This window comes from Acinetobacter sp. WU_MDCI_Abxb74 (assembly GCF_025513915.1).
In the GTDB taxonomy this organism is placed as follows: domain Bacteria; phylum Pseudomonadota; class Gammaproteobacteria; order Pseudomonadales; family Moraxellaceae; genus Acinetobacter; species Acinetobacter calcoaceticus_C.
The window spans coordinates 1-57,671 of sequence record NZ_JAHPRP010000015.1 but is presented as its reverse complement, the minus strand read 5'-3'; the positions used below and the strand labels follow the sequence as shown (position 1 = coordinate 57,671).

Genomic DNA, 57,671 nt, shown 5'->3' with positions numbered 1-57,671 from the left:
GTGAAGGTGGTCGTACTGTAGGTGCTGGTGTTGTTGCGAAAGTAACTGCATAAGCATAGTATAGTGACGGATTACGTCTCAGATTGAGGGCTTTGGCTCTCAATCTGCATTATAGGTCAGTAGTTCAATTGGTAGAGCGTCGGTCTCCAAAACCGAATGTTGGGGGTTCGAGTCCCTCCTGACCTGCCATATTTTGAAATAAAAAGCTTGATGCTGGCTTAGTTGTTCATATAATAAGTCGCGAGTTCTACGACGAGTACAAAAATGTCGAATGATAAATCGCGTGACGCATTGAGCGACGCGCCAATTCCTCAAAGAAATAATTCTGCTGAAGTTGTTCGTTCTGGTTCGCCTCTAGATATTGTTCTATGGGTGATTGCGATTGCATTATTGGTTTTAGCTGTTATGGCGAATCAGTATTTACCAGCGCATTGGGCACCTGCAAACAATATTTGGGTGCGCGTTGGGGCAATTTTTGCTTGTATCGTTGTGGCTTTGGGTTTATTATACGCCACCCATCAAGGTAAAGGCTTCGTTCGTTTGCTAAAAGATGCACGAGTCGAATTGCGTCGAGTAACTTGGCCAACAAAACAAGAAACAGTCACTACATCGTGGCAGGTTCTATTGGTTGTAGTTGTTGCATCATTAGTTTTATGGTGTTTTGACTATGGTTTGGGTTGGTTAATTAAGTTGATTATCGGGTAAAAGAGCTATGAAACGTTGGTACATTATTCATGCCTACTCTGGCTATGAAAAACAAGTGTTACGTTCACTTACAGAACGAATCCAGCGTAGCGCTGTTGCTGATAGCTTTGGTGATGTCCTTGTTCCTACCGAAGAAGTGGTAGAAATGAAGGATGGTAAGAAACGTAAATCTGAGCGCAAATTCTTTCCTGGCTATGTGTTAGTCGAAATGGAAATGAATGATGATACTTGGCATATCGTTAAAGAATGTCCAAAGGTTCTAGGTTTTATCGGTGGTACACCTGAAAAGCCAGCACCAATCACTCAGCGTGAAGCAGATGCGATTCTTGCGCGTGTACGTAATACAGGTGAAGCACCACGTCCTAAGACGATGTTTGAGCCAGGCGAAGAATTACTTGTTATTGACGGCCCATTCACAGACTTTAAAGGTGTTGTGGAAGAAGTTCAATACGAGAAGTCACGTTTAACGTTGACGATTAACGTATTTAATCGACCAACTCAGGTTGAACTCGAATTTCGCCAAGTCGAAAAAACGATTTAATCTTAATTGGTTGAAAAACGCCCGATTTTATCGGGCATTGTTGTTGTAATAAAAGTGTAGCGTAAACATTGGGGAGCCTAGCGGCGTTTGTACCCAGAGGTATTTTAAAATGGCTAAGAAGATTGACGGCTATATCAAGCTGCAAGTTCCAGCTGGTAAAGCAAATCCATCTCCACCAATTGGTCCTGCATTAGGTCAACGTGGTGTAAACATCATGGCATTCTGTAAAGAATTCAATGCTGCTACACAAAAAGTTGAACAAGGTCTTCCAATTCCTGTAGTGATTACTGTGTACAACGACAAGTCGTTCACATTCATCATGAAAACTCCTCCAGCTTCTATTCTTCTTAAGAAAGCTGCTGGTATTCAAAAAGGTTCAGCTGTACCAAACAAAACTAAAGTTGGTAAGTTGACTCGTGCTCAGTTAGAAGAAATTGCGACTACTAAAGAACCAGACTTAACTGGTGCTGATTTAGACGCACGTGTACGTACCATCGCTGGTTCTGCACGTTCTATGGGCTTGGAAGTGGAGCTATAAGACATGGCAAAGTTAACTAAACGTCAAAAAGCCATTGCTGCTGCTGTTGAAGCAAACAAAGTTTACACTTTGGAAGAAGCGGTGCAAGTTCTTAACAGCCTACCTGCTGCGAAGTTCAAAGAATCTTTAGATGTGGCTGTAAATCTTGGTGTAGACCCGCGTAAATCTGATCAGGTTGTTCGTGGTGCGACTACATTACCTGCTGGTACTGGTAAAACTGTACGTGTAGCGGTATTTGCTCAAGGTGCGCAAGCAGAAGCTGCTAAAGAAGCTGGTGCAGACATCGTAGGTTTTGAAGACCTTGCTGAAAGCATCCAAGGTGGAAACCTTAACTTTGATGTTGTAATCGCTGCTCCTGACGCTATGCGTGTTGTTGGCAAGCTCGGTACAATTCTTGGTCCACGTGGTTTAATGCCAAACCCTAAAGTTGGTACTGTAACTCCTGATGTAGCGAATGCTGTTAAAAACGCTAAATCTGGTCAGGCTCGTTACCGTGTAGACAAAGCAGGTATTATCCATGCTGCGATCGGTCAGTTAGGTTTTGAAGCTGCTGCTATCCGTCAAAACGTTGAAACCTTAGTTGCTGACTTGAAAAAGTTAAAACCTGCAACTTCTAAAGGTGTATACATCAAAAAGATCACTTTGAGCTCAACTATGGGTCCTGGTCTTACTGTTGATGTAAGCAACGTTTCTAACTAAGTTTAAAACTTGGTCAAGAATTTTAAAGTCCTGATTGAGGGCAGGGTGTAAAGAATCATAGATTTTTTACACTCATTCAAAGTAATGCTTTGTTTCCTCACTCATCAGGCGGACTTTGAATTGATAAATGTAAATTTATCAGCGTCAAAGACCACAGGCGAAGAGACTTCTTTTGAATATCTTCTTAATAACCCAGCCTGCGTAGACGCGGTGGTGTGATTTATTCCTCCTCCGCGTGTAAGTCAAATCCTTGTTGACTTACGAATTGGGAGTGTACTTTTTTGAGTACATAAATCACCGTTAGGAGGTTTTACAATGGCTCTTCTTATTGAAAGCAAAAAACAGATCGTTGCTGAAGTGGCTCAAACTGCTTCTACAGCGTTCGCTGCCGTTGTTGCTGACTATCAAGGTTTAACTGTTGAGCAATTAACTGCTCTTCGTGTTGAAGCTCGTAAACTAGGTGTTGCTACACGCGTTGTGCGTAACACTTTGGCTAAACGTGCTCTTCAAGATACGCAATTTGCAATCTTGAATGACAACCTTGTTGGCCCAACAATCTTAGCATTCTCAACTTCTGAAGACGATATGGGTGCAGCTGCACGCTTGTTTGAAGAATTTGCTAAAACTAACAAAGCATTTGAATTAAAAGCTGCTGCATTTGACGGCAAACTTTATCAAGGTGCTGAAGTTAGTGTTATCGCAAACCTTCCAAACCAAGAAAAAGCGCTTACTATGCTCGCCTCTGTTCTTCAAGCTCCTATTTCGAAATTGGGTCGCTTACTTACAGCGCTTCAAGAGAAAAACGAGTCAGAAGCTGCTTAAGCTTAAATCTACTTCCACACCATTCAATACCCATTTGGAGTTAATCTCATGGCTTTAACAAACGAAGAAATCCTAAACGCAGTTGCTGAAAAAACTGTTCTTGAACTTGTTGAACTTATTTCTGCTTTTGAAGAAAAATTCAACGTATCTGCTGCTGCTGTAGCTGTAGCTGCTGCTCCTGCTGCTGCTGCTGCTGAAGAACAAACTGAATTCAACGTTGAGTTGACTTCTTTTGGTGCTAACAAAGTAGCGGTAATTAAAGCAGTTCGTGAAGCAACTGGCCTTGGTCTTAAAGAAGCTAAAGACCTAGTTGAAGGTGCTCCACAAGTTCTTAAAGAAGGCATTTCTAAAGAAGAAGGCGAAGAACTTAAGAAGAAACTTGAAGAAGCTGGTGCTACAGTTACACTTAAGTAATTGTAAAAGGAGTCGGTTTTTAAATCGGCTCCATAAAATGGCTGATGGCTCTTGGGTCATCAGCCTTTTTGCGTTACAATAATCGGCTCGATTTTTGTTTGTTCTGTACAATAATTGTCGTTTTTTGGAATAATTAGAGTAATTTCAAATGTTTACCAATATTTTTCTTTTTAAAAAATATTGTTAAGCGTTTTAATACCACTAAAAATTGCAGCATTTGTAAACAGTGGTGGCCATATCGGCCTGTGTAATTCCTTCTGAGCCCGTTCTGCAGGCGGGCTTGGTTTACTTTCCGAGGACTCCAGATGGCATACTCATATACCGAAAAGAAACGGATCCGTAAGAATTTTGGTAAATTGCCCCAAGTAATGGAAGCACCGTACTTACTTTCGATCCAGGTCGATTCGTATAGAACGTTCTTGCAAGGTGGCAAAACTCCAAAAAACCGCGAAGATATCGGTCTCCAAGCCGCATTTCGTTCAGTTTTCCCTATAGAAAGTTATTCTGGCAATGCTGCTTTAGAATTTGTTGAGTATAGCCTTGGTAAGCCTGAGTTTGATGTGCGTGAATGTATTTTACGTGGTTCGACTTATGCGGCACCAATGCGCGTAAAAATTCGTTTGATCATTAAAGATCGCGAAACTAAATCTATTAAAGACGTACGTGAACAAGAAGTCTACATGGGTGAAATGCCACTCATGACAGACAATGGTACCTTTGTGATCAATGGTACTGAGCGTGTAATCGTATCTCAATTACACCGTTCACCTGGTGTGTTCTTTGATCACGATAAAGGCAAAACACATTCAAGTGGTAAAGTACTTTATTCTGCACGTATTATTCCTTACCGTGGTTCATGGTTAGATTTCGAATTTGATGCAAAAGATTTAGTTTATGTACGTATTGACCGTCGTCGTAAATTATTAGCAACTGTTGTGTTGCGTGCATTGGGTTATAACAATGAACAAATCTTGAATTTGTTCTATGAAAAAGTACCTGTATATCTTGATATGGGTAGTTATCAAATTGACCTCGTTCCAGATCGTCTGCGTGGCGAAATGGCACAATTTGATATTGCAGACAATGACGGCAAAATCATTGTTGAACAAGGTAAACGTATTAATGCGCGTCACGTACGTCAAATGGAAGCTTCTGGTTTAGCTAAGCTATCAGTTCCTGATGAGTACCTGTATGAGCGTATCACTGCCGAAGATATTACTTTACGTAATGGTGATGTGATTGCTGCAAATACATTGTTAAGCCATGAAGTTATGGTGAAACTTGCAGAAGGCGGTGTTAAACAGTTCAATATCTTGTTTACGAACGATATTGACCGTGGTTCATTCGTTGCTGACTCATTACGTGCTGACACAACATCTGGTCGTGAAGAAGCATTAGTTGAAATCTATAAAGTAATGCGTCCAGGCGAGCCACCAACAAAAGAAGCTGCTGAAAACTTATTTAATAACTTATTCTTCTCTTCTGAACGTTATGACTTATCTCCAGTAGGTCGTATGAAGTTTAACCGTCGTTTGGGTCGCCCATACGAAGTTGGTACTGACCAGAAGTCACGTGAAGTAGAAGGTATTTTATCGCACGAAGATATCATCGATGTATTACGTACATTAGTTGAAATCCGTAACGGTAAAGGTGAAGTCGATGATATCGATCACTTGGGTAACCGTCGTGTACGTTCTGTTGGTGAAATGACTGAAAACCAATTCCGTGTTGGTTTAGTTCGTGTTGAACGTGCTGTTAAAGAACGTTTAAGCCAAGCAGAAACAGATAATTTATCTCCGCAAGATCTCATTAACGCAAAACCAGTTGCAGCTGCAATCAAAGAATTCTTTGGTTCAAGCCAATTGTCTCAGTTTATGGATCAAAACAACCCATTATCTGAGATTACACATAAACGTCGTGTTTCAGCGCTTGGGCCTGGTGGTTTAACGCGTGAACGTGCGGGCTTTGAAGTACGTGACGTACATCAAACTCACTATGGTCGTGTATGTCCAATTGAAACGCCGGAAGGTCCAAACATTGGTTTGATCAACTCGCTTTCTGTATATGCAAAAGCAAATGACTTTGGTTTCTTGGAAACACCTTACCGTAAAGTGGTAGATGGCCGAGTAACTGATGCTGTTGAATACCTTTCTGCTATTGAAGAAGTAGGTACTGTTATTGCACAGGCCGATTCTGCGATAGATAAAGATGGTAACTTAACAGAAGATTTTGTTTCTGTTCGTCACCAAGGTGACTTTGTACGTATGCCACCTGAAAAAGTGACGCATATGGATGTATCTGCACAGCAGGTTGTATCTGTAGCTGCATCGCTTATTCCATTCCTTGAACACGATGATGCGAACCGTGCATTAATGGGTTCAAACATGCAACGTCAGGCGGTTCCTACTCTACGTGCGGATAAACCGCTTGTAGGTACAGGTATGGAAGCGAACGTTGCACGTGACTCGGGTGTATGTGTGATCGCTAACCGTGGTGGTGCGATTGAATATGTAGATGCTTCTCGTATCGTTATTCGTGTAAACGAAGATGAAATGATTGCAGGTGAGGCTGGTGTAGATATTTACAATCTCATTAAATATACACGTTCTAACCAAAATACTTGTATCAACCAAAATATTATCGTGAATTTGGGCGACAAAGTTGCTCGCGGTGACATCTTGGCAGACGGTCCGTCAACAGATATGGGTGAGCTTGCGCTTGGTCAAAACATGCGTGTAGCGTTCATGACGTGGAATGGTTATAACTATGAAGACTCGATCTTGTTATCTGAGCGCGTGCTTCAAGAAGACCGTTTAACTTCTATTCATATTCAAGAATTATCATGTGTAGCGCGTGATACTAAGTTAGGTGCGGAAGAAATTACTGCCGATATTCCTAACGTAGGTGAAGCTGCACTTTCTAAACTTGATGAATCGGGTATCGTTTATATCGGTGCGGAAGTTACTGCTGGTGACATCCTTGTTGGTAAAGTAACGCCTAAAGGTGAAACTCAGTTAACTCCTGAAGAAAAATTGCTTCGTGCAATCTTTGGTGAGAAAGCAGCTGACGTTAAAGACTCATCTTTACGTGTTCCATCTGGTACTAAAGGTACAGTTATCGATGTTCAAGTCTTCACTCGTGATGGCTTAGAGAAAGATGACCGTGCGATGGCAATTGAAAAAGCACAGCTTGATGCTTACCGTAAAGACTTGAAAGAAGAATACAAGATCTTTGAAGAAGCAGCTCGTGAGCGTGTAATTCGTTTGCTTAATGGCCAAGAGTCTAACGGCGGTGGTTCGACTAAACGTGGCGATAAGCTCGTTGAAAGTATGCTATCTGGTTTAGAGCTTGTTGACTTACTTGAAATTCAACCTACAGATGAAGCAATTGCTGAACGTTTATCTCAAATTCAAGTGTTCTTGAAAGAGAAGAGCGCAGAAATTGATGAGAAGTTTGCAGAGAAGAAACGTAAGCTTTCGACTGGTGATGAGTTAACAACAGGTGTTCTAAAAGTTGTTAAAGTTTACCTAGCAGTTAAACGTCGCATTCAGCCTGGTGATAAAATGGCTGGTCGTCACGGTAACAAAGGTGTTGTATCTAACATTTTACCTGTTGAAGACATGCCACACGATGCTAACGGTGTACCGGTAGATATCGTATTGAACCCATTGGGTGTACCATCTCGTATGAACGTGGGTCAGATTCTTGAGACTCACTTGGGTATGGCGGCTAAAGGGCTTGGTGATAAAATCGAAAAAATGTTGAAAGAACAGCGCACAGTTTTAGAACTTCGCGAATTCTTAGACAAGATTTATAACAAAGTCGGCGGCGAGCAAGAAGATCTTGACAGCTTAACTGATGCTGAAGTCTTAGCTCTTTCTGGCAACTTACGTGCTGGTGTGCCTTTAGCTACTCCTGTATTTGATGGTGCTGAAGAAAGCCAAATTAAAGACTTACTTGAATTAGCTGACATTTCACGTACTGGTCAAACAGTATTGTTTGATGGTCGTACAGGTGAACAGTTTGATCGTCCTGTAACTGTAGGTTACATGTACATGCTCAAATTGAACCACTTGGTTGATGACAAAATGCATGCGCGTTCAACTGGTTCTTACTCACTTGTTACACAGCAACCGCTTGGTGGTAAAGCACAGTTCGGTGGTCAGCGTTTTGGTGAGATGGAGGTCTGGGCACTCGAAGCTTACGGCGCAGCATATACACTTCAAGAGATGTTAACTGTTAAGTCGGATGACGTTGAAGGTCGTACACGCATCTATAAGAATATTGTAGATGGTAACCATTATATGGATCCGGGTATGCCTGAATCGTTCAACGTATTGACCAAAGAGATCCGTTCTTTAGGTATCAACATTGAACTGAAAAATGGTGACTAAGTCGTAAGACTCACGATTTTTTAGGAAAAAACAATATTTGTGACCCAGTCGGGTAAGCGTTGCTTCCCGACACACGGAGAAAAAAATTGAAAGACTTGCTCGATATCATGCGTAAGAAAACGGACTCAGATGGTCATGCACCAATTGAGTTTGACCGTATCCGTATTGGTCTTGCGTCACCAGAAATGATTAAGTCATGGTCTCATGGTGAAGTTAAAAAACCTGAGACAATTAACTACCGTACTTTTAAACCAGAACGTGACGGTTTGTTCTGTGCCAAAATTTTTGGTCCAGTAAAAGATTACGAATGCTTGTGTGGTAAATACAAGCGTATGAAATATAAAGGCGTCATTTGTGAAAAATGTGGCGTTGAAGTAACTACAGCGAAAGTTCGTCGTGAACGTATGGGTCACATTGAACTCGCTTCTCCAGTTGCACATATCTGGTTCTTAAAATCGTTACCATCTCGTATCGGTTTATTACTTGATATGACGCTTCGTGATATCGAACGTGTATTGTATTTCGAATCATACGTTGTAACTGACCCAGGTATGACTCCGTTTGAAAAGTATCAACTTTTAACAGACGAAGAATACTTTAATGCACTTGAAGAGCACGGTGATGAATTCACTGCGAAAATGGGTGCAGAAGCGATTCAGGATTTATTAAAAGATATCGATCTTGAAGCTGAAATCGCACGTTTACGTGAAGAAATTCCTCAAACAACTTCTGAAACGAAGTTGAAAAAAGCGTCTAAACGCTTGAAATTGATGGAAGCATTCAACGATTCAAACAACAAGCCAGAATGGATGGTGATGAATGTACTTCCTGTACTTCCACCAGATTTACGTCCATTAGTTCCACTGGAAGGTGGTCGTTTCGCGACTTCTGACTTGAACGATTTATATCGTCGTGTCATTAACCGTAACAACCGTTTGAAGCGTCTTCTTGATCTTGCTGCACCAGACATCATCGTACGTAACGAAAAACGTATGTTACAAGAGTCTGTAGATGCATTGCTTGATAACGGTCGTCGTGGTCGTGCAATTACTGGTTCTAACAAACGCCCATTAAAATCTTTGGCAGATATGATCAAAGGTAAACAAGGTCGTTTCCGTCAGAACTTACTTGGTAAGCGTGTTGACTATTCTGGTCGTTCGGTAATTACTGTAGGTCCTACTTTACGCCTTCACCAATGTGGTCTTCCGAAGAAAATGGCACTTGAATTATTCAAGCCATTCATTTTCGCTAAACTACAAGCTTCAGGTCAGGCAACAACCATTAAAGCTGCGAAGAAAATGGTTGAGCGTGAGACTCCAGAGGTTTGGGACGTTCTTGCTTCTGTAATTCGTCAACATCCAGTAATGTTGAACCGTGCGCCAACACTTCACCGTTTAGGTCTTCAAGCATTTGAACCTATTCTTATTGAAGGTAAGGCAATCCGTCTTCACCCACTCGTTTGTGCTGCGTTTAACGCCGACTTCGACGGTGACCAAATGGCGGTACACGTTCCATTGACACTTGAAGCACAGTTAGAAGCTCGTGCATTGATGATGTCAACAAACAACATCTTGTCACCTGCAAATGGTGAGCCGATTATCGTTCCTTCTCAGGACGTTGTCTTGGGTCTTTACTACATCACACGTGATGCAGTAAATGCTAAAGGCGAAGGCATGGTGTTTGCTGATACTCACGAAGTAAACCGTGCACTTGCAACTGGTCAAGTTGCGATTCATGCTCGTGTTAAAGTACGTGTACATCAAACTGTTATCAATGAAGATGGTGAACGTGAACACGGAACTATTATTGTTGAAACAACACCAGGTCGCTGTCTGCTTTGGGAAGTTGTTCCACAAGGCTTAAGCTTTGACATGATCAACCTTGAGATGACTAAAAAGAATATCTCGAAGTTAATCAACTCTTGCTACCGTAAACTTGGTTTGAAAGATACAGTTATCTTTGCTGACCAGTTAATGTACTTGGGCTTCCGTCAAGCGACTCGCTCAGGTGTATCTGTAGGTATGGAAGATATGTTAATTCCACCTACTAAATACTCAATTATTGACAAAGCAGAAACAGAAGTTCGTGAAATCGAACAACAGTTCGAACAAGGTTTCGTAACTGCTGGTGAGCGTTATAATAAAGTTGTCGATATCTGGGCGCGTACAAACGACCAAGTTGCTAAAGCAATGATGGATAACTTGTCTTATACCGTTGTGAAAAACAAACAAGGTGAAGACGAGAAGCAAAAATCATTCAACAGCATCTATATGATGTCTGACTCTGGTGCCCGTGGTAGTGCGGCACAGATTCGTCAGCTTGCTGGTATGCGTGGCTTGATGGCAAAACCAGACGGTTCGATTATCGAAACGCCAATTAAAGCGAACTTCCGTGAAGGTTTGACAGTACTTCAGTACTTCATTTCAACACACGGTGCGCGTAAAGGTTTGGCCGATACAGCATTAAAAACTGCGAACTCTGGTTACTTGACACGTCGTCTTGTAGACGTAGCGCAAGATTTGGTAATTACCGAACCTGACTGTGGTACAGCGGGTGGTTTGGTAATGACTCCATTCATTCAAGGTGGCGATGTAATCGAACCATTACGTGACCGTGTATTAGGTCGTGTAACGGCTGAAGATGTTCGTCGTGCGTCTGATGATGAAGTTGTATTACCTCGTGGTACTTTAATTGACGAAAAAATCGCAGCTCATCTTGAAGAAGCTGGTGTGGATGAAGTCAAAGTACGTTCAGTAATTGCTTGTGAATCTGCTTTTGGTGTATGTGCTAGATGTTATGGCCGTGACCTTGCACGTGGTCACTTGGTTAACCCAGGTGAATCAGTAGGTGTAATGGCAGCACAGTCTATTGGTGAACCAGGTACACAGTTAACGATGCGTACGTTCCACGTTGGTGGTGCTGCGAGCCGAACTTCTGCTGCAAACAGTGTTCAAGTACGTAACAAAGGTACTGTACGTTTCCATAACGTGAAAACTGTACAACATGCAAAAGGTCACTTGGTTTCAGTTTCTCGTTCAGGTGAAATTGGTATTGCCGATGATTTAGGTCGTGAACGCGAACGCTATAAACTTCCTTACGGTGCAAGCATCTTGTTGAAAGATGGTGAATCTGTAGAAGCTGGCGGTATTGTGGCGACTTGGGATCCGCATACACATCCACTCGTTACAGAAGTTGCTGGTAAAGCACGTTTCAGTCAAATCGCTGATGGTGTAACTGCAACATCAAAAACTGATGATGCAACTGGTATGACTACCGTTGAAATCTTACCTGTAACGGCTCGTCCTGCTTCTGGTAAAGATTTACGTCCTGCAATCGTGTTGGATACAACAGATGGCGGCGAACAGTTCTACTTCTTGCCACAAAACACAATCGTAACTGTTCGCGATGGCGAAACGATTGGTGTGGGTGACGTTATTGGTCGTGTACCACAAGAAACATCACGTACTCGTGATATTACCGGTGGTCTTCCGCGTGTAGCTGACTTATTCGAAGCACGTAAACCGAAAGAACATGCAATTCTTGCTGAAGTTTCAGGTGTTGTAAGCTTCGGTAAAGAGACTAAGGGTAAAAACCGTCTGGTAATTAGCCCTGATGATGGTTCTGAGATCTACGAAGAATTGATTCCAAAATGGCGTCAAATCAACGTGTTCGAAGGCGAGCATGTGAACCGTGGTGAAACTGTTTCTGATGGTCCACAAAACCCGCATGACATCTTACGTTTGAAAGGTGAAGTTGCATTAACGAACTACATCGTGAACGAAGTTCAAGACGTATACCGTCTCCAAGGTGTAAAAATCAACGACAAACATATTGAAGTTATCGTACGTCAAATGTTGCGTAAAGTTGATATCACTGATGGCGGCGATACTAGCTTCATCAAAGGTGAGCAAGTGGATTACATCCGTGTTGTTCAAGAGAACCAAGCTGTCTTGGCTCAGAACAAGTTCCCTGCGAAGTTCGAACGTCTATTGATGGGTATTACTAAAGCATCGCTTTCTACTGACTCGTTCATCTCTGCTGCATCGTTCCAGGAAACAACTCGTGTGTTAACTGAAGCGGCTGTAACAGGTAAAGAAGATGATTTACGTGGCTTGAAAGAAAACGTTGTAGTGGGTCGCTTGATTCCAGCTGGTACTGGTCTTGCATACCACCTAGAACGTCGTCGTCAAGAAGCAGAAGCTGCTGAACATGAGCTTCACAATGACTTCAGCGAAGTAGACCAAGCATTCAGCCAAGCATTAAACTCAGAACAGTTCTAAGTTTAGATTGGCACTAAAAAAGGCACCTCAGGGTGCCTTTTTTATTTATAACAATTAAAAGTGGTAATTACATAAATATATTAAAGAGCCATTATTTCATTACTTAAGCGGGATAAACCCTTCACAAAAACATATTAGGCTACATGTTTATGAAGACTGGAGTAAATCTAATGAAAAAAATGATGATGATTGTTAGTGTTGGCCTCATGTCAACAACTTTGTTTGTTGGTTGCCAGAATGCAAGCCCAGAAAGTAAACGTATTGGTTCAGCTGCGATCGGTGGCGGTGCAGGTGGTGCAGTAGGGAAACATGTAGGCGGTAATATTGGTGCAGGTTTAGGAGCGGCACTTGGTGCAGGTGTTGCGGCTAATGCAAAAGGATCTAGTAGTAAAACCGTCCGTAATAGTGCAATTGGCGCTGGTGTCGGTGCGGTATTAGGTGGAGCAATCATTGGTGGCGACACTGGTGCTGCTACAGGTGGAGCACTTGGTGGTAGTGCAGGCGCAGCTTATGAAGAGAAGAAAGGGAAGTACTAAAAGTACCCTTAATAATGTTTAAAACTTAGAAGTCTTTATCTTATTAGAGGCTTCTTTTTTTATTTTTTATAATTAAAAATTTTCTTGATCATCATAAATAGAAGAGCTTTACAAAATATCAATCGATTAGGACAGATGAATAACACAATCTGACCAAATTCCTCATAAAAGAGGATTATTCTTTTTATTAGAACAGATAATAGTGAGTATGGTCATGAAAAAAACAATTGGATTAGTTTCTGCTTTAATGTTGTCTACACTTATGTTTACGGGTTGTCAAAATATGAGTCCATCTGACCAGCGTATTGGTGCAGCAGCAGCGGGTGGGGCATTAGGTGGCGGCTTGGGTAACCATGTAGGTGGTGGTGTTGGAGCAGGCTTAGGTGCAGCAGTAGGTGCTGGTGTTGGTTCAAATACCCAAGGCGGTAGTAAGCAAACCACGACTAAGAGCGCGATTGGAGCTGGGATCGGCTCTGTGGTAGGTAAAGCAATATTGGGTGGTGACTCTGGTGCTGCAATTGGCGGTGCGATTGGCGGTGGTGCTGGTGCAGCAATTGAAGAAAAAAGATAACACCGTATCGATTGAATAAAAATAAGCGCTTTTTAGCGCTTATTTTTATTGGGGGAAAGGTTTTGCTTTTTTACGTCTGATATAAAGCGTTTTTTTAACTTCAGCAATTCTTACCCCAGATTCATCAAAAATGTTTAAATGATAAGTTCTTAAAACAGGTTCGTAGTTGTCGGCAAGTTCACGAATTTGCTCAATTTCAGCCAAGTCGACTCGAATATCTGCATGCACAGTGCTTCGACCAGGGGAAAGAAAATTAATTTCAGCAGCTTTATCCCAAACAATATATTTTGATCCGAGATGATGCAGCAGAATCATCATATAAAATGGATCAACCATTGAATAAATACTGCCCCCGAAATGCGTTCCAACCAAATTTTGGTTTTTCCAAGTCAGAGGCATTTTTACTCGTACATGACAAAGTTCTAAATTCATGATTTCAATATAAATCCCTGCTCCTCGATAAGGAGGGTAGTGATTAAATAGAAATTTTGAAATCGTAGGATTGTTCTGAAGTCTTCTTAAAATAGCCATAATAGTCAATTTTTTTTATTGCAACAGTATTCATACTAGATAAGTATCATCTTTTTTATATTGATGGCAATGCTCTATCCGACTAACGACATGATCGATTGAAAAACAAGATAGGAAATGATTATGCAGCCAAAAGTTCATACAGTAACAACAAGTGACCAACAAACGCTTTGTGCCAAAACATGGGGCGACGAAAAAAATACACCGTTGGTTTTAGTACATGGTTATCCTGACAATCAAGAAGTATGGGAATCAATCATTGAGCATTTAATCAATGACTTTTACCTTGTCACCTATGATGTACGTGGGGCGGGCTTGTCATCTATACCAAAACGTATACGTGATTACCGTTTAGAGCGCTTATCTTTAGATTTACAAGAAATCGTTGATGAGTTATTGCCAAATCGTCAATTTCATATGGCTGCGCACGATTGGGGTTCTATCCAGTCTTGGGAGTCGGCAACAGAGCCTAAATTTAAAGGGCGTTTATTGTCATATACAACAATTTCTGGACCATGTCTTGATCATGCAGCCTTGTTCTTGCGTGATAAATTTAAATCTTCACCAGGTCAAATCTTAAAAATATTAACCAAATCTTGGTATATCGGTGCATTCCATCTTCCATTACTAGCACCAACAGTGTGGTCTCTTTTTAGTCCTGAAAAATGGGGGAAAGTTCTGACTAAGCTGGAGAGAAAAAGTAATTTACCTTTAAATAATAATATTAATGCAGATGGTAAATATGGCATTAATTTATATCGTGCCAATTTTATTCCTCGTTTAACTGGCCCACGTCAACGTTATGCGCAGTGTCCAGTTAAAGCGATCATTTTAAAATATGACACTTTTGTGAGCCCTGAATATATCACTGAGGCTATGCCAAAGTGGGTAGAAAAATTTGAATATGTAGAGCTTGAAGCAAATCACTGGGCAATTCTGAGTGAACCAGAAAAAATAGCGACTCATATTCGTCAGTTTATTAAGGCTCAAGCTTAATGATTGAGTGACTGCATAAAACAGTTAATTCGGCGATATTTTCGGCTTCATAGATCTGAATCTGATAGAATATCGCCTTTTGTTTTGCTCTGAATTTATTCATGAATGCTGTCGTTATTGCGATTGCAGTGATGTTCCTATTATCACTGGCACGCGTTTCTGTCGTACTGACTTTAGTGGTTTCTGCCATGGTAGGCGGCCTCGTAGCAGGTTTAAGCCTTTCTCAAACCGTTGATGCCTTTAACGCTGGTCTTGGAGATGGTGCTGAAGTCGCACTTGCCTATGCAGTGCTTGGGGCATTCGCTCTAGCACTTTCAAAATCCGGTTTACCTGATTTACTTGCCCATAAACTTATTGGTTTATTGGGAATGGAAGCGGGGAAAAGCCGTCAAACTAAAGTGAAATATTTACTATTAGGTATTTTACTTATTTCAGCTATTTTCTCTCAGAACCTTATTCCGGTTCATATTGCCTTTATTCCTGTACTCGTTCCGCCATTATTACGAGTAATGAACCATTTAAAGTTAGACCGTCGCGCAGCAGCCTGTGTACTTACTCTAGGTTTAGTCGGAACTTATATTTTTCTTCCGGTTGGTTTTGGTGCAATTTTCCTTGAACAAATTTTGATGGGGAATATTAACAAGGTTGGTGCTGCGTACGGCTTGCATGTAGAGCGGGGGATGATGTCAATTGGCATGGCTATTCCAGTTTTGGGGATGGTTTTAGGTACTTTGGTTGCTGTATTTATTAGCTACCGTAAGCCAAGAATTTATGCCGATCGTGCTATTACGCCAACTACAACAATTGATTTAGATAAACCTCTTCGTGCAACTACTCAAGTTGAAACAGCTGACTTAAAAGCTGATGCTGAAGAGCTAAAACATGAAGCAGAACAAGCACCGGTTATTGCAAAGAAAACGATCTTTATGGCATTGCTTGCAATCGGTCTGACACTCGCTGCACAGCTCTATTCTGGTTCAATGATTTTGGGTGGTTTAGTTGGTTTTGCTGTTCTATCTACCGCCGGAATTTTTAAGTGGCAAGATGCCGACGATGTCTTCGTGCAAGGTATGCGGATGATGGCATTGGTGGGTTTTATCATGATTTCTGCTGCGGGCTTCGCGTCAGTGATGACCCATACAGGAGATATTAATCAGCTAGTGAAAGGTGTAGTCGATATTATCGGAGATAACCGAGCACTCGCAGCTTTCTTAATGCTTTGTATTGGTTTATTTGTCACGATTGGTATTGGTTCATCCTTCTCTAGTGTTCCTGTATTAGCCGTTATTTATGTACCTTTATGCGTACAGTTTGGATTTTCACCTCTAGCGACTATTGCCCTTATTGGGACAGCCGCAGCATTAGGTGATGCAGGTTCACCAGCTTCTGATTCAACATTAGGGCCAACAGCTGGTTTAGGTGTAGATGGGCAACATGATCATATTTGGGATACGGTTGTGCCTACATTTATTCATTTTAATATTCCGCTATTAATTTTTGGCTGGATTGCTGCAATGGTTTTATAAATTTCTTATAAAATATTGAATGATTAACCTTCTTAATAATGATCTTTAGATTTAAATTAAGAAGGTTTTTTATTGACTAAATTAAAGATGTATTTTAAATAAATTATATTAAAACACTCAGAATTAAAAGTATATTAAAACGGTTGGTAATATAAAATAATCTTGATTAATAAGGTTGGAATAAAAACCAATTAAAATGGTTGGTTAATATATAATTTTATTTAAAACAGTTATTTAAAAATAAAATATAAAATAGTTTTATAATGAGTATTGCATGATATTAAAATACATGTTTATTATAAATATAAATAAGGTTGGAGATATTAAAGTGTTCAAAAAAGTTTTGGTTGTTGCGTTAATGGGGATGTCTTCTTTTACATTTGCTGGTAACTGGCAAGTAAAATTTGGTGGTAGTGTTATCGCGCCATCAGAAGATACGACACTTGCTGAAAACACTGTAGTTAAAGCAGACCATGAATATGCATTTACGCCATCAGTAGAATACTTTTTTGGTCAATCTCCATTTTCGGCAGAGTTATTATTAGCCGCACCAATTAACCATGATGTGTTGTTAAATGGAAATAAAGTAGCGAGTCTTAAACAGTTACCACCAACGATTACTGCTAAATATAATTTTAAAAATTCGACTCGTTTTACGCCATATATTGGTGTTGGCGCTACAGCATTTATTGCTTGGGATGAAGATGGCATTGTAAAAGATGTGAAAGAAGATTTTGGTGTTGCAGGACAAGTTGGTTTTAATTTCCAACCTGCTGATGCTAAAAATTGGGGCGTGTTTGTCGATGTTCGTTATGCTGATTTAAGTCCAGAAGTTACTTTAAATGACGGGACTAAGTTTGATTTAGATATTAATCCGTTTGTTTACACTTTAGGTTATAGCTATAAATTTTAAGCATAATAATAAATAGAACAATATAATAATAAACCTAGACTCAGGCACCTCACATATATTTTTATGTGAGGTTTTTTTATGAGTTTATTTGCACTAAAAAAAGCATAAAACAGACAGTTTTCTACACATCTTATGCATATTTTTTTCTAAACTAATTTTTATTCATTACAAACAGGGGAATAAAATCATGAATAACAAATTAGCGCTTTGTTTAGCACTTTTTAGTGGTATAGCGTTCACACAAAATTTACAAGCTGCAAGTTTCTCGTGTGATGCTGCAAAAACGAAAACGGAAAAAAGTATATGTAAAAACCGTTCCTTAAATGATGCAGATGTAAAAATGGCAACAACCTACCAAATTGTTCTGCATGCATTGCCGATGGGTGGGCGCGATAGTCAAAAAGATGCTCAGCAGCAATGGCTGAAAAAAAGAAATGCTTGTGCTGCTGGTGTAAGTTGTATTAGCAAAGCTTATCAGCAACGCCAAAAACAGTTAGATACGATATTGCAAGATAGAGTATTAAGTCATGGGCCGTTCTAATTAGAAAAAATTTTTAATATTCAGGATTGAAAAATTCTAGAAGTACTCCATTCATAAAGCATTCGAGAACAAACAGACTTCAAAATTTAAGGAGTGATTTATGAGTGAACAAGCATCACAAAATTATAGTTTCCAAGCGGAAGTTGCACAGCTTTTACATTTAGTGACGCATTCTCTCTATTCTAACCCTGAGATTTTCTTACGCGAGCTTATCTCTAATGCATCAGATGCATGTGATAAATTGCGCTTTGAAGGAATTAATCATCCTGAATATTATGAAAATGATCCAGATTTACATGTACGTGTCATTTTAAATAAAGAAGATAAAACTTTAACAATTTCTGATAATGGTATTGGCCTAAACCAGCAGGAAGCGATTGATAACTTAGGTACGATTGCAAAATCGGGTACTAAAGATTTCATGTCAAAATTGACGGGTGATCAAAAAGCAGATGCTCAGTTGATTGGTCAATTTGGTGTTGGTTTTTACTCAGGTTTTATTGTTGCCGATAAAATTACAGTGGAATCACGCCGTGCAGGTCTAGATGCATCTGAAGGGGTGCGTTGGATTAGCGGTGGTACGGGTGAGTTTGAAGTTCAGCAAATTGATAAAGCTTCCCGTGGTACCGATATCATTCTTCACTTGCGTGATGATGCGCTTGATTATTTAGAATCTTATAAAGTTAAGCAGATTATTAATAAATACTCTGACCACATTAGCTTGCCAATTGAAATGCAAAAAGAAGTTTGGCAAGAGGAAGAGGCGGCTGAAGGCGAAGAGTCTAAAGGCGGTCAAATGGTCAAGACTGGCGAGTGGGAAGCGATTAACTCAGCCAGTGCTTTATGGACACGTAACAAGAGCGAAGTGACTGAAGAGCAGTACGTTGAGTTCTATAAAAACTTAACGCATGACTTTGAAGCTCCACTGGCTTGGGCCCATAACCGTGTTGAAGGTAGCACCGAATATACACAATTACTTTATATTCCAAGTAAAGCACCACATGACATTTTTACTCGTGAAGCAAAAGCGGGCATTAAGCTTTATGTAAAACGTGTGTTCATTATGGACGATGCAGATAATTTAATTCCAAATTATCTACGTTTTGTTCAAGGTGTGGTGGATAGTGCAGACTTACCGCTCAATGTAAGCCGTGAGTTGCTGCAAGAAAGCCGTGATGTAAAAACGATTCGTGAAGGTAATGCACGCCGTGTGTTAACTGTGCTTGATGGTTTGGCTAAATCGGAAGATGAACAAGACCAAGAAAAATTTAAGACATTCTACAGTGAGTTTGGCTCAGTCATTAAAGAAGGCTTGGGCGAAGACTTTGGTAACCGCGAACGCATTTTAAAATTATTGCGTTATGCGACTTCAACAAATGATGAAGTGACGACTTCTTTCGCTGACTATAAGGCACGTATGAAAGAGGGCCAAAAAGCCATCTATTATGTGACTGCTGACAGTTTAGCAGCAGCGAAAAACTCGCCACAGCTTGAGTTGTTCAAGAAAAAAGGCATTGAAGTACTGTTAATGGCAGAGCGTGTGGACGAATGGGCAATGAACTTTGTTCAAGAGTTTGAAGGTACGCCATTAAAGAATGTTTCTAAAGGTGCGGTTGACTTAGGTGACTTGCAAGATGCTGAAGAGAAAAAGGCACTTGAGCAAGCAGCTGAACAGTTCAAACCTGTTGTTGATAAGCTAAGTGATTCATTGAAAGCGAAAACCAAAGAAGTACGCGTAACTACGCGTCTGGTCGATTCTCCTGCGTGTTTAGTGACAAGTGAAGGTGAGTTATCACCTCAACTCATCCGTATGTTAAAACAAGCGGGGCAAGAAGTTCCTGAAATTAAGCCAATTTTAGAAATTAACCCTGAACATCCATTAGTGAAAAAACTTGAAGGTTCAGAACATTTTGATGATTTGGCAAATGTGATTTTCGATCAGGCTGTTATTGCTGAAGGTGGTTTACCAGAAGACCCAGCAGCTTATGTAAAACGTATTAATAGCTTATTGCTGAAATAATTCGGCGTAAAAAAAGCCTCTGAACCGTCAGGGGCTTTTTTGTGGATAAAGAAAGAGTTATCCACAATCTGGTGATTTTTGGCTAAAAATTAGCTTCTAGGTTCATTTGAACGCTGAGTTGATGTCTCGGATCATCATCAATATGGTTAAAAAAATTAAGATCATTTTGCATAAAAAGCCAATTTCGCCACACAGGCTGGCGCCATGAAATATAAGGTCCCCAGCTATTTAGTCGCATATCATTTTTGGTATATACGCCACCACTATAAACACCGTAAGTCAGACTATTATCTTTTACAAACTCAAACTGTTGAAAAGTCCAGTTTCCCCAATTGTAATCTTCATTCTCGCTCTTGTTTACATTAAATTTATTGGAAAACAGTGTGTTGTCTTGAACCTTTTGCGTTAAGTTTAGGGTGGTTTCGGTGTAGTTCCGGCTGGCTGAACCATAACGGAAAATCTGCTCTGTATCCAAGCTAATGTTATGCCTTAAATTCCATTTTTTCTTTGCCAAAAATTGTACATAGACATCGCTTTCTGAGTTTGAACCTAAATCAAGATTATTTTCAAAAGGCATCCAGGTTGAAATGGTGGTCCAGCTTGCACTGAGTGGATTTGTTAAAGTAGCTTGATTTGACGAAGCCTTCTTCTTTTTTTTGCCTAAGGCTTTATAAGGATGTTCAGACTGCGCACGCTTCCATAACGTATCATTTCCAAATACCGCCATAAGCTCTTGAATTAAGGCTACATCGGGTAAAGCATTATTTGTCTCTATTTCACAAGGAGAGAGTGCAAATGGCAGAGATTGTCTGTTTGCTTTGTTGAGTTGGTTGGACGAGTAGGAATGTCGTCTTGAACGTTGGTGCTTTAAAGAAGTATAAAAAAATTGAGTATGCGGAAGTAAAGCCAATACGCCCAAACTATAAATACAAACTAACGCAGCCGATCTGTATTGAAATGAAAAAGGAGAGAATTGATTCATCGTTCAAAAAATAAAGAATCAAAAATTAGAATAAAATTTTAAGAGACTAAGCTTAAATTTTTATTTAAAAGTATTTTATTATTCATCACCTTGGATGAAGGTTCCAAGGTGATGTTTGGCAGCTTAAAAAAGAGCCTCTAAACGCAAGAATGTGCTGACAAAATGGTTGCGATCTTCGCGTTGGTCATTAAAGTAATTTACATCTCCTTGAACAAAGAACCATTCACGTAAAACGGGTTGGCGCCATGAAACAAACGGCCCCCAACTGTTTAAACGTAAGTCACTGTCGTTGTAATAACCACTTGTATAAATACCATAGTTAAAACGGTTGTTTGCAAAGAAACTATGCTCGCGGAAAGTCCGGTTTTCCCAAGCTAGATCATCGTCTTGGTCATCGGCATAGGTTAAGCTGAACTGATTCGATAAAAACGGTTGGTTTGGTCTGGCATGTGTAAGCTCAAGATTAGTACGTAAGTAGTTTTCGCTGTCTATGCCGTAACGATAGATTTGCTCTGCATAGAATTTAAAATCATTACGTAATTGCCAATCTCTTGATGCTTTTAAACGAACGTAAATATCGTCTCCAGAGCGAATACCTAAGTCTGCATCTGTTTCAAAAGGCAGTCTTTTAGAAAAATTTGACCAGCGTAAAGCAATGGAACTGTTGTCATCTCGAGTTTGCTTACCATCTAACTTCTTATTTGAATCTTGATTCGGGTTCTGGTTAATATTGGCTGGGCTATTATCAAATTCGTTATCTAAAGAGTCATCACCAAAGACCACGCTTAGACGTTTTTCTAGAGTAGGTAGCTTAATCCTACCTCGAATTCTGGGCTTAATTTCAAAATTGTCGTATTCATTCCAATAGTTATCGACCATTACACGGATGGTTGCTGTAGCAGGTTTCTGTGGGTCGACTTCACCAAACCAGTTATCAATTTTTTCAGAAGTACGATCGGCCCAATGACGAATATTCTTTTGTTTACGGTCAACCCATGTTTGATCTTCTGTTTGTTCGGTAGGTGGAACAATCGGTTGATTAGACTGCTCTGGAAAAATGGTTGGGGTCGCATCTACCCAACGTGGGATCTGATCTAATAGATTTTCATCTGTTGTAACTTCGGTTTGAACTCCAGATGACAAACCTTCTGCTTGCTGTTTTTGAGAGGAAGAGGTGGTTTCTGCATGAGTGATGCACACTGAACCGAATCCAATAGTTATAAGTGCAAAAAGCTGCCGATAAGGTATTACGTGAAATATTTTCATATCTATCTTTATGTTTTGTTGTTGTTTTCAATTTTGTTGATTTTTCTAATAAAATCAAGAGGACGACACAAAAGTTAAGTAAATTTAACTTTTTTTACATATTTGAAATAATTTAAAGAGTTTAAGCTAGTGGCGATTATTTCTAACCAAAAAAAATCCCCCAATTAAGGGGGATGATAGATCAAGGAAACTTCAAATTCCGATCATTAAACACATAAAAAACAGAACATTACAGCGCGAATATTCTAAGCCGCAATGATAAACTGATTTTAAACAATTGGATAGTTCTTTTTTTAGAACGCTCTATTGCTAAAATGGTGATAAAACATACGATTTAATCACACTTTCAATTGTGCTGACTTATTTCTGTGGAATATCACATGATTCATCATTACAAACAGCCGCATCATCCTGCTCAACTTCTTCAGCATTTGCTTTGAGCTGTGCTTGCTCTAAGACTTTTAAAAAGACTTCACGTGGTTGAGCACCTGCAAGTGCAATTCTTTGATCAAATACAAAAAATGGCACGCCAGTAACATTTAACTGCTCTTTCGCAATTTTTTCGTCATGACGAACAAAGTCAGATAGTTCATTTGTATCTAATACAAACTCAACTTCGGCATTATCAAGGCCAATACGAGAAGCGATTTCTTCAACAACTTCACGTTCACCAATTGCTAAACCTTCGGTCATATAAGCATGGAAGAAAGCTTCTTTTGCTTGGTTGCCTAGGCCTTTGCTTTGCGCAAGGTGGATAATACGGTGTGCATTAAAACTATTGCCAGAGTTAGCCTTTTGCCATTGGAAATCAATACCTTCAGAAGCAGCCATGGCCGCAATATTGCGCTCCATTTCTTCCATCTCTTCATAGGTACGGCCATATTTTTTAGCTAGACGCTCGGTGTTTGAAGTGTCATGTTTTGCTGGTGCATCAGGATCTAATTCAAAACTATGCCAGTGAATTTCAAGTTCAATACCTGCTTCAGCAGCTACATGTTCAAGGCGTTTTTTGCCGATATAACAGAAAGGGCAAACTACATCAGACCAGACATCAACACGCATGGGAGAATCTCATAAATTTTAATTACCCATCATAATAGGGATGATGTCCAAGGATTTAAAGCTTTGAATAGCGAATAGAGTGTTGCGTATTGTGAAATAAATGGCATATAAAGAAGATATAAGCTCTATTTTATAACTATAAAGAGCAAAACTATAAGAAGGGAAATAGGAGGTGTGTATGCGCCGAGTTTTGATTGCAATTGCAAGTCTGGTTGTTATCACGAGTATTATTTTTTTCACCTATCAACACATAAAACAGCAACAGGCCAAAGACAGTAGCCAAATGTTTGATGTGGTCATGACTGAAAAAATGAACCAGCTTTATGACCAAGCACAAGACTGGTCTAAACCCGTCCAGCTCGATATTCACGATAAACGGTTGGCAGGACACTATAAACAAATTTCAGAATTTCTTTTAAGTTATTGGATTCAAAATATAAATGCACGTAATGAATATTTAAGAGAGTTAAAGGCGGCAAAATGGGATACTTTTTTAAATGTTGATCGTTTAGATATTGATAAAAAACAGAAGTATGTAGAAACAGAAAAAATGTTAATCGATGTTCGTACAGCTTCAGATAAATATCAAACTCAATATGAAAAAATTCATAAAACCTTTTTAACGAAGGTTCAGGAATTATCTGTAGATGCAGAGATGAGACAACTGCTTGAAATGAAATTAGGTACTCAACAAAAAGCTGATAAAGATCATGCAATTTTTATGATTGAACTGCAAATTTTAGATAAAGCAGAAGAAATGTTTAAACTTCTAAAAAATTATGAATGGCAAAAGAAAGACCAAATGATTCTTTTTCATGAAAATGCTCAGGTCAAAAAGTTTAACCAGCTTTATCAAGATGTTTTAAAGCTGAATGCAAAAATTGAAAAAATTAAGAAAAGAAATGTAGCTGCATTAGAAGGAGAATTAAAAGAATAAATTGAACGTGAGCATCAAAATTTATGGATTGGTGCTCTCAGCTTTTCCTTTAGTTAAAAAAGATTGTAATAAACTTTGAGAAGTTTGTAGTTTGATTAACTGCTCGGACACGTGCATGAGCTCAGTTTGTAGCTTTTCTTGAACCACTGAACATAGCGTAAATATGCGTTCATCTAAATCAAAACAAGGCAACAAAGCCTGAATGTCTTTTAGATTCATTCCTGCATCATTTAATATTTTAATTTTCTTAATATTTTCAATATCTTTTTGCGTATAACTTCGATAGTTATTACTCGCCCGAAGAGGCTGTATAAGCCCTAAACTCTCATAATAACGCAGCATACGAGGGCTTACTTTTGTAAGCTCGGCAACTTTTGCAAGGTTCATAAAATAGGGTTGACCTTAACAGTGGTGTCATAGTTTAGCATGTTTATATCTTTCAAAATGGTACTTGTTCCATGATTAGAAAACTCATTTTATTGGTGTTATTCGGCTTCATGTCATTCGTTGCAAATGCCAAAACAATTGAACTTCAGGAGAACAACATGCGTCAAATATTTGTACTTCATGGTTACTCTGCTTCTATAGATGATCACTGGTTTTTAGATTTAAAACATCAAATAGAAGATGAACATACCACTGTTACTTTAATTCCATTTCCAGACTCGGAACACCCAGATGTGGAAGCATGGCAGAAGGTTTTAGACCAACATATCCCTGTTGTAAATGAAAATACCTACTTTGTTGCACACAGTTTAGGTGTGATTACTTTGCTGCACTTTTTACAAAGACATGATTATCAAAAGATTGGTGGAATGATTTTAGTATCTGGATTTTCTGGACCTATTTCAGATTTTTCTCCACTCGATGCTTATATAACAAAAAGCAAAGTCGATACGAGTTACTTTCATGACATAAAGAAAAAACTCGTTTATTTGTCTGATAATGATGATTTGGTTCCACCAAAACTTACGATTCAATTCGCTAAAGATATTGAGGCGCCGTACATTACAGTACCTAATGGCGGGCATTTTTTAGGTAGGGAAGGTTATACGAAGTTTCCGCAAGTAGTGAATTCTTTAAAAGAGATGTTAGGGAAATAATAAAAATCCCCGTATTGATCGGGGATTTTACTTTTTGAAAAATCATTGTTTTTCAGGGAGAGTTTATTAAGGCTGGTAAATGATACCCATGACTTTCGCAGGTAAAGCGATAATATCGAAAGTTAAGGTAAACGGAAGCAGTGGTAAATTTGCTAGTTTCTCCTTAGTTGATAAGGGCACTTTTCCGCTTTTATCGTGAAGATATTTGATTCTGACGTGATATGGCTTAGATAAAGGGGTTATTGTTTTAAGATTGTTTACAGGAGGATAAACAGTTCCTTCAAGATTAAGATCAAATTTATGTGATTCTAACTTTTCTGTGCAGTTACACTGAACCACGCCATATTGTTTGAATAAAGTTAATTCCTTTTCATTCAGTTTTCCATTAGGTGGAGTGTAAGAAAATCTAATATGTCCGTTAAAATGGTTACTGTTGGAAGCAGGTGCAATAAAATCCAGATCATTACTTATTTGAATATATTGTGGATTTAACTGGCTAATTAATTGAATGAAATCGTTACCGCCTTTACTAATGACATAACTATATTTTTTACCTGCGATGACAATACTGTTCTCCGGTTCATTAGGGAGAGATATTGATGGTTTTCCGAATGCTATCACATCATCTTCAACTAAAGTGATCCATTCATGGCCTGACTCATATTTTGTAAATAGCTCTCGTGTACTTTCACCAATAACACGATTACTCGTACAACCAGTGAGAAATAAACTGACTAGCAGGCAGCTCATGAGAAAGTTCTGATTTAATATTTTAAAGTTCATTATTTCTGTTGAATTCAATGGATTTATAAAAGTCTGACTATAAACAAAAGATCTTAATATTTAAATCTAACAGTATGATCTGACTTAGTCACATTCAGGCTAATTTCTAAAATATTTTTATAAAGTTCCCTACTATTACATTAAAAATTTTAATTATATTTACCGTTTATCTGAGCCTTACTGAATCAAAACCAACTTTGTTGTAGCCTATTTATAGATACTTTTAATTTAATCATCATCTTTTAATTTGAATAGGGTGACTGATTTTTGGAGCAAGTTATGAACTTTCTAAAACAATCAGCTTTGATCGCTGCATTTGCTTTTATGGGTTTACCGACTGTTCAAGCTGAAGAAGTTGCTACTTTACCAACAATTCGCGTTATGGCTGAATCTGAGCTGCGTGAAGAGGTAGGATTTGTACCATATCAGGAAGATAAAAAAGTGCGTCAGGCTCTGCAACATCGTGAGTATAAAACTCATTACGATATACAGAATGCTTTAGTCCCTGAAGGCATGGCTACGGTAGATTATCAGCCAGTCATGGCCCAGCCAGATTTGTCTCAATTTTCTCCGTTCTTACAAGAATATATTTTAGCGGTAGCAGGGGGAATACAATCCTCTGACCCGACCAGCGGTATTTTTAAAATGTTAGAGCCTCTGAAAATTAACCGAAGTAATGTCGATGCTTATCGTGAGGGTACGATGAAAGTGAATATTACTGACCTCATAAATTTACAACAGCAAATTCAAGATGGTTTAAAAGGCCGATAAAAAATCCCCGCATTGAGCGGGGATTTTTTATCTTGGTGTTAATTAAACACGTTCGATAATCGTTGCAATACCTTGACCAAGGCCGATACACATCGTTGCAAGACCGATTTGAGTATCTTGTTGTTCCATTACGTTTAACAACGTAGTGGTGATACGTGCACCAGAACAGCCTAGTGGGTGACCCAAAGCAATCGCACCACCATTTAAGTTAATGATGTCTTGCTTGTCATAAACACCTAAGCCTTTCATTACTGATAAGCCTTGAGCAGCAAATGCTTCGTTTAACTCGATAGTCTGAATATCAGCCATCGTTAAACCAGCACGTTTAAGCGCTTTTTGAGTTGCTGGAACTGGACCATAACCCATGATTGCTGCGTCACAGCCTGCAACAGCCATAGAACGAATCACAGCACGTGGTTTTAAACCTAACGCTTGTGCGCGCTCAGCAGACATAAGCAACATTGCAGAAGCACCGTCAGATAAAGCTGAAGATGTAGCCGCAGTTACAGTACCACCTTTTGGATCGAATACAGGACGTAAAGCTTTGAACGATTCAAGGTTTGCATCTGGACGAATCACTTCATCAATGTCGCAAAGGATTTTAAAACCATTTGCATCGTGACCTTCAACACCAACGATTTCGTTTTTGAAACGACCTTCTTGTGTTGCAGCCCAAGCGCGGCGGTGAGATTCAACACCAAAGGCATCTTGTTCTTCACGACCAATGCCATTCATACGACCTAGCATTTCAGCAGTTAAGCCCATCATGTTAGATGCTTTTGCATAGTGTTTAGAAGCTTCTGGGTTTAAGTCGATGCCGTGCATCATACCTACGTGGCCCATGTGCTCTACACCACCAATAATGAAGATATCACCTTGGTTGGTTGCAATCTGCGCAGCAGCCGTATGAAGCGCTTGCATAGAAGAACCACAAAGACGGTTAACAGTTTGACCTGCCACAGTTTTTGGTAGGTCAGCCAATAAGCCGATGTTACGTCCAATGTTCATACCTTGCTCTAGAGTCTGGTTTACACAGCCCCAGATCAAGTCTTCAACTTCATTGGTATCAAACTGGTTACGAGCAACGAGTGCACGAACTAATTCAGCAGATAAGCTGTCAGCACGTACATTGCGGAACATACCGTTTTTGGTTTTACCCATTGCAGAACGTACGCCATCAACGATGACAACGTCACGTGGATTTAAAGTAGCCATTCACGTTGCTCCTTAACCGTAGAATTTTTTGTTGTTAGCAGCCATGTCACGCAACATTTGTGGCGCTTCATAAGCCTTACCTAAGTGTGCATATTTGTCACAAAGCGCAACGTATTCAGCAACACCTGTTTGGTCGATATAACGACATGGACCACCACGGAATGGAGGGAAACCTACACCCATAATCATTGCCATATCAGCTTCAGCTGCAGTTGCAACGATGTTGTCTTCTAAGCAACGAACTGTTTCGTTACAGAAAGCAAGCATCATGCGGTCAATGATTTCTTGGTTATCAAACTCGCGTTTCTCACCAGTAACGAAAGGAGCAATGATTTCATACGCTGTTGGATCAACAGTTTTTGCTTTCTTGCCTTTCTTGTCGAGTTCGTATTTGTAGAAACCAACGTCATTCTTTTGACCAAGACGTTTAGCTTCGTACATTGCTTGGATTGAACCTTTGTAGTCTGGCTTCATACGGTCTGGGAAACCTTCAGCCATCACTTCTGCACCGTGTACACCAGTGTCAATACCTACAACGTCGATGAGGTAAGCAGGACCCATTGGCCAGCCAAACTTAGACATCACATTGTCAACTTGTTGGAAGTCTGCGCCGTCTTTTACAAGAAGGTCAAATGCACCAAAGTAAGGGAACAATACGCGGTTAACCAAGAACCCTGGGCAGTCGTTTACAACGATTGGTGTTTTACCCATTTTTTGAGCAAGAACAACAGTAGTTGCAATCGCTTCTTCAGAAGTTTTTTCACCGCGAATCACTTCTACCAATGGCATCATGTGAACTGGGTTGAAGAAGTGCATACCTACGAAGTTTTCAGGACGTTGTAAAGCTTTCGCTAAACGCGTAATTGAAATTGTAGACGTGTTAGACGCAATGATCGTGTTTTCACGAACATGCTTTTCAGTGTCTGCAAGAACGATTTCTTTAACTTTTGGATTTTCGGTAACTGCTTCGATCACGATGTCGACTTCTTTAAACTCATCGTAGCTTAAAGTAGGACGGATACGTGCAAGCGTTTCACCCATTTGCACAGGTTTCATTTTCTTACGTTCAACTTGTTTAGTTAACAAGCTGTTCGCTTCTGACATACCTAGTGCAAGTTGAGGGTTACCAATATCTTTCATGATAATTGGTGTGCCTTTGCTTGCCGCTTGGTAAGCAATACCACCACCCATGATACCAGCACCAAGTACAGCTGCTTGGTTTACAGGGTGAGCACCTTTTTCATGTTTCTTAGCAGTTTTCTTAACAACTTGGTCATTGAGGAATAAACCAATCAATGCACCAGCTTGTGGAGTAATCGCTGCTTTAGCAAAACCTTCAGCTTCAGCTTTTAATGCTTCGTCACGAGTAAGGCTTGCACCCGCTTGTAATGAGTCAAGTAATAGTTTTGGAGCAGGGTATTGAGCCGGATTCGCTTTAGCAAGTACTGCACCTTTAGCTGTGTTAAACGCCATCATTTGTTCAAGCGGGTTCAATTTTACAGCATCAAGTTTTTCTTGACGTTTGGCTTTCCAGTTCAAACGACCAGAAATTGCTTGTTTAACTAAGTCTGTTGCAGCTTCCAGTAATTTATCAGCAGCTACAACCGCATCTACAGCACCATCTTTTAGCGCAGCAGCCGGTTTTTTAGGAGCAGCCATCGCCATCCATTCAACCGCGTTGTCGATACCGATAACACGGCTTAAACGTACGCTACCACCAAAACCTGGGTAGATACCAAGTTTGATTTCTGGTAAGCCAACCTGTGCAGTTTCTGACATCACTCGATAGTCACACACTAAACACATTTCAAAACCGCCACCTAACGCCATACCGTTAATAGCAACAACTTTTGGAATGTCTAAATCTTCAAAGCTATTGAAGATTTCGTGAACAGGCATAAGCCAGTCAACAATCGCTTTTTCACCTTGAGCGAAATTTTCACCAAACTCGGTAATGTCTGCCCCAACAATAAATGTTGATTTGCCTGAGGTAACAACTAAGCCTTTAATATCATTATTTGCTTTTACCGCAGCAATAGCAGCTTGGAAATCTTCAATTGTTGCACGGTTAAATTTATTGACCGACTCACCTTGTAAGTCAAAGCGGAATTCTGCAATTCCGTCCGAAAGCATTTGGACGGTAATGGCATTGCCAGCGTGGATCATGCCTGATCTCCTTGGTTTTGGAGGACTTCTAAGTTGATGTTATGAAGCGTGTGTACAGCTTCGGTACACATTTATGCTTCGCTAATCTTACGATAACTATATCTAAAAAAAACCTGACAAGTTGTATCAAGCCGTGACGCAAGGGTCATCAAATTTTTTTTAACAACTTTCTTAAACTATATATATGAAAAATACATTTTTATTTAAAAGACTGCTTACTGGCAGGAGTTCAATATGAACAGAGAAAATCTAGCAGATAGTTAATTATTTTAATTTTGAACTGGTAATAAAAAATTAAGAGTATTTGAGAATTATTAGACAGAAAGTATTGTCTATTTTTTTATCTTTGGATAAACTTTGTGTTATAAAAATGTTCAATAAAGTATGTATTATGTTAAAAAATAAATTTATGATTTTCGCCATCCTTCCTTTTATGTTGAGTGCATGTGGAGGTGGTGGTTCTAGTGATAATAATTCAGCGAATAACAATCAAAGTGGTAATTCACAAGATTCTATTGCGAATGGTACCCGTTATTATTTTATGGATTACAACCCTGATCAAATAGATAATCTAAATGAACAAACAGATGAGCTAAATAATGCTTATTTTGAAATATTTAATAAAAAATCAACGGATGGATCCTCTAATCAAGCTTTAGGTGATTATCTGCTAACAGAGAAAAAACTCTATTTCCCTATTGATAAAGCAATCAATGTCATGAATTTTAATTCAATGACAGATTGGAGATTAGACATCATTGGAGATGTTAAAGAAGATTGGAAATTTCAACGAGTTGACCTTTCTAATAAGAATATGTTTGATACTGTTTTACCAGGGTATCGAGCAGTAGGTTTTCCAGTTATCGATAAAAGTACAGCTAAGGGACGTTTATTTCTTAATACTTATGGGCAGAGTAAATTTCCTGAAGGAAGTAGTTGTTATCGTTTAGTTTCAAAAAAATCTAATCTAGAGACATTTGCTTTTAATGTTGATCAAAATTACGAAATTAATCAAAGTTTTGAGGATTTTGATGCTGAAAACGCTCAGTATCTGAATTATTTGAATCAAACGACTCCATTTGGTTTTACTTATAAGGCAGTTAAGGGGACATGGCAAAATGTTCCATGGACAACGATTTATGATACTAGTTTAGGTTTTGCTGTGGGTGCTGGTGTTGCGGTGCAATATCAAGGTAAGACATATGCAGCAGATTACATGAGTAACATTGGTTGGACCGCTGATCAAGAGATTAAGCATTGGGAAATATTCTTAAAAAATACCGATGATCCTAAAAACATTCGTCTTGCTCAATTAAAAATTGCACAATTGAAATCTGGTTGTTATGTCTATAATGAAACCGCTGCAAAAGCACTTGATTCTCTGACTGCATTAAATTGGCAAGCATATCAAAACTAATTTAAAAGCTAAGTTTAGGAAATCTCAAGAATGAATATTTTTGAGATTTCTATTTATTAAAAATAATATTTGCGGTTCTAGGTCTGAATTTTCTTTGAGAGTTTGTTATTATTCTCGCCAATTTCAAATTTCTTCGAAGTATCTTTAAAGATGCTTAAAGGCGAGTAACTATATGATTAAGTGGATCATATTAGCGATTTTTGTGATATCAGCATTGTATATCCAACATCGCGGCAGAGTGCGTCACTCGTTTTATCGTCAATTTTTTGACCATTCAACCCTGCTCGCACCGATTAACTTTTTAATGTACATCTTTTCAAAGGTGCCGAATCAGCCTTATATCGACACTCAGCATTTTAAAGATTTAAAAGTGTTGGACGAAAATTGGGAAATGATTCGTGATGAAGCAAAAGCTTTATATGATCAAGGTGGGATTAAAGCATCGAGTACTTATAACGACTTAGGTTTTAACTCGTTCTTTAAAACAGGTTGGAAGCGTTTTTATTTAAAATGGTACGAATCAAGTCATCCATCTGCTGCCGAGCTTTGTCCGAAAACTACGGCTCTTCTTAAAACATTGCCGACAATTAAAGCAGCAATGTTTACTGAGCTTGCACCCGATAGCCGTTTGGTAAGACACCGTGACCCATATGCTGGTTCATTGCGTTATCACTTGGGTTTAATTACGCCAAATGATGACCGTTGTTTTATTGACGTCGATGGCGAAAGATACTCTTGGCGTGATGGTCAAAGTGTAGTGTTTGATGAAACGTATATTCATTATGCTGAAAATAAGACTGACCAAAACCGTATCATTTTCTTTGCCGATGTTGAGCGGCCAATGAAAGTGAAGTGGATGGAACGTTTCAACCATTGGTTTGGTCGTAGTGTGATGACCGCGGCAAGTTCACCGAATGAAACAGGTGATCAAACAGGTGGTTTAAATAAAGCGTTTGGTTATGTCTACCAAATTCGTATTAAAGCCAAAGCATTAAAAGCCAAAAATCGTAAGTTATATTACTTTTTAAAATGGTTCCTGATGCTTGGGATTTTCTTCCTAATTTTTGTTCGACCATATGTATTTTAATTAAAGCGCCCGAAAGGGCGTTTTTTGTTTTTAAATAATAATTTCTAGTTCACGTTATATCTTACTAGAAAACTGCTTTTATTTGGGTTTTTAAAGCTAACTCTATGAGGATTAATCTAGCTTCTAAAAAAAACTATAAAAAATCATTTATTGCAGGATTAGTTTGTTTTTAACAATGATATTCATCATGCATCATTTATTGCGTATTGAATGATCTTAAATACAAGGTTTTGATTATTTAAAGAGTCATCTAAGTCTTCTATTAACTCTTTGATAATAAATACTTCAAGAAAATAGCTGTAGCACTTATCCTTGATAATAACCTCCATCTTTTCATCGTCTGATAGAGCAATTGCTTTGGATGTAATATCCCAAGGTTGTTCAGCATAGATGGTGTGCTCATCAGAAATATGTTCAATATTTGATATCATTTCTTGTAAGGACATGGGATATTTCAATGGAATTTAACCTGCTAGTCTAATTACCACAAAACTTTTATAAAGGTTCGTGATGTTAATGATTAAGTTTTAATATTGAAGGTTTTTAGATTAATTTAGCATGAAAATTTTAGTTCTCTTTTCTAAAAGAAAAATGACTATGAAATAATTTAGGGGAAAAGATGATAATAGTGAGTCATCTTATCCAACTAGATGATTTTTAGTTAGTCTGATATTAAGTTTTATAGAATAATTCTTAATAAAACTATAGTACCTCTCATCTGAATTATTTAATTTTTACATTGCCAAAAAGAGCAAATTATTGATAATAAAGATTACATTATATTAATAATTTAGGAACATAATGAAAAAGTTAATACTTTCATGTTTATGTATATTAAGCCTTTCGGCATGTAATGATGAGACAGAGGAACAAGGTGAGAGACTTGTTGGTTTTTCTGCGAGTCAGATCGCTGGAAATCCAATGATTGAGAAGAAAAATTATAAGATTCAGGATAATAAGATTTATATAAGTTATCCTGATAATCATCCATTAGGTTATGAACTTAGTCAGCATTATTTCACTGATCAGGGAGTGACCTTAGATCCGATTAAAACAACTGATGGCACATGGTATTTGTTAGGTTCTCAAGTCCAGTTTTCTGATACAGCTTTAAACTATCAGCCAGCCAACTTAGTGAAAGGTGATAATTTATTTTTAAATCAAGATTTAGTTAAAATTGATATTTCAGGTCAACCAGTGACTAAATATTTAGGCCAGTGGATTTATGAATCATTGCCACTTAGTCAGCAAGGCTTTTTTGAAGATTATTACAATGCATTATTACAGCAAAATGTAGCTAATTTTCCTAAGGGTTCAACTTGTTGGATGATTAATAAAACCTACAGCAATAAAGATTATATTGGGTTCTCTAGTGACGGTACTGCGCCTTTGTATGTAGATTCAAATCGTACTGCACCTGCAATGGGAACATGGCAAGGCATTAGTTGGTCGCGCGATGAGTTATTATTAGCAATGAAATTTACAATAAACGATACCGAATATTCTGGGCAATATCATCATCAATCTGGTGTGGACGAATATGTTCCACCTTATGCCGGTAAATATTGTGACTTTGTCACTGAAAATGCTGCGGATGCTATGATTAAGACTTGGAAAGGTGAATCTTTAACCCAGTAATTATAGATAAATAAATAGTTTTATTACGCCCGAAAGGGCGTTTTTTATGCTGTACAGTACTTAATATATTTTGTGACTCACTTCACAGTGCTGGCAATTTGTTACAACTATTAAAAACCAATAGGCAATTTTGATTCTACAATGGCGCGGTTTTTTCGAAGACTGGTTAGCGGAAGTAGGTTTTAAAATGGCTCATGCTCATCACGCAGTTCATGCTCATGCTCATCATATCAAAGTGAGAAAAGAAGATAGTTCTCAAAGCGATTTAAAAACGAAAGTGATGTTAAGACAAGCAGCTCCGACGACTGAAAAAAATAAAAAATCTGATGCTAAAAGACAGCCATCTGAAGATCAAAATATTAATTTACATAAGTTCTCAAGTAAGCTTGAAAGTATATCTGCCAACCATAGCAAAGAAAAATGTGCCAAAAATATTCGTATTGCTTTACAAGCCGCAGGAGCTGATGTGTCTAAGCACCCAGTAGCTGCTTCTGATTGGGGGCACACGCTTGAACAAAATGGCTATAAGAAAATTAAACCCGCTTTTAACCGTCCTCAAGAAGGCGATATTTATATTATTGAGCGGACCAGTGGCCACACATATGGCCATATTGCGGGATATACCGGTAATGGCTGGTTCTCTGATTTTCGTCAAAAAACCTATGCGGTCTATAAAGAAAAAGACGTAAAATATAGCTACTATCGTCTCGATTCTTAAGCGGGTACGACATAATCTGTCGGAGCTAATCAAAATCTCTTTTCAAATTTGAGTTCTGGCACAGTAAAGCACTTGAAAACTAGGGGTGAAAACATCACATTAGGTATTCAGTATTAAGCCATGTATGCCAATAGTGAATCAAAACGCTCGTCCCCACATTGAAAAAATTTTAGCCAACATGACCCAACTTCCAGGCGTTTATAAAATGCTAGGGAAAGAGGGCGAATTGTTATATGTCGGCAAAGCTAAAAACCTAAAAAATCGGGTATCGAGTTATTTTGTTAAAACAATTGAGCACCCTAAAACTCAGGCTTTAGTTGCACGAATTTATAATATTGAAACTTTGGTGACTCGTTCAGAAACCGAAGCATTACTTTTAGAACAAAATCTAATTAAACAACATCGTCCGCCTTATAACATCATGCTGCGGGACGATAAGTCATATGTCTATATTTTTGTTTCATCAGATAAACCCTATCCTCGGCTTGCTAGCGGTCGTGGCAAAGGGAAGCATCAAATTGGTAAGTTCTTTGGACCTTATCCAAGCGCTTATAGTGCGCGTGATACTTTACTGGTTTTGCAAAAACTTTTTAATGTTCGTCAGTGTGAAAATAGCTACTTCTCACAACGCAAACGCCCATGTTTGCAATATCAGATCAAGCGTTGCTCTGCACCTTGTGTAGGTCTGATTTCACCCGAAGATTATAAAGAAGACGTTAATAACAGTATTCGCTTTTTGCAAGGTGACACCAAAGAGTTAAATCAAGAGCTCATTGCCAAAATGGAACAAGCGGCGGCTGAACTCGAATTTGAAAAAGCTGTTTTTTACCGTGACCGATTATCTTTACTTCGTGAAGTTCAAGCACAACAGGCTGTTTTTAAGGTTAAAGGTGAGGCGGATATTCTGGCAATTGCTTATCAGGCTGGCGTGACATGTGTGCAGATTATGTATGTACGTAATGGACGAATGTTGGGAGGTAAAAGTTATTTCCCAGACATGCTTGGCGATGATCTGGGGCAAATGCTCAGTGATTTTATGGCTAACTTTTACTTTCAGGTTGCAGATGAAGTTCCAAATGAACTCATTGTAAATATTGCATTGCCTGATCATAAAGAATTAGAAGAAGCATTGGCACAGCAGTTTGGTAAGAAGGTCCAAATTAAGAGTAGTGTACGAGAAACTCGTGCAGAGTGGCTAGAGTTAGCTGAAATGAACGTTCAACATGCCATTAAGGGACAGCTGAGTAATCATTTAGAACTCAATGAACGTTTCCATCAGTTAGAGCAAGTGATTGGACGACCCGTCGATCGTATTGAGTGTTTTGATATTAGTCATACCATGGGTGAGGCTCCAATTGCGTCATGTGTGGTGTTTGACCAAGGTGGTGCTCGTAAGCGTGATTACCGCCAATTTGCCATTCAAGATATTACCGGTGGCGATGATTACGCTGCCATGCGCCAAGCCTTAACACGACGTTATAAAAAAGCCATATTGCCTGATCTGTTATTGATTGATGGCGGTAAAGGCCAACTTCACATGGCGATGGACGTCATGCAAGAGCTTGGGCTTGACGCTTTTATGGTGGGTGTATCTAAAGGTGAAGGGCGTAAACCAGGACTTGAAACACTCCATTTTACAGATGGCACGAAAATCCAATTACCAGAAGACCATAAAGCATTGCACTTGATTCAACAGGTACGTGATGAAGCCCATCGCTTCGCCATTACTAAACACCGAGCTAAACGTGATAAACGCCGTAGTACATCAGTTTTAGAAGCAATTCCGGGGTTGGGACCGAAACGCCGTCGAGATTTATTGACTCATTTTGGTGGGATCCAAGGTGTTTTGAAAGCCTCTGAAAAAGAGCTAACACTTGTGCCTGGTTTTGGTGAGATGATGGCTAGAACGATTTATAAAATTCTGCATGAATAAGCATCGGTTTAAGGTTCGATTGACAAAATAACTCGCCAATTACTAGGTAATTGACCATTCACATTGCAATCAAAATGATGAAAGATATTTCCTAATAATACTTTCGTTTTTAGGGAAAGGGATGTCATTGCTGCGAATATTTGAAGAAATAAAACAAAACGAATGGATTGAAATACCTGAAGGATGGTTGCAAGGCCGCACGGTTTTTGGTGGTTTTGTTGCAGGGTTATTGATGCAAAAAGCATGCTGCAATATTCAAGATCCCAATAAAAGATTATTAAGTTGTAGTATTACTTTTGTGGGGCCTGTACAGCAGGGGCCCGCTCAATTGACTATTGAAATTTTAAGGGAAGGAAAGTCGGTCACTACGCTTGAAACCCGGTTATGGCAAGATGGCGCGGTACAAACTATTTTGGTTGCAAGTTTTGGTGTGCCTCGCACTTCGAATATTGAAGTAAGGCAAGAACCTATGGTTCCAGTTTATGCTCAACCAGAAGACTTACAACCTCTTCCTTTTGCTAGACAAATGCCAGAATGCTATCAACATTTTGATGTATGCTGGGCAGAAGGTCATCATCCTGTTACAGGAAGTCAGTATCCTGATTTTGGAGGATGGTCAAGGTTCTCTCCAGAGAAGCATGAAAATCGTCAAATGACTTTGCCAGATTTAATTGTTTTGATGGATATTTGGCCACCTGGTGTATTGCCGATGTTTAAACAAGTTGCTCCTGCAAGTTCTTTAACTTGGCACATTACCTATGTCCACCCGTTTCAACATCAATTGTGTGACTGGTTTAAATATAAAGTGGTGACTGAATATGCCGGTGAAGGTTATTCCACGGAATATGCCCATATTTGGGACCAAAATGATCATTTAATTGCAATTTTACGGCAAACTGTTACGGTATTTATCTAAGCAGTCTACTTCCTTGATTCATATATTTCGTATAAAGTGGCTGTTACAGATAGATACAATATTGAAGAATGTATTTTTGTCTGCTACAAGATGCATGAAGACTAAATTGGCGGTGTTTATGACCACAGGGCGAATCCTGAATATCCCAAATATCCTAACGTTGGCGCGTATAGCGCTTATTCCAGTATTTTTGGTGATTGTGTATTGGCCGCCTGCAATGGGTATTGGTGAGCAAGAAGGAAGTATGAGTCGTCATATTATCTTGACTGCTATTTTTGTGTTTGCTGCTATTACCGATTGGTTTGATGGCTATTTAGCACGAACTTTAAACCAGACTTCAGCATTTGGCCGGTTTTTAGATCCAGTTGCAGATAAGCTTATGGTGGCGACAGCACTGATTGTTTTAGTGCAGTGGAATCCAACCATATCAATGGCTTTTGCAGCAATTGTCATTATTTCACGGGAAATTACAGTTTCTGCTTTACGTGAGTGGATGGCAGAACTTGGCGCAAGAACGAGTGTGGCTGTATCGACAGTAGGCAAATATAAAACAGCTTTTCAGATGATTGCCATCAGTGTGTTTTTACTCAATTGGCAACCTTTAGAAATGTTGGCTTACGCGTTGTTATATACCGCTGTCATTCTGACTTTATGGTCAATGTTTATTTACCTAAAAGCAGCTTGGCCTTATTTAAAGCAACCTTAAGCTCAGATTGAATGATTAAGCCTTTCTATAATGAAAGGCTTTTTTATTTTCGAAAGTGCAAGAATCGGGTCGTCATGGGGCTTTAGCTACTTTAATGTAAGATATGAGTGCTAAGGAGGTGACACATGCAAATGCTTTCTTCTCGGCAATTTGCTGTAATTGCCACTGTAATTGAATATTTATATGAACATCTGGACCAGCAACCCAGTCTGGACGATGTTGCGAGCCATATGAATTTAAGTTCAGGTTATATCCAGCGACAGTTTCAGGAATGGGTGGGTATTAGCCCGAAAAAATTTGTCCAATATATGAGTTTGCAACAGGCGAAATACTATCTGTTGCAAAAGCGAAGCTTATTAGATACTGCTTTAAATACGGGGTTATCTGGTACTGGCCGTTTACATGATTTGTTTATTCAGCTTGAAGGTATGACGCCTGGTGAATATAAACAGCAAGGCGAAGGGGTCACACTTAATTATTCGGTTGAGACAAGCCCATTTGGTGAGTTGTTGGTTATAAGCAGCGATAAGGGAATATGTTCGATTCGTTTTATAGAGTCGAGTGAGAATATCGAGGAAATAATTAAACAGCAGTTCCCTAAAGCTCAATTAAAAAATCAGGCGCCGATTTGGCATCAACAAATTGCACAGTGGTTCGAACAAGATTTTTCAGAGCACTTACAGCAGAAACTTCCGCTTAATTTGGCTGGAACCCCATTTCAACTGCAAGTTTGGGAAGCATTACTGACCATTCCAGAAGGTCAATTGCGGACCTATCAAGATATTGCAGAGCAAATTGGCAAGCCTAAAGCAGTTCGAGCCGTTGCTACAGCAATTGGACAAAACCCAATTGCATATTTGATTCCTTGCCACCGAGTGATTCGTGCAACGGGCATGGTCGGAGAATATCATTGGCAAAAAGGCCGTAAATTGGCATTGTTAGCTTGGGAGATGTCAAAGCAACATGGAGAGACCGCATGACCTTGGATTTATTTGCTCCAGAGCCCTGTGCGAATTTATTACCTTATGATGGTGAAGTTCAGGACTATGGTTGTATTTTAAGCCCCGAAGAAGCCGAACAATATTTTCACTATCTTTATCAACACCTCGCCTGGAAACATGACGAAGCTAAGCTATATGGTAAGCACTTTATCACTCCTCGAAAAGTGGCATGGTATGGAGATAATTATTATCAATATAAATATTCGGGTGTCATTCGTGATTCTTTGCCTTGGGATCGAGCGCTTGCCAAACTAAAAAAATTAGTAGAACAGCGGCTTGCAGAAAGATTTAACTCATGTTTGGCAAATCTTTATGAAGATGGGACTCAAGGAATGGCTTGGCATAGTGATTCGGATGTTTCTTTAGCAAAAACCACAACGATTGCATCTTTAAGTTTTGGAGCTACTCGTAAATTTTCTTTTAGGCATATTCAAACTAAAGAGAAAGTTGAATTGTGGCTACAACCCGGCCAACTCATCGTGATGCGTGGCGAGACGCAACAACATTGGCAACATCGTTTAAATCGCTCAACAAAGATTTTACAGCCGCGTATTAATCTGACTTTCAGGCAGTTTCAGTTTTCATAACTTTCATTAAAATTGGGCAAGAAAAAAGCCCATGATGGCAACATGAGCTTATTCCTCTGAGGGGGATGCTTCTATTGATGAGCTGCTGATGAAAAGAATCACCAATAGGAGCTAAAATCATAATATGAGAATATTGTGATCTATTCAATGCATTAAAATGTAAGAAAAGGTTAAATTATCACAAAGTCAGGTTTTAAATTTCACCTTTTTCAGATAACTCCATAAAGCGTTGTTCAATAAGTGCTGCATTTTCTTGCAAAATTTCGGTGAGCTTTTCAACATTTAAAAAATCAAAACGATTTTTAGAAGCAACTAAAGTTAAAGCTAAAGGTACTTCTTTGTTCGAAAAACGAACTGGAACAGCAAGACCTGAAACATTCGGATCAATCTCACCTTGTGAGAAATAGAACCCTTGTTTTTTAATTTTACGCATACGCTGAATAAAGCTTGCTTCATCTTCAGCAAAACCGGATTGTTTTAATTCTTGCTGGTAACGATGATAGTAGTCTTGCATCCGTTGTTTACTTAAATGCGAAACCATCGTTTTTGGAGATGACCCAACGTAAATAGGTCTTGGGCAGCCTCGACCATACGAGAGCAATTCAGTGTCTTTGAATATTTCATGATGAATATCGATGCAATAGTCATCATTTAAGTAGGTGAGCAAGCAGCACAGTTCGGTACGCTCTACAATATTTCGCATAAATGGTGTGCTGATTTGAACTAGAGGGTCTGTTGTTCTTGATACATAGTCAAGAACTGCAATTTTTGAGCCTAAGGTATAATCGCCAGAGGTTCCATTAATGCGTTTTAATAGATCAGTAGACACCAGTTCTTTCAGGTAACGGTAACTGGTTGGTTTAGACAAGCCAAGTTCTTCGCAAATAATATCGACATTAATGATTGGACGCGAAACTGAAAATAGGTCCAGTACGGTTAAAATTTTGCCAAAACTTGAAATTGCCATAGCGTCTTGTTCGTATCCTTTAACAACGAGTCATGTTTGAATTCTTATAACAGAAAAAAAGAAAATTTGTCTCAATTCTAAAATAAATGCCTGATTTGAGTATTTTACTCTGACAAAGAGAAAACTTCTCTTGGCTTATACATCATATACGATTATCAAAAAATATATCAAATTATCAAATGGAGATATTTTAGTTGACTAAATCGCTTTATTTTGAAAAAATTGCTAAACAAAATATCTAATCGAGAAATTGGTCGATTCTAGGCGAATTTCTTGATGCCTCTTCTTTCCAAAGTTTGGCCGTTTAAATAACGCTCAAATTTAAATCATCTGGGCCAATCAGGCAGGATGTGGAAAAATCATTGTATTGAAGGATGCTCCTCATCTCATTTGCTTTTAGGCAAATGGCACAGTTTTGTTGTCTCTAGAAAGGCAATTTAACATTGAAGGGCATGCTCATCAGTTCAAATCTGTATTTGAGATGAGTTCATGTTATTAAAGCAAATACTGGCGTTTCGCCCGAGTAGGCTTGATCTGATCTTTGCAACAAAAACATTTATTGCCGGAATGCTGGCGTTATTTGTTTCATTTGAATTAGATCTGATTAACCCGATGTGGTCGATTGGTACAGTCTTGATTATTGCCAATCCTTATTCAGGAATGGTGTCATCTAAGTGTGTCTACCGCGTGGTAGGGACGATTGGTGGGGCTGTGATTGCCTTAATGCTAACACCACATCTAATTAATACACCTTGGCTATTTACCGTGGTGTTGTCGTTGTGGGTGGGTTTTGCGCTTTACGTGTCTTTACTTGATCGGACTGCACGTAGTTATGCTTTTATGCTGGCGGGTTACTCGACAGCCATGATTGTCTTCAATGCGATTACCTATATTGATCAATACAATATTTTTGATATTGCTTTAGCTCGGGTCATCGAAATTTCGATTGGGGTGATTTCAAGCGCTGTGGTTTCTGCAACCATTCTTCCGATGCACATTGGCTCGGCAATTAAGCAGCGTGTTATCAAAACGCTGAAAGATACAGAAAACCTGTTTGCTAATTTATTAAATACAAATTCGCAGCAGAACAATACTCAGCTTTTAGCCGCTATTACTCGTGACACCACAGATATTCATGCTTTGGCAGTACATTTGAGTTATGAAAAGGGTGAGTTGCATGGCATGACCAAACCCTTGCAGGAAATGCTTCATCAAATCTCAATGGTAGTTGCTAATCTGGTGGCTTTGTCTGAGCGTATTAAGCAACTTCAAGAACTCCGATTCATCGAAACTCATTCAGAAAAACTGCAACAGCTCTCAGCGCATGTTGTACAGTTTCTGGAGCAAAAAGATCTAATTATTGATGAAAATATTTTGCAGTTACCTAATGAGTTTGAAAGTGATTTCTTGAGTTTGATGGAATCGGCTTCCGCACATCAGCAAGTTTTGGTCGCAGCCATGAAAATGGATGTGCGCCATTTCATTAGCAATGTTTTAGCGGTTAAAGTCTTGTGGCAGCGAATTCAGCAAGGAAATAAAGAAATCCCTGACAACATTACGCCAATGACCACCAAATATCCGAGTTTACACCGTGATCATGGTGTGGCTATTCGAGGTGGCATTAGTGCAGTCCTTATTACATTTATTGTGACTGGGGTCTGGATTATTTCGGGGTGGAAAGCTGGATTTATGATGGCGCAAATGGGCGCAGTAACAGCTTGTATTTTAACGGCCTTAGATAACCCAGTTCCAGTCTTACGTATTTTTATCTGGGGCAGTATCGCTTCAGCAGTTTTAGTCTTCGTTTATGCATTTGGTATTTTCCCTCATGTCACCACATTTTGGGAACTTGGACTGGTTTTATTACCTATGTTCCTGTTTGCAGTTTCTATGATGGCTAACCAGATGCTTATGCCAGTGGGTATGGTTTTGGGTATTAATACCATGATGGGCCTAAATCTACATAATGCTTATAGCATGGATGCAGTGTCTTATCTTGATGGTTCTTTTGCCATGATCTTGGGTGTTTTGGTGTCTTTAGTTGTCATTGACGTCGTTCGTGCCATGTCTCCAGACACGAGTGCCAGCCGTATTTTGGCCTTGCATTATCGTGCAATGAGACAGGCGATTTATTTGCCTTACGGCCTAGATTTTAAAGTGCACCTACGCAGCATGTTGGATCGAATTGGGATTCTAAACAGCAAAATGGTGCAATCTGGCGAGATTAAAACTTCAATTCATCAGGCATTAATTGAGTCGAGCAGTATTGTCGATTTAAGTCGATTACAAGAGTTGGCGAATCAGCTTCCTCAGACATCTGAACTCACTCAGCATATTGGCGTTTTGCAACAAAATCTGGATGAGCTGTTTAGAGCTAAAGAAAGTGATGTAGACAATACCTCGGCTTTGGTAGAACCAATCCACCGTGCTTTATTTGAATTAAAACAGCTTGCTTCAAATATTGAAGATATGACGATGCGACAAAGATTACTTATTTCACTTAACAATATTGCTTATAGCATGTGTCATGTTTCATCAGATCAAATGAGTGAAAACAGCACCTTTAGAGGAGCCACAGCAAATGGGTGAGTTTAATGTTTATGGCATTTATGTGCCTTCTTTGCTCGTTCAAGCCCTCTTGGCATATATATGTTTCCGTGGATTAAGTGTTTTAACCAACAAGTGGATTGCACAAGGCTGGATTGCATTACCTAGTATTTTCAATTTGTGTTTTTACCTTTTATTGCTTTTGGTAATACATCAAATTTTTGTTGGGGTGGGTGCATAGAGATGATTGCGAAATTAAAGTTTGAGTTAGGTGAGTAAAATGAATCAGGTGGATTTGAAAAAAGTCATCCGTCCAGTAATTTTGATTGTCGCATTAATGGTTGCGGTCTATACCATTGTGCATTTGTGGAACTACTATAATGCGGCGCCGTGGACACGAGATGGTCGAGTTCGTGGTGACGTTATTCAAGTATCTTCGGATGTAGCCGGCCTTGTCACAGAAGTGTTGGTTCAAGATAACCAGACTGTGAAAAAAGGTCAGGTGCTCTTTAAAATTGACGTTTCTCGCCGAGCTTTAGATGTAGAGCAGGCAAAATCTGATTTAGCAAAAGCAAATGCAGCCTTTGCTCAAGCGCAAGCTGGTTTGGCACAAGCAAAGGCGAACCTGATTAAATCGGACAGCAATATCAAATTGGCCGAGAAAAATGCGAGCCGCTATTCGAACTTAATGGATGGTGCAATCTCTAAACAAGAACAAGATCAAGTTTTTGCAACACGTGATCAATCCCACGCAGAACATGAGCAACTACAAGCTGCTATTGAGCAGGCCGAAGCAACTGTTAAGCAACAACAAGCTCTCATTGAGGTTGCAACAAGCAATTTACATTTGGCCGAGCTTAATATGCATCGTGCTGCGGTAATTGCCCCAGCTGATGGTACTTTATCTAACTTTGATATGAGCCCAGGAAACTATGTTCAAGTAGGCCAAGCGGTTGCTGCATTACTTGACCGTAAACAGCTTTATGTCGTGGGTTATTTTGAAGAAACGAAACTAAACCGTATTCATATTGGTGACCAAGCTAGCGTGCAGTTAATGGGCGATAATCAGAAAATTAAAGGCCATGTACAAGGTATTGCATCAGGCATTGAAGACCGCGAGCGTTCAAGCAGCTCTAAGCTTCTTGCTAATGTAAATCCAACTTTTAGCTGGGTTCGTTTAGCGCAGCGTGTACCCGTGAAGATTGTGTTAGATGAAACACCGAAAAATCAGCTTGCTTTTGTCTCTGGACGAACTGCTACCGTACATATTGTAGAGAAGTAAAAAAGGGAGGCTTTAGCCTTCCTTTTTTTTTAATCTTAGGGTGTTAAACCGACTGGATTTCGATACCAACTCTGAATGAGTAGCGCAGCTGCGAAGCTATCTGCAGATAGCTTTTTTGCTCGACCTTGTTCTTGGTAAAAACCTAACTCTTCTCTCGCTTCACGTGTCGTTAAACGTTCATCTACCATCAAGGTTTCTATGTTGGTTTGATGACGTAAACGTCTCGCAAATTTACGCGCACGTGTAGAGAGCTCTGACTCGCTATCATCCATATTTAATGGCAGACCAACCAAAAATAAATCGGGTTGCCATTCTTTCACAATTTTTAAGAGCTGATCCCAGTTCGGAATACCATCTTTCATGATAAATAGAGGGAGAGGGTTGGCACTTTCAATTGAAGATTGGCCAATTGCCATTCCCATTTTTTGAGTACCAAAGTCAAAGGCCATAATCGATTTGGATTGTGTTTCGGTCATTAAGCATGTCCGATTTCAGATGCTAGCCACGCACGATCTACACCAATTTTTTTATAAGCTGCATCCCAACGATCGTCATAAGGCAGATTAAAAATCAGATCCATATCGGCATCACAAATGAGCCAGTCACCACGCGTAATTTCGTCTTCTAACTGATTTTTACTCCAGCTCGCATAGCCTAATGCAATCTGGTATCGGCCTACACCTTCATTATGGGCAATCGCATCGAGAATATCTTTACTGGTGGTAATACAAACATTTTCGCCTACAGCAATAGATGAATGCCATGTGGGTTGTCCAGTATGAAGAACAAATCCAGCTTCAGGACGCAAAGGGCCACCTTGTAAAACCGCATGTGGATTTACATTGTCTGCTTCGATGTCGAGATCGTTGAGTAATTCTTTAATTTGAATACCAGAAGGACGATTAATAATAATGCCTTGAGCACCTTCTTCATCATGACGGGCAAGATAAATTACAGTGTTTGCGAAAAAGTCATCTGCCATTTCTGGCGGGGCAATCAGACAACGGTGAGTCAGATATTGTTTGGTCACCTAAGCGGTTCTCCCTCAAAAAATATTACTAGAGGGCCTCTCGACCCTTTTATCTATATAGGTTCTTTTTATCAACATACAAGAGTTAATCGGTTTTCGCCAATCTTTTTCTCTCATTTTCTTTATTAATTTGAAGAAGCCTGAAATTTAAGTTGGCGTAATTGTTTTGCGTGCTGCAAGGTTGTTTCATTAATTTCAACACCACCTGACATGCGAGCTAACTCAAAGATGATTTGATTTTCATCAAGTTCTACAATTGTACTGCTGGCTGGATCAGTTTGTTGTTTTTTCACTAATAAATGCTGATCAGATTGTGCAGCAACTTGTGCTTGGTGGGTAATACATAAGAGCTGGACATGTTGCGCTAAGTCAGCAAGTAGACGTCCCACAACTTCTGCGGTGCCGCCACTAATCCCGACATCAATCTCATCAAACACCAACACTTCGGATTCGGTTTTTTCAGCATTCATGACTTGCATCACGAGTGCAATACGAGAAAGCTCACCACCTGAGGCCACTCGTGCCAAGGGTTGTGGAGGAATACCCTTATTTGCAGTAAATAAAAGTTGAATAAAGCTTAAACCCTCTGCACCTGGTTGTTCTAATGGTTCGAACTTAAACTCGAAGTGTGCTTCTGGTAACGCTAAAGGCTTCACTTGTTCAGTTAATTGTTTAGCAAGCGGAGCGGCAGCTTCACGACGAATATTGTCTAAATGCTGGGCTTTTTCTAAAAACTCCTCATGTGATTTTTCAACTTGCTCTGCCAGTGTTTCAGGGTCTTCAAGTTGATGCAATTGCTCAAGCTCACGTTGCCACGCCTCATACTCTTCTTTAAGTGTTTCCGGTTGAGTCCGGTATTTGCGTCCCAGACGATGAAAAACCTCAAGTTTAGAGTTGAGTTCTTCCATCCGCTCAGGGTCAAAGCTCTGACGGTCAATAAATTGACGCAAGTTCGCTGTTGCATCATCTATTTCACTTTGAGCATTCAGTAAAGAGTTATAAATTTCAGAAAGTTGATCACTACGCCCGGCATGAGATTCTAGACGGCGAATAATCGAAGACATTTCTTGAGTAATATTTTGCTCAGCTTCATCTAAAACATTTAAGCTGTAGCTACAGTCTTGCATGATATGTTCATGATGACTAAGGCGATCAAATTCTTGCTCAATTTCTTTGTAATCGGTTTGGACAACTTCTTCAAGTTCTTCAATTTGATGCTCTAAAGTACCAATACGTTGCAAACGTGTTGCTTGCGCATCTAAGGCTGCTTGATGCAAACGAATCGTGCGTTGCCACATACTATAGGCTTCGCGTACATCATTCGCTTCAACATAGAAATTGTTATAACGATCTAGCCAATGCTTTGGATAAGGCGGTTCAAGAAGCTGTTGCTGGCTGTGTTGGCTATAGAGTTGAACAAGCAAACGGCCTAATTCTTTAAGTTCAGATAAACTGCTTGGGCGGCCATTGACCCATGCTTTACTACGGCCAGTTGCAAAAATAACACGGCGTAAATGAATTTCCCCAGAATCATCATCTAGCTCATGTTCTTGCAGCCATTTAGCTTCAGGACTATGATTTTTATAGGTAAAAACTGCGGTGATGTCCGCTTTGTCCGAACCATAGCGGACATAATTCGTATCGGTACGTTCCCCTAGGCAGGCAGAGAGTGCATCCAGTAATAATGATTTTCCGGCACCTGTTTCGCCTGTTAGAACATTAAATCCTTGTTCTATATCAATAGCCAAATGATCAGCTAATGCAAAATTAATTAAAGTTAAATGTGTGAGCATAAACGCATCCAACGCGCCAAATTATGGGTTAAAGATAGAGAAGTTTTGAATTTGCTACAAGTGATCTATTATTCTAACTGAAATTATAGAACAGCAAGATTGCGGATATTTACAATGAAAAAAACATTAAGCTTACCGAAACCGCCCATAGGGATGATCAACCGTCATAAAAAAAGCAATCCTGCAGAAATGAATAAAATTTTAAATCAACATTTTAATGCATTCAAACAAGCTGCCGCACAAGGAGATTATGCCAAAGCTTATCAACATGTTAAACAAGCTGTTAATTTAGTTCCCAAGCATCCGGGAGCATTATCCGATTTGGCATATACTGAGCTACGCTTACGCCGTTATAACGATGCTTATCAACACTATTTGCAAGCGATTCAGGCAAGTGGTTCTGCTGTAAATACAAATTTATATGATGGATTAACAGAGGTTTGTCATCATTTAAATAAAAAAGAAGAAACAATCAAATTTGGTCATTTGGCAATTTCAACCAAAAAAGAACTCACTCAGAATGAGCCTGTTTCACCTATTCCAGATCATGCGCCGCCTGAGTTTAGTTCAAACCCTCAAGAAAATATTATTTCCTTTTCATTGTTTGGTGCAAACCCTCGTTATTGTGAAACTTCTATTTTAAATACCCAGTTAGCCAAAGAAATATATCCAGAATGGACTTGTCGGTTCTATATAGATGATACGGTGCCAGTACTTGTGCAACAGCGTTTAAAAGAGAAGGGTGCACAAGTGATACAAGTAACGGATGCTCAAAAACAACTATCAGGGCTGTTCTGGCGTTTTTTGGTGATGGATGATCCAACAATTAAACGTTTTCTTATACGTGATGCCGACTCGATTGTGTCGCATCGTGAAAAGGCAGCTGTAGATGCGTGGCTTAAGAGTGATAAATGGTTTCATTTAATGCGAGATAATTACTCTCATACTGAGCTAATTCTGGCGGGGATGTGGGGCGGCTGTACAGGTATTTTTCATAATATTGAAGCACATATCAGAGATTATGTTGCCACAGGACGTTATCTGGATAATCGGGTGATGGATCAGCATTATTTGCGCTATTGTATTTGGCCGACTTTAAAACAGAGTGTGCTGATACACGATAGCCAGCAATTCGATTCAGATGCTATCGATTTTCCAACATACGATCTGGCGTTAATGCAAAACGATAGCGAAAATTTTCATGTAGGAATGAATGACGGTTCACCGGTGGTTGCTACAGCAGTTGCCCATCCAACAGCACAAAGAGTGTGTTGGGTACTCCTCGATGAAAATCAGGTTGAAGTTTGCAGATACGATGCAATTGTGTCGAGTAGTCGAAATTTTGAGATTAACTTACCTCATGCTTTTGCCAAAAAAATTCAGGCCGAGCAGTGGAAATTACAAGTCTATCCGTATGAAAACTGATTGATTAGTTAATTAGGCACAATTAAACTACATTCATCATAATTTATATAAATATGGCATTATCTGGAGAATGTACATGAGTACAAACCAATTTGATCATGTAACGGTCATCAAAAAATCAAACGTTTATTTTGGTGGAGCATGTATCAGCCATACCGTGCAATTTGAAGATGGAACGAAAAAAACACTAGGTGTTATTTTGCCGACTGAGCAAGCCTTAACTTTTGAAACGCATGTCCCTGAGCGTATGGAAATTATTTCAGGTGAATGTCGCGTAACAATTGCGGACAGTAATGAAAGTGAATTGTTCCGTGCAGGCCAATCATTTTACGTGCCTGGCAATAGCGTTTTTAAAATCGAAACTGACGAAGTTCTCGATTATGTGTGCCATTTAGAAGGCTAAGAAATTCCTGTTCAAATCGGGTACACTATGCCCAAAGAAATCCTGTGAAGTTGGCTTTGCAGGATTTTTATTTTTTTGCTCAAACGTTGTTAGAGGTCATGCATGGCAAAACAGGAATATTATTATGGCGTTCATTCAGTGGAGTCATTGCTAGAACTTGAGCCGGAGCGTGTGCTAACCCTGTTTACGTTAAAAGGACGGGATGATCAGCGTTTGCAAAAGATTTTGCAATTGGCAGAGCCTTTTGGAATCAGTGTACAAAAAGCAAGCCGCGATAGTCTTGAAAAACTTGCTGGTCTACCATTTCATCAAGGCGTGGTTGCAGCAGTGCGTCCGCATCCTGTCTTAAATGAGCAAGACCTTGATCAAATCTTAAGTGAAACTCCAGATGCATTGTTGTTAGCATTGGATCAGGTGACAGACCCCCATAACTTAGGGGCTTGTATCCGCACCGCTGCTGCGATGGGCGTGCAAGCAGTTATTGTGCCTCGTGATCGTGCGGCGGGTTTAACGCCAACTGCTCGTAAAGTTGCAGCGGGTGGAGCCGAGAAAGTTAAATTTATTCAAGTCACAAATTTAGCTCGTACATTGGCTCATCTTAAAGAAACAACGCATGTACGTGTGATTGGCACTATGCTTGATGAAAGCGCATTACCACTTCAAAAATGCGATTTTTCTGGTGCTGTTGTGATTGTAATGGGAGCCGAAGATACTGGTCTGCGCCCTATTACACAGGCACAGTGTGATCATAAAGTTTATATTCCTATGGCTGGAAACTTACAGAGTTTAAATGTGAGTGTGGCGACGGGTATGGCACTTTATGAGGCTTGTCGTCAGCGTTCTGAGGTATAATTTAGCTGCCTTTCTAGTTTTTAAGTCATCTTGATATGTCTCCCCGTAAGCAAGGTTATTTCTTTGTATTGGTGACCATGTGCATTTGGGGCGGGTTTACGCTTTTTGCCCGTTTAAATGCACAGTGGCACATCAGTGCTTGGGATATTGCCGCACTGCGCTTCGCTATAGCCTTCTTAATTTTAATGCCTATTTTGATCTATAAAAAAGATCTCGCTTTTTTATGGAGTAAGCATGCGGTTATTTTGGCCTTGATTGGTGGGGTCATTTATTGTCTGACCGTCTATACCGCTTTTCTCTATGCTCCCGCTGCGCACGCTGCAATTTTCCTAAATGGCTGTATCCCAATTTGTACTGCGTTCGCAGCATATATTTTATTTAGGCAGCCATTTGATAAGCATACATGGGCTAGTCTGGCAATCATGATCGCTGCTTTGGCCCTTATGAGCACTTTAATGCTGCAAGGTAATGCTTCTGCTTTTGGAATAGGTGATTTACTCCTTTTTATTAGTGCGATTTGGTGGGGTATTTTCACTGTGTTACTTAAACAGTGGAAACTTTCCGCATGGCACTCAATGGCAAGTGTTGCGATTTGGTCTGCAATTATTTATTTGCCCATCTATGTTTTATTTTTGCCTAAGCATTTTATGGAAGTCAGTCCTGTTCATTTAGCTATACAAGGCATTTTCCATGGTGTGTTTGTCGTTATTATTGCAACTTTGACTTATGTAGCTGCAATTCAGCGTTTAGGTGCTTTTAAAACAGGAAGTATCGTCACTTTGGCACCTTTTATTGCAGCAATATTGGCTGTGCCATTGTTGGGTGAGACACTGAGTTCATCGATTGTTGTAGGTTTGGTTGGAATGGGAGTGGGTGCCTTACAACCTTGGCGATGGTTTCGACCAGATAGCTTGGCACAAAAAATTAAACAGCAAAATGAGCCAGATTAGTCTGTACGTTTCAAATAACTTTGATGTAAAGGCTCTAATTGTTGATGTAAATGTTCGAGTAATCCGTCATTAAACACAATGTCATTGGCAAGTTCGCGTTTTCGCTCACGTGGCATTTGCGCCGCAATAATTTTCTGGATTTGTTCTTGGTTTTGTCCATCGCGTTGGCTGGCACGCTGAATTTGAGTTTGTTCACTCGCATCAACTAATAATGTGTGATTAACCAATTCATGCTGGTTGGTTTCAAAGAGCAAAGGTGAAACTAAAATCACATAAGCACTACGCGGGTTTTGTAATTGTTGAATAATAGATTGGCGAATTGCAGGATGAGTAATTTGCTCAAGTGTGTGGCGCGCTTGCGGATTTTGAAAAATATACTCGCGTAGGGCACGGCGGTCTAAGCTCCCGTCTGGTTGAAGTACCCAGTCTCCAAAAGTTTGTTGAATTTTTTGGAGGGCAGGTTGGCCTTTTTCAACCACTTCGCGAGCAACAATGTCAGCATCGACAACTTGTATTCCTTGGGATTCAAACCATTGTGTTGCAGCAGATTTTCCGCTACCAATACCACCTGTGACTCCCAGAATAAAAGCCATCTTAACCTCCCAAATAGATTTTCATAATCTGGTCACCCCATAAAAAGGCAACCCAGCCTGCAATGGCAATATACGGCCCAAAGGCAAAGGGCTGATTGTCATTGCGTAATTTTAGTAAAATGATGCCAATAATTGCACCCAATAAAGATGACAATAGCACAATTAATGGCAGCATCAATGGCCCCATCCATGCACCTAATGCCGCAAGCAACTTAAAGTCGCCGTAGCCCATGCCTTCTTTACCTGTGATTACTTTAAATAGGTAATACACAATCCATAGGCATAAAAAACCAATTAAGTAACCCCAAATGGCTAAAGTGGGTGTGGTGTAAATGCTAAAGGTATTAATGCCTAAACCAAGTGCTGCTAAAGGCAGGGTAAAACGGTCGGGTAGCAGCTGAGTATCAAAATCAATAAATGTTAGAGCAATCAGGACCCAAGTCAGTACTAGTCCAAAAAGCATTTGTATGGTTGGGCCAAACACCATGACCACAACCAGTGAACATGCCATTGTTAATAGTTCGATGGCTGGGTAGCGCATGCTAATTGCATGCTCACAATGCCCACATTTACCTTTTAAAACCAACCAACTTATGACAGGAATATTTTGATACCAACGGATGGTTTGATGACACTCTGGGCATGAGGAAGCAGGCTTACTTAATGTCAGTTTTTCATGGTCAATAATGGGCTGTTCAGGATCGAGTAACATTTGACATTCTTGCTGCCAATCTTGTTCCATCATTTTTGGAGTGCGATAAATCACCACATTCAAAAAGCTACCAATACACAGGCTCAATAGTGCAACTGCAATATAAAGTGCAGTTAAGTTTTGAATAAAATAAGCAATCATTTCTTGCATTATACAACTGAGCCCATTTGGAAAATTGGAAGATACATAGCAATAACCAGACCGCCTACCAGTACCCCTAAAATTGCCATAATTAAAGGTTCCATCATTGAAGTTAAGCCATCAACGGCATTATCAACTTCATTTTCATAGTAGGTAGCCACTTTATCGAGCATGCTGTCTAGTGCACCAGATTCTTCACCAATTGCGACCATTTGTATAGCCATAGATGGAAAACGATTTGAAACGCGCATCGCAAATTGGAGTTGTTGACCTGTTGCAACATCTTCACGAATTTTCATTACAGCTTGTTCATAAATAACATTATTGGTTGCACCTGCTGTTGATTCAAGTGCATCAATGAGCGGAACACCTGCTGCAAAAGTGGTGGCTAAAGTACGGCTGTAGCGGGCAATAATCGCCTTGTAAACAAGATCACCAAAGATAGGCAACTTAAGCGTGAGTTTGTCTAAACCATTACGGAATTTTTTACTGCGCTTTTTAGCTTCCATAAAAGCAGCAATAATTGCACCAATCACAATAATCATAATGAACCAGTATTCCTGCATCCATTTCGACATATTGACAACCATTTGTGTAAAAGCAGGCAAATCTGCGCCAAAGGAAGAAAACAGGTCTTGAAAGACGGGAACAACTTTAACCATCAAAATAATAGTAACGATCACTGCTACCACAACAACCGTTGCAGGGTATTTCATGGCCTTTTTGATTTTCTGCTTAAGCAATTCACTTTTTTCTTTGTAAATTGCCACACGGTCTAGCATGGTTTCAAGTGCACCAGATTGTTCGCCGGACTCTACAAGAGAGCAAAACAATTTGTCGAAGTGCTGAGGATACTTTCTTAAAGCTGATGCAAAAGTACTACCACCTTCAACTTCGCCTTTAATACCGAGTACCACCTCGCGCATCGCTGGGTTTTCTAAACCTTCCGCCACAATTTCAAAGCCTTGTACCAGTGGCACACCAGCTTTCATCATAGTTGCAAGTTGTCGGGTAAAAATCGTGATATCGAGCGTTGATACTTTTTTCTTGAATAGACCCTCAAGAATATTTTTACGCTTTTCCCGAATATTACGGACAGTTACCCCTTGTTTGCGTAGGGTGACTTTGGCTAAAGCCATATTTTTAGCCGGAAGTTCTCCCTTAATTTTTACGCCCTTACGATCAACCCCTTCATAAGCAAAAGTCGGCATCAATTGTGCCTTTTTGACAGTCATGACATTATCCTTATTTTAAATTGTCTTTTATTCACTGGTCACGCGGTTGACTTCTTGTAAAGAAGTAACACCTTGCATGACTTTCTTTAAACCTGAGCAACGTAGATTACTAAACCCCAATTTTTCAGAAGCAGCAGCGATTTCTAAAGCGTTGCCATCTTCCATAATAATCTTGGAAATCTCAGGTGTGACTTTCATTACTTCATAAATACCAACTCGACCTTTATAACCCTCACGACATTCAGGACAACCGACGGGTTGAAAAACTTGAAAATCGGGATGTGTTAGATCTTGTTCGGTAAAACCCATTTCCAATAGGCTTTGTTTAGGAATGTCACTAGGTACTTTACATTGAGGGCATAATCGACGTGCCAAACGTTGAGCAATGACCAGATTGACTGATGTCGCAATATTAAAAGATGGAACTCCCATATTGCGTAGACGAGTAAGTGTTTCAGGAGCACTGTTGGTATGGAGTGTGGACATCACCATATGACCCGTCTGAGCCGCCTTAATCGCGATTTCAGCTGTTTCTAAATCACGAATCTCACCGACCATAATAATGTCAGGATCCTGACGTAAAAATGATTTAAGCGCAGCCGAAAAAGTAAGACCTACTTTAGGGTTGACGTTAACCTGATTAATCCCTTCAAGGTTAATTTCCACTGGATCTTCAGCAGTAGAAATATTAGAACTTTCAGTATTTAAAATGTTGAGGCCCGTATATAAAGATACTGTTTTACCAGAACCTGTAGGGCCAGTAATTAAAAGCATACCTTGTGGTTTATCTAATGCTTCCATAAAGAGTGATTTTTGCTCTTCTTCATATCCTAGAGCATCAATTCCCAGCATTGCACTCGATGGATCAAGAATACGCAGAACTAGCTTTTCACCAAATAAGGTCGGAAGAGAGTTCACACGAAAATCAATTGCTTTAGTTTTCGATAGCTTGAGTTTGATACGGCCATCTTGAGGAACACGTTTCTCGGAAATATCCATTTGAGACATGACTTTTAAACGTGAAGCCAACCGAGTGGCGAGTTGCAAAGGTGGATTTGCAATCTGGCGCAAGACTCCATCGACCCGATAACGGACGCGATACGATTTCTCATACGGTTCGAAATGCAAGTCTGAAGCCCCCATACGAATCGCATCTATTAATAACTTGTTCACATATTTAACAATAGGTGCTTCATCACCCTGAGGAGTGTCATCATCCTCTTCTGGGGCGGTTGAAGTATCAAGATCTACATCAAGATCAAACTCTTCATCACTAAACTCGAAACTGCTTTCTTCCGTAAATTGTTGTGCCAGAATTTTCTCAAGTTTATGGTGCTCAACAATAACCGCTTCAACCATAAGCTTGCTGTTGAAGCGGATAGCATCAATCGCTTCAATATTGCTTGGGTTACTGGTTGCAACATATAAAATCTGTCCTCTTTGTACGAGAGGCAAGACCCGATGTTTTAAAATCAGTTTCTGGTCGACCAAATCTTTAGGAATCTGGCTGGTATCGTAAACATCCAGATCAAAATATGGTTCAGCAAATTCAATAGAAATTGTTTCAGCTAATAAAGAAGGGGAGAGATGAACCTCTTCAATCAGGTACGCAACCGTATCCCGTTTAGCTCTTTTTGCTGCATCTAATGCTGTTTGCATGGTCGCTGCCGACACATGTTTTTCTTCGACTAATCGTCGAAAAAACCCCGAAAATTTTGGAGATGTATGACTGACTGACATCTGCCTACCTGTGCTCATATGTTTATAATTGGTATATAAAAAATTATACTTTTGTTATCTAAAATTACTACCTGAGAAAATGATGCTCTCGTCTTGATCCGATTGTTAAAACTTGAACCAGTCGAAGTTTTTATTCATTAATTTTTAAAAGCTAAGGCTTTAGGCTCAATAAACTTTTATTACTGTTTTCAAATAGTAGAAAAGATATGAGCAATCCTGTTAAAGAAAAGTATCTGAAATTTGTGGAAATGCGTGTAGAATGTGCTGCATTTTTGATGAAAGGTGAGCCGTATGTCGGGTTCGACGATTACGCCTTGGGTAGTTGGCAACTGGAAAATGAACCCAATGCGTGCCAATGCCAAACAACTTATAGAAGAATTTAAACAACTATTGCAACAAAACCAAATTGCAGATGAAAGCTGCCATGTCGGGGTTGCTCCAGTTTCTATTGCACTTGCAATGGTACAAACACAATTGCAAGATGCTGCAAGAACAGTATATACAGTTGCACAGGATGTATCGCGTGTAGCAGGTACAGGCGCCTATACGGGTGAAGTCAGTGCAGAATTATTAAAAGATAGCGAAATTAATTTTGTATTGGTGGGTCACTCTGAACGCCGTGATTTATTAGGTGATAACGTTGAAATTTTGAAGGCAAAACTCCAAAACTCTTTAAATGCAGGCTTAACTGTCATTTATTGTGTGGGGGAAAGTCTCGAACAGCGTGAACAAGATTTGGCAGAGCAGGTTGTATTGCAACAAATCTGTGATATAGCTCCTATAGTGACCGCAGAGCAATGGCAAAAGCAAATTGTAATTGCTTATGAGCCAATCTGGGCAATTGGTACAGGTAAAACTGCTTCACCACAAGATGCGCAGGCTATGCATGCTAAAATCCGTGAAGGTTTAAGTCAGATTACCTCTGCGGGTCCAGACATTGCTATTTTATATGGCGGTAGTGTAAAAGCTGAAAATGCAGTCGAGTTGGCAGCATGTCCAGATATTAATGGCGCTTTGGTTGGAGGTGCATCGTTAAATGCAGCATCTTTTTACCAAATCGTACAAGCCTTTGCACAAAGTAAATAACGAGGATAGGGTATGCACTCTTTTGTACTGATCGTACATATTATTTTAGCGGTACTGATGATTGGCTTGATTCTAGTGCAACACGGTAAAGGTGCGGATGCGGGTGCCTCTTTTGGCGGCGGCGGAGCAGCCACTGTATTTGGCGCATCGGGTTCAGCTAACTTCCTTACTCGCCTTACTGCTGTCTTAACGGCCTTGTTTTTTGTGACTAGTTTAACCCTAGCTGTTTTTGCGAAAAAGCAAACTACAGAGGCTTATAGTCTAAAAACCGTACAAACTACTGCACCAACACCAAGCACATTGCCTGAAACTTCGCCAACTGCACCAAAAACGAGTCAATAATTCGAAATAAGGCTTTCCTTTTGTGGTGGGAAGCACTAGAATGCGTCCCACAAGCTGCGGTGGTGGTGGAATTGGTAGACACGCTACCTTGAGGTGGTAGTGCCTTCGGGCGTGGGGGTTCAAGTCCCCCCTTCCGCACCAGCTTTTAACCAGAAAGTTGATGCGTGTGGTTTGTTTTTGTTGCGGGATGGAGCAGTCTGGTAGCTCGTCGGGCTCATAACCCGAAGGTCGTTGGTTCAAATCCAGCTCCCGCTACCA

53 protein-coding genes, 3 tRNA genes and 2 pseudogenes (1 of these 58 running past the window's edge) are annotated in these 57,671 nt (G+C 39.6%); 41 read left to right on the top strand and 17 right to left on the bottom strand.

What is annotated here, in order from left to right:
- The 12 genes and pseudogenes from KTH84_RS18030 to KTH84_RS17975 all read left to right on the top strand — a co-directional run.
- Positions 1–53: pseudogene (locus tag KTH84_RS18030) on the top strand (elongation factor Tu) (its annotated part extends 91 nt beyond the left edge of the window); the annotation flags it as partial.
- A gap of 60 nt (positions 54–113) precedes the next feature.
- A tRNA-Trp gene (locus KTH84_RS18025) sits at positions 114–189 on the top strand.
- Between the two features lie 75 nt (positions 190–264).
- On the top strand, positions 265–705 hold the full coding sequence (gene secE / locus KTH84_RS18020) for a preprotein translocase subunit SecE (RefSeq protein WP_004640737.1): 441 nt from the start codon (positions 265–267) through the stop codon (positions 703–705).
- A gap of 7 nt (positions 706–712) precedes the next feature.
- Positions 713–1,246 (top strand): transcription termination/antitermination protein NusG, encoded by a 534-nt coding sequence (gene nusG, locus KTH84_RS18015; protein ID WP_003654499.1) that lies wholly within the window; start codon positions 713–715, stop codon positions 1,244–1,246.
- A 109-nt stretch (positions 1,247–1,355) separates the two neighbouring features.
- Positions 1,356–1,784, top strand: coding sequence for a 50S ribosomal protein L11 (gene rplK, locus KTH84_RS18010; protein WP_016139481.1), 429 nt, complete (start codon positions 1,356–1,358; stop codon positions 1,782–1,784).
- A 3-nt stretch (positions 1,785–1,787) separates the two neighbouring features.
- Positions 1,788–2,483 carry a 50S ribosomal protein L1 gene (gene rplA, locus KTH84_RS18005; RefSeq protein WP_042894413.1) on the top strand — a complete coding sequence of 232 codons (696 nt, stop codon included), beginning with the start codon at positions 1,788–1,790 and terminating at the stop codon, positions 2,481–2,483.
- Positions 2,484–2,798: 315 nt separating this feature from the next.
- On the top strand, positions 2,799–3,305 hold the full coding sequence (gene rplJ / locus KTH84_RS18000; protein ID WP_005037259.1) for a 50S ribosomal protein L10: 507 nt from the start codon (positions 2,799–2,801) through the stop codon (positions 3,303–3,305).
- A gap of 48 nt (positions 3,306–3,353) precedes the next feature.
- Positions 3,354–3,719 carry a 50S ribosomal protein L7/L12 gene (gene rplL / locus KTH84_RS17995; protein ID WP_003654503.1) on the top strand — a complete coding sequence of 122 codons (366 nt, stop codon included), beginning with the start codon at positions 3,354–3,356 and terminating at the stop codon, positions 3,717–3,719.
- A 305-nt stretch (positions 3,720–4,024) separates the two neighbouring features.
- Positions 4,025–8,113: a DNA-directed RNA polymerase subunit beta gene (gene rpoB / locus KTH84_RS17990; RefSeq protein ID WP_042894421.1), complete on the top strand. Its 4,089-nt coding sequence runs from the start codon at positions 4,025–4,027 to the stop codon at positions 8,111–8,113.
- A gap of 86 nt (positions 8,114–8,199) precedes the next feature.
- On the top strand, positions 8,200–12,393 hold the full coding sequence (gene rpoC / locus KTH84_RS17985; RefSeq protein ID WP_042894425.1) for a DNA-directed RNA polymerase subunit beta': 4,194 nt from the start codon (positions 8,200–8,202) through the stop codon (positions 12,391–12,393).
- Between the two features lie 170 nt (positions 12,394–12,563).
- Positions 12,564–12,929 carry a hypothetical protein gene (locus KTH84_RS17980; RefSeq protein ID WP_042894427.1) on the top strand — a complete coding sequence of 122 codons (366 nt, stop codon included), beginning with the start codon at positions 12,564–12,566 and terminating at the stop codon, positions 12,927–12,929.
- Positions 12,930–13,143: 214 nt separating this feature from the next.
- On the top strand, positions 13,144–13,500 hold the full coding sequence (locus tag KTH84_RS17975; RefSeq protein ID WP_016139475.1) for a hypothetical protein: 357 nt from the start codon (positions 13,144–13,146) through the stop codon (positions 13,498–13,500).
- A 45-nt stretch (positions 13,501–13,545) separates the two neighbouring features.
- Here KTH84_RS17975 and KTH84_RS17970 read toward each other — a convergent pair whose 3' ends face one another.
- The gene (locus KTH84_RS17970; RefSeq protein WP_133975721.1) at positions 13,546–14,031 is read right to left on the bottom strand and encodes a DUF4442 domain-containing protein; all 486 of its coding nucleotides are present in this window, start codon (positions 14,029–14,031) and stop codon (positions 13,546–13,548) included.
- A 117-nt stretch (positions 14,032–14,148) separates the two neighbouring features.
- Here KTH84_RS17970 and KTH84_RS17965 point away from each other — a divergent pair, with 117 nt between their 5' ends.
- The 5 genes from KTH84_RS17965 to htpG all read left to right on the top strand — a co-directional run bounded on the left by KTH84_RS17965 (position 14,149) and on the right by htpG (position 20,027).
- Entirely contained in the window at positions 14,149–15,027 is an 879-nt protein-coding gene (locus KTH84_RS17965; protein WP_262474565.1) for an alpha/beta fold hydrolase, read from the top strand.
- A 101-nt stretch (positions 15,028–15,128) separates the two neighbouring features.
- A complete protein-coding gene (locus tag KTH84_RS17960; RefSeq protein WP_042894430.1) occupies positions 15,129–16,553 on the top strand; it encodes a Na+/H+ antiporter family protein in 1,425 nt (474 codons plus the stop codon).
- A gap of 328 nt (positions 16,554–16,881) precedes the next feature.
- The gene (locus KTH84_RS17955) at positions 16,882–17,466 is read left to right on the top strand and encodes an OmpW/AlkL family protein (protein ID WP_133975715.1); all 585 of its coding nucleotides are present in this window, start codon (positions 16,882–16,884) and stop codon (positions 17,464–17,466) included.
- A gap of 187 nt (positions 17,467–17,653) precedes the next feature.
- Positions 17,654–18,007: a lysozyme inhibitor LprI family protein gene (locus tag KTH84_RS17950; RefSeq protein ID WP_042894431.1), complete on the top strand. Its 354-nt coding sequence runs from the start codon at positions 17,654–17,656 to the stop codon at positions 18,005–18,007.
- Between the two features lie 100 nt (positions 18,008–18,107).
- A complete protein-coding gene (htpG, locus tag KTH84_RS17945; RefSeq protein ID WP_133975713.1) occupies positions 18,108–20,027 on the top strand; it encodes a molecular chaperone HtpG in 1,920 nt (639 codons plus the stop codon).
- 82 nt (positions 20,028–20,109) lie between these two features.
- Here htpG and KTH84_RS17940 read toward each other — a convergent pair whose 3' ends face one another.
- From KTH84_RS17940 to KTH84_RS17930, 3 genes are all read right to left on the bottom strand, one after another.
- Positions 20,110–21,009, bottom strand: a complete 900-nt coding sequence (locus KTH84_RS17940; RefSeq protein WP_262474563.1) for a selenocysteine synthase — start codon at positions 21,007–21,009, stop codon at positions 20,110–20,112.
- A gap of 123 nt (positions 21,010–21,132) precedes the next feature.
- A complete protein-coding gene (locus KTH84_RS17935) occupies positions 21,133–22,275 on the bottom strand; it encodes a hypothetical protein (RefSeq protein WP_202742503.1) in 1,143 nt (380 codons plus the stop codon).
- 360 nt (positions 22,276–22,635) lie between these two features.
- Positions 22,636–23,337: a DsbA family oxidoreductase gene (locus tag KTH84_RS17930; RefSeq protein WP_133975707.1), complete on the bottom strand. Its 702-nt coding sequence runs from the start codon at positions 23,335–23,337 to the stop codon at positions 22,636–22,638.
- Between the two features lie 178 nt (positions 23,338–23,515).
- Between KTH84_RS17930 and KTH84_RS17925 the strand changes: the two genes are divergently transcribed.
- Positions 23,516–24,274 carry a hypothetical protein gene (locus KTH84_RS17925; protein ID WP_262474560.1) on the top strand — a complete coding sequence of 253 codons (759 nt, stop codon included), beginning with the start codon at positions 23,516–23,518 and terminating at the stop codon, positions 24,272–24,274.
- 21 nt (positions 24,275–24,295) lie between these two features.
- Here KTH84_RS17925 and KTH84_RS17920 read toward each other — a convergent pair whose 3' ends face one another.
- A complete protein-coding gene (locus tag KTH84_RS17920) occupies positions 24,296–24,661 on the bottom strand; it encodes a MerR family transcriptional regulator (protein WP_262474558.1) in 366 nt (121 codons plus the stop codon).
- Between the two features lie 71 nt (positions 24,662–24,732).
- On the opposite strand from KTH84_RS17920, the gene KTH84_RS17915 reads away from it, so the two are divergent.
- On the top strand, positions 24,733–25,377 hold the full coding sequence (locus KTH84_RS17915; RefSeq protein ID WP_262474557.1) for an RBBP9/YdeN family alpha/beta hydrolase: 645 nt from the start codon (positions 24,733–24,735) through the stop codon (positions 25,375–25,377).
- Between the two features lie 66 nt (positions 25,378–25,443).
- Here the strand turns inward: KTH84_RS17915 and KTH84_RS17910 are convergent, their stop codons facing one another.
- On the bottom strand, positions 25,444–26,160 hold the full coding sequence (locus KTH84_RS17910) for a hypothetical protein (protein WP_262474556.1): 717 nt from the start codon (positions 26,158–26,160) through the stop codon (positions 25,444–25,446).
- A gap of 279 nt (positions 26,161–26,439) precedes the next feature.
- Here KTH84_RS17910 and KTH84_RS17905 point away from each other — a divergent pair, with 279 nt between their 5' ends.
- Positions 26,440–26,931 carry a hypothetical protein gene (locus KTH84_RS17905; protein ID WP_262474555.1) on the top strand — a complete coding sequence of 164 codons (492 nt, stop codon included), beginning with the start codon at positions 26,440–26,442 and terminating at the stop codon, positions 26,929–26,931.
- A 42-nt stretch (positions 26,932–26,973) separates the two neighbouring features.
- Here the strand turns inward: KTH84_RS17905 and fadA are convergent, their stop codons facing one another.
- On the bottom strand, positions 26,974–28,146 hold the full coding sequence (fadA, locus tag KTH84_RS17900) for an acetyl-CoA C-acyltransferase FadA (protein ID WP_005045141.1): 1,173 nt from the start codon (positions 28,144–28,146) through the stop codon (positions 26,974–26,976).
- Positions 28,147–28,158: 12 nt separating this feature from the next.
- Entirely contained in the window at positions 28,159–30,312 is a 2,154-nt protein-coding gene (gene fadB / locus KTH84_RS17895) for a fatty acid oxidation complex subunit alpha FadB (RefSeq protein ID WP_262474553.1), read from the bottom strand.
- A gap of 391 nt (positions 30,313–30,703) precedes the next feature.
- Between fadB and KTH84_RS17890 the strand changes: the two genes are divergently transcribed.
- Entirely contained in the window at positions 30,704–31,729 is a 1,026-nt protein-coding gene (locus tag KTH84_RS17890; RefSeq protein WP_262474552.1) for a hypothetical protein, read from the top strand.
- Between the two features lie 172 nt (positions 31,730–31,901).
- The gene (lpxO, locus tag KTH84_RS17885) at positions 31,902–32,816 is read left to right on the top strand and encodes a lipid A hydroxylase LpxO (RefSeq protein WP_133975695.1); all 915 of its coding nucleotides are present in this window, start codon (positions 31,902–31,904) and stop codon (positions 32,814–32,816) included.
- 185 nt (positions 32,817–33,001) lie between these two features.
- On the opposite strand, the gene KTH84_RS17880 is transcribed toward lpxO, so the two are convergent.
- Entirely contained in the window at positions 33,002–33,262 is a 261-nt protein-coding gene (locus KTH84_RS17880) for a hypothetical protein (RefSeq protein ID WP_133975693.1), read from the bottom strand.
- A 355-nt stretch (positions 33,263–33,617) separates the two neighbouring features.
- Between KTH84_RS17880 and KTH84_RS17875 the strand changes: the two genes are divergently transcribed.
- From KTH84_RS17875 to KTH84_RS17840, 7 genes are all read left to right on the top strand, one after another.
- A complete protein-coding gene (locus KTH84_RS17875; RefSeq protein WP_133975692.1) occupies positions 33,618–34,454 on the top strand; it encodes a hypothetical protein in 837 nt (278 codons plus the stop codon).
- Between the two features lie 187 nt (positions 34,455–34,641).
- The gene (locus KTH84_RS17870) at positions 34,642–35,172 is read left to right on the top strand and encodes a CHAP domain-containing protein (RefSeq protein WP_262474571.1); all 531 of its coding nucleotides are present in this window, start codon (positions 34,642–34,644) and stop codon (positions 35,170–35,172) included.
- A 133-nt stretch (positions 35,173–35,305) separates the two neighbouring features.
- The gene (gene uvrC / locus KTH84_RS17865; RefSeq protein WP_133976422.1) at positions 35,306–37,105 is read left to right on the top strand and encodes an excinuclease ABC subunit UvrC; all 1,800 of its coding nucleotides are present in this window, start codon (positions 35,306–35,308) and stop codon (positions 37,103–37,105) included.
- A 121-nt stretch (positions 37,106–37,226) separates the two neighbouring features.
- On the top strand, positions 37,227–38,021 hold the full coding sequence (locus KTH84_RS17860) for a thioesterase family protein (protein ID WP_262474550.1): 795 nt from the start codon (positions 37,227–37,229) through the stop codon (positions 38,019–38,021).
- Between the two features lie 118 nt (positions 38,022–38,139).
- Entirely contained in the window at positions 38,140–38,727 is a 588-nt protein-coding gene (gene pgsA / locus KTH84_RS17855; protein ID WP_042894465.1) for a CDP-diacylglycerol--glycerol-3-phosphate 3-phosphatidyltransferase, read from the top strand.
- Between the two features lie 125 nt (positions 38,728–38,852).
- Complete coding sequence (locus tag KTH84_RS17845; RefSeq protein ID WP_133975688.1) at positions 38,853–39,707, top strand: methylated-DNA--[protein]-cysteine S-methyltransferase; 855 nt, start codon at positions 38,853–38,855, stop codon at positions 39,705–39,707.
- On the top strand, positions 39,704–40,315 hold the full coding sequence (locus tag KTH84_RS17840) for an alpha-ketoglutarate-dependent dioxygenase AlkB family protein (RefSeq protein WP_262474549.1): 612 nt from the start codon (positions 39,704–39,706) through the stop codon (positions 40,313–40,315). The genes KTH84_RS17845 and KTH84_RS17840 overlap by 4 nt, the downstream gene beginning before the upstream one ends.
- 193 nt (positions 40,316–40,508) lie before the next feature.
- Here KTH84_RS17840 and KTH84_RS17835 read toward each other — a convergent pair whose 3' ends face one another.
- Positions 40,509–41,282: an IclR family transcriptional regulator gene (locus KTH84_RS17835; protein WP_042894472.1), complete on the bottom strand. Its 774-nt coding sequence runs from the start codon at positions 41,280–41,282 to the stop codon at positions 40,509–40,511.
- A gap of 367 nt (positions 41,283–41,649) precedes the next feature.
- On the opposite strand from KTH84_RS17835, the pseudogene KTH84_RS17830 reads away from it, so the two are divergent.
- From KTH84_RS17830 to KTH84_RS17815, 4 genes and pseudogenes are all read left to right on the top strand, one after another.
- Positions 41,650–41,781 (top strand): annotated as a pseudogene (locus KTH84_RS17830) (hypothetical protein).
- A complete protein-coding gene (locus tag KTH84_RS17825; RefSeq protein WP_262474547.1) occupies positions 41,772–43,871 on the top strand; it encodes an FUSC family protein in 2,100 nt (699 codons plus the stop codon). Before KTH84_RS17830 ends, KTH84_RS17825 begins: the two are co-directional and overlap by 10 nt.
- A complete protein-coding gene (locus tag KTH84_RS17820; protein WP_004640831.1) occupies positions 43,864–44,070 on the top strand; it encodes a DUF1656 domain-containing protein in 207 nt (68 codons plus the stop codon). The genes KTH84_RS17825 and KTH84_RS17820 overlap by 8 nt, the downstream gene beginning before the upstream one ends.
- Positions 44,071–44,109: 39 nt before the next feature.
- Positions 44,110–45,111 (top strand): HlyD family secretion protein, encoded by a 1,002-nt coding sequence (locus tag KTH84_RS17815; RefSeq protein WP_262474544.1) that lies wholly within the window; start codon positions 44,110–44,112, stop codon positions 45,109–45,111.
- A 35-nt stretch (positions 45,112–45,146) separates the two neighbouring features.
- On the opposite strand, the gene ruvX is transcribed toward KTH84_RS17815, so the two are convergent.
- The 3 genes from ruvX to recN form a co-directional block, all read right to left on the bottom strand.
- Complete coding sequence (gene ruvX, locus KTH84_RS17810) at positions 45,147–45,587, bottom strand: Holliday junction resolvase RuvX (RefSeq protein ID WP_042894482.1); 441 nt, start codon at positions 45,585–45,587, stop codon at positions 45,147–45,149.
- Positions 45,587–46,141 carry a YqgE/AlgH family protein gene (locus KTH84_RS17805; protein WP_003654562.1) on the bottom strand — a complete coding sequence of 185 codons (555 nt, stop codon included), beginning with the start codon at positions 46,139–46,141 and terminating at the stop codon, positions 45,587–45,589. Before KTH84_RS17805 ends, ruvX begins: the two co-directional genes overlap by 1 nt.
- 125 nt (positions 46,142–46,266) lie before the next feature.
- Entirely contained in the window at positions 46,267–47,934 is a 1,668-nt protein-coding gene (gene recN, locus KTH84_RS17800; RefSeq protein WP_004640835.1) for a DNA repair protein RecN, read from the bottom strand.
- Positions 47,935–48,048: 114 nt separating this feature from the next.
- Between recN and KTH84_RS17795 the strand changes: the two genes are divergently transcribed.
- From KTH84_RS17795 to KTH84_RS17780, 4 genes are all read left to right on the top strand, one after another.
- Complete coding sequence (locus KTH84_RS17795; protein ID WP_133975680.1) at positions 48,049–49,359, top strand: tetratricopeptide repeat protein; 1,311 nt, start codon at positions 48,049–48,051, stop codon at positions 49,357–49,359.
- A gap of 76 nt (positions 49,360–49,435) precedes the next feature.
- On the top strand, positions 49,436–49,762 hold the full coding sequence (locus KTH84_RS17790) for a pyrimidine/purine nucleoside phosphorylase (protein WP_003654567.1): 327 nt from the start codon (positions 49,436–49,438) through the stop codon (positions 49,760–49,762).
- Between the two features lie 102 nt (positions 49,763–49,864).
- On the top strand, positions 49,865–50,614 hold the full coding sequence (rlmB, locus tag KTH84_RS17785; RefSeq protein ID WP_127493309.1) for a 23S rRNA (guanosine(2251)-2'-O)-methyltransferase RlmB: 750 nt from the start codon (positions 49,865–49,867) through the stop codon (positions 50,612–50,614).
- Between the two features lie 35 nt (positions 50,615–50,649).
- On the top strand, positions 50,650–51,564 hold the full coding sequence (locus tag KTH84_RS17780) for a DMT family transporter (protein WP_133975676.1): 915 nt from the start codon (positions 50,650–50,652) through the stop codon (positions 51,562–51,564).
- On the opposite strand, the gene coaE is transcribed toward KTH84_RS17780, so the two are convergent.
- From coaE to pilB, 4 genes are read right to left on the bottom strand one after another with little or no spacing between them, the layout of a single operon-like run.
- On the bottom strand, positions 51,561–52,157 hold the full coding sequence (coaE, locus tag KTH84_RS17775; RefSeq protein ID WP_017388484.1) for a dephospho-CoA kinase: 597 nt from the start codon (positions 52,155–52,157) through the stop codon (positions 51,561–51,563). The genes KTH84_RS17780 and coaE overlap by 4 nt on opposite strands.
- Position 52,158: 1 nt before the next feature.
- Positions 52,159–53,019 carry a prepilin peptidase gene (locus KTH84_RS17770; RefSeq protein ID WP_133975672.1) on the bottom strand — a complete coding sequence of 287 codons (861 nt, stop codon included), beginning with the start codon at positions 53,017–53,019 and terminating at the stop codon, positions 52,159–52,161.
- Complete coding sequence (locus KTH84_RS17765) at positions 53,019–54,245, bottom strand: type II secretion system F family protein (protein WP_133975670.1); 1,227 nt, start codon at positions 54,243–54,245, stop codon at positions 53,019–53,021. Before KTH84_RS17765 ends, KTH84_RS17770 begins: the two co-directional genes overlap by 1 nt.
- A gap of 27 nt (positions 54,246–54,272) precedes the next feature.
- The gene (pilB, locus tag KTH84_RS17760) at positions 54,273–55,985 is read right to left on the bottom strand and encodes a type IV-A pilus assembly ATPase PilB (RefSeq protein WP_262474539.1); all 1,713 of its coding nucleotides are present in this window, start codon (positions 55,983–55,985) and stop codon (positions 54,273–54,275) included.
- 291 nt (positions 55,986–56,276) lie between these two features.
- Here pilB and tpiA point away from each other — a divergent pair, with 291 nt between their 5' ends.
- The 4 genes from tpiA to KTH84_RS17740 all read left to right on the top strand — a co-directional run bounded on the left by tpiA (position 56,277) and on the right by KTH84_RS17740 (position 57,671).
- Positions 56,277–57,071: a triose-phosphate isomerase gene (gene tpiA / locus KTH84_RS17755; RefSeq protein WP_198496442.1), complete on the top strand. Its 795-nt coding sequence runs from the start codon at positions 56,277–56,279 to the stop codon at positions 57,069–57,071.
- A 12-nt stretch (positions 57,072–57,083) separates the two neighbouring features.
- Complete coding sequence (gene secG, locus KTH84_RS17750; RefSeq protein WP_092710024.1) at positions 57,084–57,413, top strand: preprotein translocase subunit SecG; 330 nt, start codon at positions 57,084–57,086, stop codon at positions 57,411–57,413.
- Between the two features lie 56 nt (positions 57,414–57,469).
- Positions 57,470–57,554 (top strand) — tRNA-Leu (locus KTH84_RS17745).
- 40 nt (positions 57,555–57,594) lie between these two features.
- Positions 57,595–57,671 (top strand) — tRNA-Met (locus KTH84_RS17740).

Excerpts from the sequence above, each read along its gene's own strand:
- KTH84_RS17965 (WP_262474565.1), top strand. The coding sequence starts at position 14,149 with ATGATTATGCAGCCAAAAGTTCATACAGTAACAACAAGTGACCAACAA.
- KTH84_RS17920 (WP_262474558.1), bottom strand. The coding sequence starts at position 24,661 with ATGAACCTTGCAAAAGTTGCCGAGCTTACAAAAGTAAGCCCTCGTATG.
- KTH84_RS17835 (WP_042894472.1), bottom strand. The coding sequence starts at position 41,282 with ATGGCAATTTCAAGTTTTGGCAAAATTTTAACCGTACTGGACCTATTT.
- rlmB (WP_127493309.1), top strand. The coding sequence starts at position 49,865 with ATGGCAAAACAGGAATATTATTATGGCGTTCATTCAGTGGAGTCATTG.
- KTH84_RS17890 (WP_262474552.1), top strand. The coding sequence starts at position 30,704 with ATGTTAAAAAATAAATTTATGATTTTCGCCATCCTTCCTTTTATGTTG.
- lpxO (WP_133975695.1), top strand. The coding sequence starts at position 31,902 with ATGATTAAGTGGATCATATTAGCGATTTTTGTGATATCAGCATTGTAT.
- rplL (WP_003654503.1), top strand. The coding sequence starts at position 3,354 with ATGGCTTTAACAAACGAAGAAATCCTAAACGCAGTTGCTGAAAAAACT.
- KTH84_RS17870 (WP_262474571.1), top strand. The coding sequence starts at position 34,642 with ATGGCTCATGCTCATCACGCAGTTCATGCTCATGCTCATCATATCAAA.
- fadB (WP_262474553.1), bottom strand. The coding sequence starts at position 30,312 with ATGATCCACGCTGGCAATGCCATTACCGTCCAAATGCTTTCGGACGGA.
- secG (WP_092710024.1), top strand. The coding sequence starts at position 57,084 with ATGCACTCTTTTGTACTGATCGTACATATTATTTTAGCGGTACTGATG.
- pilB (WP_262474539.1), bottom strand. The coding sequence starts at position 55,985 with ATGTCAGTCAGTCATACATCTCCAAAATTTTCGGGGTTTTTTCGACGA.
- KTH84_RS17930 (WP_133975707.1), bottom strand. The coding sequence starts at position 23,337 with ATGCGTGTTGATGTCTGGTCTGATGTAGTTTGCCCTTTCTGTTATATC.
- rpoB (WP_042894421.1), top strand. The coding sequence starts at position 4,025 with ATGGCATACTCATATACCGAAAAGAAACGGATCCGTAAGAATTTTGGT.
- KTH84_RS17860 (WP_262474550.1), top strand. The coding sequence starts at position 37,227 with ATGTCATTGCTGCGAATATTTGAAGAAATAAAACAAAACGAATGGATT.
- KTH84_RS17765 (WP_133975670.1), bottom strand. The coding sequence starts at position 54,245 with ATGACTGTCAAAAAGGCACAATTGATGCCGACTTTTGCTTATGAAGGG.
- KTH84_RS17975 (WP_016139475.1), top strand. The coding sequence starts at position 13,144 with ATGAAAAAAACAATTGGATTAGTTTCTGCTTTAATGTTGTCTACACTT.
- KTH84_RS17875 (WP_133975692.1), top strand. The coding sequence starts at position 33,618 with ATGAAAAAGTTAATACTTTCATGTTTATGTATATTAAGCCTTTCGGCA.
- KTH84_RS17825 (WP_262474547.1), top strand. The coding sequence starts at position 41,772 with ATGTTATTAAAGCAAATACTGGCGTTTCGCCCGAGTAGGCTTGATCTG.
- recN (WP_004640835.1), bottom strand. The coding sequence starts at position 47,934 with ATGCTCACACATTTAACTTTAATTAATTTTGCATTAGCTGATCATTTG.
- coaE (WP_017388484.1), bottom strand. The coding sequence starts at position 52,157 with ATGGCTTTTATTCTGGGAGTCACAGGTGGTATTGGTAGCGGAAAATCT.
- ruvX (WP_042894482.1), bottom strand. The coding sequence starts at position 45,587 with ATGACCGAAACACAATCCAAATCGATTATGGCCTTTGACTTTGGTACT.
- KTH84_RS17950 (WP_042894431.1), top strand. The coding sequence starts at position 17,654 with ATGAATAACAAATTAGCGCTTTGTTTAGCACTTTTTAGTGGTATAGCG.
- KTH84_RS17780 (WP_133975676.1), top strand. The coding sequence starts at position 50,650 with ATGTCTCCCCGTAAGCAAGGTTATTTCTTTGTATTGGTGACCATGTGC.
- KTH84_RS17770 (WP_133975672.1), bottom strand. The coding sequence starts at position 53,019 with ATGCAAGAAATGATTGCTTATTTTATTCAAAACTTAACTGCACTTTAT.
- htpG (WP_133975713.1), top strand. The coding sequence starts at position 18,108 with ATGAGTGAACAAGCATCACAAAATTATAGTTTCCAAGCGGAAGTTGCA.
- KTH84_RS17905 (WP_262474555.1), top strand. The coding sequence starts at position 26,440 with ATGAACTTTCTAAAACAATCAGCTTTGATCGCTGCATTTGCTTTTATG.
- KTH84_RS17980 (WP_042894427.1), top strand. The coding sequence starts at position 12,564 with ATGAAAAAAATGATGATGATTGTTAGTGTTGGCCTCATGTCAACAACT.
- rplJ (WP_005037259.1), top strand. The coding sequence starts at position 2,799 with ATGGCTCTTCTTATTGAAAGCAAAAAACAGATCGTTGCTGAAGTGGCT.
- fadA (WP_005045141.1), bottom strand. The coding sequence starts at position 28,146 with ATGGCTACTTTAAATCCACGTGACGTTGTCATCGTTGATGGCGTACGT.
- KTH84_RS17915 (WP_262474557.1), top strand. The coding sequence starts at position 24,733 with ATGATTAGAAAACTCATTTTATTGGTGTTATTCGGCTTCATGTCATTC.
- tpiA (WP_198496442.1), top strand. The coding sequence starts at position 56,277 with ATGTCGGGTTCGACGATTACGCCTTGGGTAGTTGGCAACTGGAAAATG.
- KTH84_RS17910 (WP_262474556.1), bottom strand. The coding sequence starts at position 26,160 with ATGAACTTTAAAATATTAAATCAGAACTTTCTCATGAGCTGCCTGCTA.
- KTH84_RS17815 (WP_262474544.1), top strand. The coding sequence starts at position 44,110 with ATGAATCAGGTGGATTTGAAAAAAGTCATCCGTCCAGTAATTTTGATT.
- KTH84_RS17840 (WP_262474549.1), top strand. The coding sequence starts at position 39,704 with ATGACCTTGGATTTATTTGCTCCAGAGCCCTGTGCGAATTTATTACCT.
- KTH84_RS17845 (WP_133975688.1), top strand. The coding sequence starts at position 38,853 with ATGCAAATGCTTTCTTCTCGGCAATTTGCTGTAATTGCCACTGTAATT.
- nusG (WP_003654499.1), top strand. The coding sequence starts at position 713 with ATGAAACGTTGGTACATTATTCATGCCTACTCTGGCTATGAAAAACAA.
- rplK (WP_016139481.1), top strand. The coding sequence starts at position 1,356 with ATGGCTAAGAAGATTGACGGCTATATCAAGCTGCAAGTTCCAGCTGGT.
- KTH84_RS17935 (WP_202742503.1), bottom strand. The coding sequence starts at position 22,275 with ATGAAAATATTTCACGTAATACCTTATCGGCAGCTTTTTGCACTTATA.
- KTH84_RS17790 (WP_003654567.1), top strand. The coding sequence starts at position 49,436 with ATGAGTACAAACCAATTTGATCATGTAACGGTCATCAAAAAATCAAAC.
- pgsA (WP_042894465.1), top strand. The coding sequence starts at position 38,140 with ATGACCACAGGGCGAATCCTGAATATCCCAAATATCCTAACGTTGGCG.
- KTH84_RS17960 (WP_042894430.1), top strand. The coding sequence starts at position 15,129 with ATGAATGCTGTCGTTATTGCGATTGCAGTGATGTTCCTATTATCACTG.
- rplA (WP_042894413.1), top strand. The coding sequence starts at position 1,788 with ATGGCAAAGTTAACTAAACGTCAAAAAGCCATTGCTGCTGCTGTTGAA.
- KTH84_RS17970 (WP_133975721.1), bottom strand. The coding sequence starts at position 14,031 with ATGGCTATTTTAAGAAGACTTCAGAACAATCCTACGATTTCAAAATTT.
- KTH84_RS17940 (WP_262474563.1), bottom strand. The coding sequence starts at position 21,009 with ATGAATCAATTCTCTCCTTTTTCATTTCAATACAGATCGGCTGCGTTA.
- secE (WP_004640737.1), top strand. The coding sequence starts at position 265 with ATGTCGAATGATAAATCGCGTGACGCATTGAGCGACGCGCCAATTCCT.
- KTH84_RS17820 (WP_004640831.1), top strand. The coding sequence starts at position 43,864 with ATGGGTGAGTTTAATGTTTATGGCATTTATGTGCCTTCTTTGCTCGTT.
- KTH84_RS17925 (WP_262474560.1), top strand. The coding sequence starts at position 23,516 with ATGCGCCGAGTTTTGATTGCAATTGCAAGTCTGGTTGTTATCACGAGT.
- KTH84_RS17795 (WP_133975680.1), top strand. The coding sequence starts at position 48,049 with ATGAAAAAAACATTAAGCTTACCGAAACCGCCCATAGGGATGATCAAC.
- KTH84_RS17880 (WP_133975693.1), bottom strand. The coding sequence starts at position 33,262 with ATGTCCTTACAAGAAATGATATCAAATATTGAACATATTTCTGATGAG.